We start from the raw sequence: 55,400 nt of genomic DNA on the forward strand, positions 1-55,400 counted from the left end.
CCTGCGAGCAGGCGGCCGATACGCACGGTTTCGGGGCGGCGAAGGCCTAGGAAAGGTTCCGAGGCCGGTTTTTTGGGAAGAAAGAGCGATCCGGCTGTCACAGGCGCGTGCGGCCGGACGTCTTGCAGGCGAGGGCGGCCATTGGGGGCGCTCCTTTCGCACTCTTCGCACTCTTTCTCGACCAAGGAATCGACCATGAAAATCGTCATCATTGGAGGCTCCGGCCTCATCGGCTCCAGGCTCGCCGCACGGCTGCGCCAGGCCGGCCACGACGTCAACGCCGCATCGCCCTCCACGGGCGTCAACACCCTCACCGGCGAGGGCCTGAAGGGGGCGCTCGCGGGCGCCCGGGTCGTCGTCGACGTGGCGAACTCGCCCTCGTTCGAGGACGAGGCGGTGCGCAACTTCTTCGAGACCTCGGGACGCAATCTGCTCGCGGCCGAGGTGGAGGCCGGCGTGGCGCATCACGTCGCGCTGTCGGTGGTCGGCACCGAGCGCCTGCTCGACAGCGGCTACTTCCGCGCCAAGCAGCTTCAGGAAGACCTGATCGAGGCTTCGCCCGTGCCCTACACCATCGTGCAGGCCACGCAGTTCTTCGAGTTCGTGGGTGGCATCGCGGCGTCCAGCGTGCAGGACGGCGTTGTGCGGCTTTCGGACGCGCTTATCCAGCCGATGGCGGCCGACGACGTCGCCGCGGCGCTCGCCGAAGTCGTAACCGAGCTCCCGGCACGCGGCCGGATCGAGATCGCCGGGCCGCAGGCCGTTCCGCTCGATGCGCTGGTGCGACGCTTCTTCGAGGCGACGGGCGACACGCGCAGGGTCGTGACCGATCCTGGGGCCCGCTATTTCGGCGTGCGCCTCGACGACCGCTCGCTGACGCCCGGCGCCAGTCCGCGCCTGGGGGCGATCCGCTTCGACGAATGGCTGGCGCAGCGCGCGGCGGCCTGAGCGCGGAGGACAGACAGCCATGACCCGTCTCATCAAGACCATCTGCATCCCGCTCGGCATCGCCCTCGGCGCATTCGCCGCGATGCCCACCTCGGCAGCCCCCGAAGCCGCCGTGACCGTGCTCAGCACGAAGGACCTGGCGGACATGCCCGGCAAGGAGGCCATCGTGCTCGCCGTGGACTTTCCGCCTGGCTCGGTCGACCCCGTCCACCGCCACGACGCCCACGCATTCGTCTACGTGATCGAGGGTTCCATCGTGATGGGCGTGAAGGGTGGCCAGGAGGTTACGCTGACGCCCGGCCAGACCTTCTACGAGGGCCCGGGTGATATCCATACCGTGGGACGCAACGCGAGCGCTACGAAGCCGGCGAAGTTCATCGTGACCATGGTGAAGAACAAGGGCGTGCCGTTCTTCATTCCGGTGAAGTAGCGCCGGGGCTGCCATTTCAGCTTGCCGGGCCGGGGTGTTGGACAATCGCGCCCGGACTACCTTCCCATGCACGCAGATCGATGAGCAGCAGCCGCTACGACAACAAGTCTTTCACCCCAGCGAAGGTCGAGGCGCGCGCGTCGCAGCGCCGCAGGGTCCACGGCGGCTCGTCGGCGCAGCCGCCCATGGCCTTCGATGTCGGCTACGCAGCGGCGCCTCCCGCCGCGCCCGTGCGGACCTGGCGGTCGACGGTGGTGGGCATCGCGATCGGTTTCGGCATCGTGCTCGCCTTCGCCATGAAGTGGCTCATGAGCTACCAGATCGACAGCGCGCAGGAGCGCCACGAGCAGCAGAAGGCGATGCGCGCAGCCGCCGCGCGCTGCTACGAACTCGCGTCGAACGCGGCGATCAACGCCTGCCTTAAGGACGTGGAAGCCAGGGGGCGCGAGGCCCAGTAAGCAGCCTCAGCGGGCGCGGATGGCCGATTTCGGCCGGAACGCCTTGCAGACCGAGTCGTCCGTCTCGAGGTAGGGTCCGCCGATCAGGTCGATGCAGTAGGGCACGGCCGCGAAGATGCCCGGCACCACCTGCACGCCCTCGGTGTCCTTCAGCCCTTCGAGCGTCTCGGCGATCGACTTCGGCTGGCCGGGCAGGTTGATGATCAGGCTCTTGTCGCGGATCACCGCCACCTGGCGCGAGAGGATCGCGGTGGGCACGAAGCGCAGGCTGATCTGGCGCATCTGCTCGCCGAAGCCCGGCATTTCCTTGTGTGCCACGGCCAGCGTGGCCTCGGGTGTCACGTCGCGCAGGGCGGGGCCGGTGCCACCGGTGGTCAGCACCAGCGAGCAGCCGGCGTCGACCAGCTCGATCAGCGTGGCGCTGATGCGTTCGGCCTCGTCGGGGATGAGGCGGGGTTCGAACTCGATCGGGTTCTTCAGCGCCCGGCCCAGCCATTCTTTCAGCGAGGGCAGGCCCTTGTCTTCGTAGGTGCCGCTGGAGGCGCGGTCGCTGACGGAGACGATGCCGATGCGCACCGGGTCGAAAGTGCCGGCTTCGCTCATGCGTCTTCTTCCCGGTCCTGTGCGGCGGCAGCTGCCGCATGGTCGGCGCCGCCATGCACAGCCAGCTGGGCGCGCACCAGCTGGAAGATCTCGCGGTAGGCCTTGCCCTGACGGGGGGCCTCGCCGGCGGGGCCGGACTTCATGTCCTTGCGGGCCTGGCGGACCAGGGCGCGCAGCTGCTGCGAATCGGTGGCGGGGTGGGTTTCGATCCAGCCGCCGAGTGCGTCGTCGTCGGCAATCAGCCGGTCGCGCCAGCGCTCGGCCTCGTGCAGGGCGGCGACTTCGGCCGCGGGCACGGTGTTCTGCTCGGTCAGGGCCTGTTTCACGGCTTCCAGCACTTCGGGCTCCAGCTTGCGCATGAGCTTGCCGATGAACTGCATCTGGCGGCGCTTGCCCTCGAAATTGGTGATCCGCTTGGCCTCGGCGATGGCTTCGACCAGTTTTTCGTCGAGCTGGAGCGCGTCGAACAGGCCGGCGCGCAGGGTGAGCAGCTCGGCGCCCAGCTTCTGCAGTTCTTCGCTTTCGCGCTTGAGGTCGGTGCGGCTGGCGTCGTCGGAGCCCTTGAGCTCGCGCTTGAGCTCGAGGTCGAGCTCGCTGCCTTCGGCCACGAAATGGCCGCGGACGTAATAGCCTTTTTTGGGTTTGCGGGACATGGGATGGATTCTGGGCCGCGCCGTGCAGCGTTGCAACGCACGGCGGGAAGCTGGGGAAAACCGGGAATGGGGGGCGCAAGTATCATAGCCACCACATGACGACATCCTCCTCGCGCGCCGATTCCGGCTTCGCCTACAGCCGATCCTTCTTCGAAAACCTGGTCGACACCGCATTGGCGCATGCCAAGAAGCTCGGTGCCACCGACGCCGGGGCCGAGGCCTCCGAGGGCTGCGGCCTGAGCGTCTCGGTGCGCAAGGGCGAGCTGGAGAACGTCGAGCGCAACCGCGACAAGTCGCTGGGCGTCACGGTCTACGTGGGCCACCGCCGCGGCAACGCCAGCACCTCCGATTTCTCCGAGGCGGCCATCGCCCAGACGGTGCAGGCGGCCTACGACATCGCCCGTTTCACGGCCGAAGACCCCGTCAGCGGCCTGCCGGACGAGGAAGACATCGCCAAGGTCCAGCCCGAACTCGACCTGTTCCACCCCTGGGACGTGACCAGCGAGCAAGCCGCGAAGCTGGCCCTGGAATGCGAAGAGGCCGCCCTGTCGACCGACAAGCGCATCACCAACAGCGAAGGCGCGGGCGTCTCGGCCCAGCAGAGCCATTTCTTCAGCGCCCACACGCATGGTTTCAGGGGCGGCTACGCCAGTTCGCGGCATTCCATCTCGGTGGCGCCCATCGCCGGCAAGGGCGACGACATGCAGCGCGACGCCTGGTACAGCTCCATGCGCTCCGCGGACGAGCTGGCCAGCCCGCAAGCGGTGGGCCGCTACGCCGCCGAGCGCGCGCTCAGCCGCCTGAAGTCGCGCAAGATCAAGACCACCGAATGCCCGGTGCTGTTCGAGTCGCCGCTGGCCGTGGGCCTGCTGGGCTCGCTGGTGCAGGCCGTGAGCGGCGGGGCGCTGTACCGCAAGAGCACCTTCCTGCTCGATTCGCTGGGCAAGCCCGTGCTGCCGGCGCACGTCGACGTGGCCGAAGACCCGCACCTGCTGCGCGGCAAGGGCAGCGCCCCCTTCGACGACGAAGGCGTGACCACCCGGGCACGCAAGGTGGTCGACGCCGGCCGCCTCGAGGGCTATTTCCTCTCGACCTACTCGGCCCGCAAGCTGGGCATGAAGACCACCGGCAACGCCGGCGGCTCGCACAACCTCACGCTCAGCTCGCGCCTGACGAAGCACACCGACGACCTCGACGCGATGCTCGCCAAGCTGGGCACCGGCCTGTTCGTGATCGAGCTGATGGGGCAGGGCGTGAACTACGTGACCGGCGACTACTCGCGCGGCGCCAGCGGCTTCTGGGTGGAGAAGGGCAAGATCGCCTTCCCGGTGCAGGAGATCACCATCGCCGGCAACCTGAAGGACATGCTGCTGGGTATTGAAGCCATCGGGGCGGATGCCTACACTTTCGGCGCCAAGACCACCGGATCGGTCCTGGTGAACCGCATGAAGGTCGCCGGCGCCTGAAGGCTGCGCCGCTGGCCTGCGCGCGAGGGCTTGTCGAACATGAGGCATAACGCAGCGCGAAAACCGGAACTCGAGCACGAACTGATGCGCGACCCCCGGCTCGGCTTCGAGCCGGCGGGCGGCAGTTCGGTGCGCTGCCTGCAGCACGGCGTGCCCTGGCCCTTCGACTGCTGGCACTACCACGACGAATACGAGCTGCAGTGCATCAACCGCAGCAGCGGCGACGCCTTCGTGGGCGACCACATCGGCCGTTTCGAGCCCGGCTACGTGGCACTTGTGGGCGCCCGGCTGCCCCACACCTGGATCTCGCACGACGTGCCGCCCGAGGGCATCGCCGAGCGCAGCATGGTCATCCACTTCCGCGACGAGCCGCTGCGCAAGGGCACCGACCTGTTTCCCGAACTGAACGCGGTGCTGCCGATGCTCGACCGGGCCAAGCTGGGCATCGAGTTCTTCGGCATCCATTCGCTGGTGCGCGAACGCTTCCTGCGCGTTCAGGCGCAGGAGGGCATGGCCCGGCTGGCGGAGTTCATCGGGCTGCTGCACGAGCTGGCCCGCTGGCCCGACTGGCGCCAGATTTCCAGCACCGCCGACCCGGCCGGGGAAGACCCGAGCGCCAACACCCGCATGCGCCGCGTGCTCGACTACCTCGACCGGCACCTGACCGAGGAGCTTTCGCTGCCGGCCGTGTGCGCCGTGGCCAACATGGCCGAGAGCAGCTTCTCGCGCTGGTTCCACCGGCACATGGGCGCCACCTTCACCGACTTCGTCACGCGGCTGCGCGTGGCCAAGGCCTGCGAGATGCTGCAGGTGTCCGACCGGCTGGTGAGCGACATCTGCTACGAGGTGGGCTTCGCGAATCTCGCCAACTTCAACCGCCGCTTCCTGCAGCTCAAGGGCATGACGCCCTCGGCCTACCGGCAGCAGGCGCAGGACCGCTTCGGCCTGCGCACGGCGCAGAACACGCCGCTCGCCACCACGGACTGAGCCGTTGCGGCTTCAGGAGGCCGTGTCCTGCGGCGTCAGGTGCCGCGTGAGCGCCCAGAACGCCAGCGCCACGCCGCTGACGAGGGCACCGGCAATGCAGACGCCGTTCCAGCCCGCATGGGCGTACACCATCGTCGAGGCCATCGATCCGGTGGCGGACCCGATGGAGTAGAAGATCATGTACCCGGCCGTCAGCCGGCTCTGCGCCTCGGGGCGCACGCGGTAGATCAGGCTCTGGTTGGCCACGTGCACCGACTGCAGCCCGAAGTCGATGACGACCACGCCGGCCACCATCGCCCAGATGGACCACGGCAGCATCGCGATGAGCGGCCACGACAGCAGCATCGCGCTCAGGCCGATGAAGGTGGTGCGCTGCGCGCGACCACGATCCGCCTGACGGCCCGCCCGGGCCGCGCCCAGTGCTCCGGCCGCACCCGCGAGACCGAAAAGGCCCACCTGCGTGTGCGACAGAGAGAAGGGCGGTGCGGTCAGCGGCAGCACCATCGGCGTCAGCATCATGGTGATGGCCATGAAGATCAGCATCGCGAGCACGGCGCGGATGCGCAGCACCGGCTCCTGCGCGAAGAGCGCGAACACCGAGCGGATCAGCTGTGCGTACGAGATGCCCGGCGTGGGTCGCGTGCGGCTCGGCAGCACCATCCACAGCAGGCCGGAGACCAGCAGCGTGGCCGCCGCCGACGCCAGGTAAACCGAGCGCCAACCGAAGAGATCCGACAGCGTGCCCGAGACCGCCCGCGCCAGCAGGATGCCGAGGATGATGCCGCTGGTGACCGTGCCCACCACGCGACCGCGTTCGCCCGGCGCGGCCATGCTCGCGGCATAGGCGACCAGCACCTGCGTCACCACCGCCAGCACGCCCACGGCGGCCATCGCCGGCAGCAGCACCGCAGCGCTCGGTGCGAACGCCACCGCCAGCAAGGCGACCGCCGACAGCAGCGATTGCCCGACGATCAGCCGTCGCCGGTCGACGAGATCGCCCAGCGGAACCACCAGCAGAAGCCCCAGGCCGTAGCCGATCTGCGTGATGGTGATGACGACGCCGACCGTGGCGGGCCGGATGCCGAAGGTGTGCGACAGCGTGTCCAGCAGCGGCTGGGCGTAGTAGACGTTGGCCACCGCGAGTCCGCAGGCGACGGCGAACAGCAGCGCCAGCGCGCCCGATATCGACGGCTCGGGGCACGGCCGTGCCCCCGCCGCATCGGCGTTCAGTTCCATGGCCGGGTTCCTCAGGCGTTCAGCGCGTCGTGGAAATGCTCGATGTGGGTGGCGATCACCTCGCCGAGCTCCTCGAGCGCGAAATGGCCCGTGTCGAGCAGCTTGAAGTCGACTTGCCGCAGGTCGCGCTGGTAGGGGTAGGCCCCCGAGGGCGGAAAGATCACGTCGTTGGCGCCCCAGACGATCAGCGTCGGCGGCTGGTGCTGCCTGAAGTAGGCCTGCCAGGCGGGGTAGAGCGAGAGGTTGCTGCCGTAGTCGTACAGCAGCGCCGCCATCGCGTCCTTGTTGCCGGAGCGCGCCAGCAGGGCGCGCTGCAGCAGCCAGCTGTCGGGGTCGATGCGTTCCACGTCCTTCACGCCGTGGGTGTAGTTCCACGCCAGGGCTTCGTCGGACATCGCGGCCTCGCGGATGCGCGCGTAGTTGGCGGGCGACGGGTCTCGCCACAGCTCGCGGGCCAGTCCCCAGAAGCTGTCGGGCAGGCCTTCCTCGTAGGCGTTGGCGTTCTGCACCACGAGGAAATCGACCTTCTCCGGGCGGCGGCTGGCCAGCCTGAAACCCACCGGGCCGCCGAAGTCCTGCATGTAGAGGCCGTAGCGCTCGAGGCCGAGCTGGTCGGTGAGCTTGCCGACGATGTCGGCGAGGCTGTCGAAGGTGTAGCTGAACTCCGCGACCGACGGCGCATCGCTGTGCCCGAAGCCGGGGTAGTCCGGCGCGATGACGTGGAAGCGATGGGCCAGCCGCTCGATCAGCCCGCGGTACATGAAGGACGAGGCCGGAAAGCCGTGCAGCAGGAGCAGGGCGGGCAGGGCCGGGTCGCCTGCCTCGCGATGGAAGATCTTCAGACCGTCGACGGTGGTGGTGCGGTAGTGGGTCATGGCGGTTGCGGCATCGGCCGATGTGGTTTTAAAAAAAGACCGGACAGATTCTATCGAACTAGTTTTATGTTGCAACCAATGTGACGATTGAAGCGAACCGGCGGGGCACCCATGCGCGCCTGACCCCGGCAAAACCCCAAGCAGGGTGGTCATGAAAATACCAGTGCCCCGGCTCGCGTGTACGCGGCGCCGCGCCGCCGCTGCCTACGCTTCGTCCCACCTGTTTCCGCCGCGATTCCCCGGCAATCCACGACAGGCTCAAAGGAGACAAAAGCGATGGCTGTTCAAGAAAACCGGTACCGGATGACGGGTTGCGCGATGGTGCTGGCGGCGCTGGCCGCATGGGGCGGCGCGGCCCAGGCGCAGCAGGTCTGCAAGGAGGACCTGCGCGTCCTGTCCCAGCCCCGCGACGGGCTGACCCTGCTCGAAAAGTACAAGGACGAGTTCAAGGCCCTCGCCGGCGCCTCGTTCAACATCGACAACCTCAACGAGAACGATCGCCGCACCAAGACCCGCGCGGACGCCTCCACGGTGGGCAAGTACCACGTGTACTACGTCGACGAGGCCAACGTGCCGCTGTTCGCCCAGTCGAAGTGGATCGTGCCGCTGGCGAAGTACTACCCCGCCGACTACGACTACGCCGACTTCGACCCCGGCCGCCAGAAGGTCGCCACCTTCGACGGCCAGGTCTGGTTCGCTCCGCTCACCGGCGGCGGCGACCTGCTTGTCTACCGCAAGGACCTGCTCGAGAAGGCCGGCATCAAGCCGCCGACCACGCTCGATGAATTCGTCGCCGCGGCGAAGAAGCTCAATGACCCGGCCAACGGCGTCTATGGCGTCGCGCTGCGCGGCCAGCGCGGCTCCGGTGCCAACGTGTGGCGCTGGATGCCCTTCTTCCGCGGTTACGGCGGCCAGTGGTTCGAGGGCGACAAGCCCGTGTTCGATTCCGCTGCCGCGGTGAAGGCCACGCAGACCTACCTCGAGCTGTTCAAGTACTCGGCGCCCGGCACCAAGACCGGCGGCTGGGACGAATCCACCGGCGCCTTCCTCGCCGGCAAGGTGGCGATGCTGGTCGAGTCGACCCCGCTGGCCGGCAACGCGCTCGACCCGAAGATGTCGACAGTGATCGGCAAGGTCGCCTACCTGCCGCCGCCCACGCCGCTGACCGGCGGCGGCTACGGCCACGGCCTGGCCATCGGCGCCAAGGCCAACAAGACCGAGGAGGCGAAGAAGTGCGCGGGCCTGTTCGTCGCCTGGGCAACCTCCAAGAAGCAGGAGCAGCGCCGCCTCGCGGAAGGTCAGTTCGGCGAGCTCAACCGCACCAGCGTGCTGTCGAGTCCCGAGTTCGCCAAGCGCTATGGCGCCGACCTCGGCAAGGCGCTGGCCGACACCGGCAAGGTCACGGCCGTGAACTTCTGGCAGGACCCGGCCTGGCCCGATCTCGGCGACCGCTGGGGGATCATCCTCGAAGAGCTGATCACCGGGTCGCGTACCGACATCAAGGCCGGCCTCGACGAACTCGACGGCTACGCGAAGCAACTGGTCGCGCGGCGCAAGAAGTAATGACGCTCAGGGAGAAAAAAAGGAAGACGACGAGGCTGCCTCTCGTCTTCATCGGGCCCGGGCTGCTGGTGCTGGCGGTGCTGGCACTGGTGCCCACCCTTTTCGCGATCGGCATCTCGCTGCAGGACCGCGAGCTCGGGCAGGCCGACACGGCCTGGGTCTGGCTGTCGAACTACATCCAGCTCTTTTCCGACCGGCGCTTCCTCAACTCGGTGCGCGTGTCGCTGGTGTGGGAGGTGCTGACGGTCAGCGCCACCATGGGCCTGGCGGTGTTGCTGGGCGTGCTGATGTTCCAGTGCACCACCGCGCGCTGGCGCAATGTGTTGTCGATGCTGTTCATCGTGCCGGTTCTGCTGCCGCGCGTGTCGGCGGCCTTCGTGTGGAAGTTCGCCTTCCACCCGCTGTTCGGCCTGCTGACCTGGCCGTACAAGGCCATCACCGGCGAGCCGCTCGACCTGCTGGCCGGCCCGGTCACCGCGCTGCTCACCGTGGCTTTCGTCGACGTGTGGCAGTGGGGCCTCTTCTTCGCCGTCATCGTGCTCAAGCTGCTCGAGACGCTGCCGCCCCAGCCCTTCGAGGCCGCGCGCATGGACCATGCGAAGACCTGGGAGGTCTACGCCTACGTGGCGCTGCCGATGCTGAAGGCGCCGCTGGTCAGCCTGTGCTTCGTGAAGATGGTGGAGTCGCTGCGCGCTTTCGACCTCATCTACGTGATGACGCGCGGCGGCCCCGGCATCTCGACCGAGACGCTGGACATGTACGCCTTCTCGCAGGGCTTCATCGAGTCGGGCCGCATCTCGTATGCCTCGGGCATGGCGGTGCTGATGATGGTCGCCTCGACCGTGGCCTTCACCTACATCTGGAAATGGACGCGGCCGAAATGAGCGCTGCTGCAAAGAAGAAGTTCTCCGTCGGCACGCTGCTCGCGCGGCTGGTGCTGATCCTGGCCGGTCTCTCGGCGCTGGTGCCGGTTCTGTGGACCTTTCTCAACTCGTTCAAGAACCGGGTCGACATCGTCTCGGCGGTGCCCAAGTTCTTCTTCACGCCCACGCTGGAGAACTACGTGTATGTGCTCAGCCGCGAGGCAGTGGCGCAGGGGCTGCTCAACTCCGTCGTGGTGGTGGGCGCGGCGGTGATCGCCGGCGCGGTGCTCGGGCTGCCCGCGGCCTATGCGCTCGCGCGCTACCCGCTGCGCTGGGCCAACGACATCCAGTTCTTCGTGCTCTCGATGCGCTTCCTGCCGCCGGTGGCTGTGGCCATTCCGCTGATGGTGATCTGGCTGCAGCTGGAGCTGTACGACACGCGCATCGCGCTCGTCGTCACCTACACGCTGCTCACGCTCTCCACCGTGATCTGGCTCGCCATCCCCGCCTTCAAGGCCGTACCCAAGGAGGTGGAGGAGGCCGGCCGCGTCGACGGCTACGGCCCCTATGCGATCTTCTTCAAGGTGGCGCTGCCGATCGCCGCGCGCTCGCTGATCGGTGCCATCGCCTTCGGCTTCGTGCTGGTGTGGAACGAGTTCCTCATCGCGCTGATGCTCACCACCTCGGACGCCAAGACGCTGCCCATCGTGGCCTCGGAGCTGAGCCAGCTCGGGCGCGACGTGCCCTGGGGCATCCTGAACGCGTCCGTCATCCTGCTCTCGCTGCCGCCGCTGCTCATGGTCGGCGTGCTCAGCGGCTTCCTCAATGCGGCGTTCAAGCGCAGGCGCGACGCGGCATGAATCCAGAGAGCCCACTTTCCCGGAACAACGAAATGTCCGCAATCAGCTGTCACAAGATCATCAAGCGCTACGGCGACACGCAGGTCGTCCATCAGTTCGACCTCGACGTGTCCGACAACGAGTTCGTCGTGTTCCTCGGCCCCTCGGGCTGCGGCAAGTCGACCATCCTGCGCATGCTCGCGGGCCTGGAAGACATCTCCGACGGCGACCTCATGATCGGCGGCCAGCGCGTGAACGACCTGCCGCCGCAGGAGCGCGGCATCGCCATGGTGTTCCAGAACTACGCGCTCTACCCGCACATGAGCGTGCGCGACAACATCGCCTTCGGCCTCAAGCGGCTGAAGGTGCCCAAGGCGGAGATCGACGCGCGCATCAAGGAAGTGTCGGACACGCTCGGGCTGGAGCGCTACCTGCAGCGCAAGCCCACCGAGCTGTCGGGCGGGCAGCAGCAGCGCGTGGCGATCGCGCGGGCGATGATCAAGACGCCCAAGGTGTTCCTCTTCGACGAGCCGCTGTCGAACCTCGACGCCAAGCTGCGCAACCACATGCGCATCGAGATCGCCCGGCTGCACCAGGCGCTGAAGACCACCACGGTCTACGTGACCCACGACCAGCACGAGGCGATGACGCTGGCCGACCGCATCGTGCTGCTGCGCGACGGGCGCATCGAGCAGGTCGGCTCGCCGCGCGAGATCTTCGAGCGGCCGCGCTCGGCATTCGTGGCCGGCTTCATCGGCACACCGCCGATGAACCTGGTGGAGATGGAAGTGCGCGAGGCCGCGCAGGCAGGGTCGACAGTCGAACTCTTCGGCCGTGAAGGCACTGTCCGGGTCGACGCGCGCCGGTTCGCGCTCGAAGGCCGCAGGCGCGTCACGCTCGGCGTGCGGCCTGCGCACCTGCTGGCGGATGCCCATGGCGGGCAGCACGGCGGCTTTCAGGGCGAGGTGCAGCTCATCGAATACCTCGGCAACGAGGTGCTGGTGAGCTTCGGCCAGGGCGACGGCGAGATCGCCGCGCTCATGCCCTCCGCGCAGTGCCCCGGGCTGCGCGAGCGCGTGCGCTTCGTGGCCGACCCCGCACAGGTGCACATCTTCGACATCGATTCGGGCGCCTCGCTGCTGCGCGCCGAGACCTCATTGCATTGACCACATACCGACAACACTCCTTCAAGGACTCAAGAACATGAAAGCACTGGTTCTGGAAAAAGCGCACGAGCTCAGGCTGCGCGAGCTCGACATTCCGCTTCACGTGGGGCCGCGCGACGTGAAGATCCGCATGCACACCGTGGGCGTGTGCGGCAGCGACGTCCACTACTACCAGCACGGCGGCATCGGCCCCTACGTGGTGGAAGAGCCCATGGTGCTGGGCCACGAGGCCTCGGGCATCGTGGCCGAGGTGGGCTCGGAGGTCACGCACCTCAAGCCGGGCGACCGCGTTTGCATGGAGCCCGGCATCCCGCGCATGGATTCGCGCGCCACGCTCGAGGGCATCTACAACCTCGACCCGGCCGTGCGCTTCTGGGCCACGCCGCCCATCCACGGCTGCCTCACGCCCTTCGTGGTGCACCCGGCGGCATTCACCTTCCGCCTGCCCGACAACGTGAGCTTCGGCGAAGGCGCCATCGTCGAGCCGCTGGCCATCGGCCTGCAGGCAGCGAAGAAGGCCGCGCTGAAGCCGGGCGACGTGGCGGTGGTCATCGGCGCCGGCACCATCGGCGCAATGACGGCGCTGGCCGCGCTCGCTGGCGGTGCCGCGCGCGTGATCCTCGCGGACCTCGTGCCCGAGAAGCTGGCGCTGTTCGCCGGAAACCCGGCCGTCACCACCGTCGACGTGCGCGCCGGCAAGCTCGCCGACACGGTGAAGGCGCTGACCGACGGCTGGGGCGCCAACGTCGTGTTCGAGGCCAGCGGCAGCGCGCGTGCCTTCGACGGCATCTTCGACCTGCTGTGCCCCGGCGGCTGCCTGGTGATGGTGGGCATACCCGCCGACAAGGTGGCCTTCGACATCGTGGCCATCCAGGCGAAGGAGGTGCGCATCGAGTCGGTGTTCCGCTACGCCAACATCTTCCCGCGCGCGCTGGCGCTGATCGCGTCGGGGCAGGTCGACGTGAAGCCCTTCATCTCTCGCACCTTCGCCTTCGAGGACGGCATCAAGGCCTTCGAGGAAGCGGCGGCCGGCCGCGCGACGGACGTGAAGATCCAGATCGAGTTTCCGGAGCCTGCGGCCGCCTGAGGGCGTCGGCAAGCCTTCGACGCAGGGGCTCCGGGCAAGGGGAAATGCCGGGGGGCGCGGCGCGCGTGCGCGGATAAAGTGGCCGGGCTTTTTGCCACCCGGAGCCCTCGCGCCAATGCCCTTGCCGTTTCGCAACGTCGTCCTCACCGGTGCCTGTGGCGGGCTGGGACAGGCGCTGGCGCGCGAGCTGATCGGCAACGGGGCGAGCGTGGCGCTGGTGGGGCTCGACGCCGGCAGGCTCGCCGAACTGGCCGCGCTCGCGCCGGACCGCTGCTCGGTCTACACCCCCGACGTATCCCAAGGCGCCGCCATGCAGGCCATGGCCGCCGACTGGATGGCGCGCGCCGGCGTGCCCGACCTCGTGATCGCCAATGCCGGCGTCGCGGGCGGCTACGACACCGCGCAGGCCGACGACCTGGCCGTATTCCGCCGCATGCTCGAGATCAACCTGCTGGGCGCGGCCACCACCTTCCAGCCTTTCGTGGGCGCGATGCGCGCGCAACAGTGCGGCGCGCTGGTCGGCATGGCCAGCATCGCCGGCTGGCGCGGCATGCCTGGCAACGGCGCCTACTGCGCCAGCAAGGCCGGGCTGATCCGCTACCTGGAAAGCCTGCGTGCCGAACTGCGCGAAACGGGGCTGACGGTGCACACGGTCAGCCCCGGCTACATACGCACCGCGCTCACTGCCGGCAACCGTTTCGCGATGCCGGGGCTGCTGGAGGCCGATGAGGCCGCGCACCGGCTGCTGGCGGCCGTGACGGCGGGGCGGGAGAAGATCGTGCTGCCGCGCCGCATCGGCTGGCTCTCGAAGGCGCTCGACCTGCTGCCGGAGAAGCTTCACGACCGCCTGTTGCGAGGCCAGCCGCGCAAGCCCCGTGTCGGCGAAGCGGGCGCAACAGCCATTCCCGGTCTTTCGAAGGAGCCTCCGCCCCGATGACGTCCAACGCCGCCGCAGTACCGACTCACGAACAGATCGCGCTGATCGGCGCGGGCCCCTCCGGCCTTGCCGGTGCGCGCAACCTGCAGAAGCACGGCGTGCCGTTCCAGGGCTTCGAGGCGCATGGCGATGTGGGCGGGCTGTGGGACATCTCCAATCCGCGCTCCACCGTCTATCACTCGGCGCACCTGATCTCGAGCAAGCGCACCACCGAGTTCACCGAGTTCCCGATGGCCGACACGGTGGCCGACTACCCCAGCCACCGCGAGCTGCGCCGCTACTTCAGCGACTTCGCCGAGCGCTTCGGGTTGCGCGAGCACTTCCGCTTCAACACGCGCGTGCTGCGCGTCGAGCCGGCGAGCGACGCGCCCGATACGCGCTGGCTCGTCACCACCGAGGACGGCGAGGGCACCGTCGAGACGGCCGAATACAGGGGCGTGGTCATCGCCAACGGCACGCTCGCCGAGCCCAAGCGGCCGAGCTTCGACGGCAACTTCGATGGCGAGCTTCTGCACACCAGCGACTACAAGCACCCGGAGCTCTTCAAGGACAAGCGCGTGCTGATCGTCGGCGCGGGCAACTCGGGCTGCGACATCGCCGTGGATGCCGTGCACTACGCCAGGAGCGTCGACATCTCGGTGCGGCGCGGCTACTACTTCGTGCCCAAGTACGTGTTCGGCAAGCCGGCCGACACGCTGGGCGGCAAGCGGCCGCTGCCGCCGTGGCTCAAGCAGCGCATCGACTCGACGGTGCTCAAGTGGTTCACCGGCGACCCTGTGCGCTTCGGCTTTCCGAAACCCGACTACCGGATGTACGAGTCGCACCCCATCGTGAACTCGCTGGTGCTGCACCACGTGGGCCACGGCGACATCGGCGTGCGCGGCGACGTCGCGCGGCTCGACGGACGCACGGTGCACTTCAGGGACGGCAGCGCGCGCGACTACGACCTGATCCTCGCGGCCACCGGCTATGCGCTGCACTACCCGTTCATCGACCGCGAGCTGCTGAACTGGCAGGGCATGGCGCCGAGGCTGTACCTCAACATCTTCTCGCCGCGCTTCGAGAACATCGCGGTGCTCGGGATGATCGAGGCCAGCGGCATCGGATGGCAGGGCCGCTACGAGCAGGCCGAGCTGGTGGCGCGCTACTTTCGCGCGCAGGCGGGCGGTTCGCCCAAGGCTGGCGCACTGCGTGTCGCGGCGCAGGGGCCGGCGCCCGACCTGTCGGGCGGCTTCAAGTACCTGCAGCTGGAACGCATGGCGTACTACGTGCACAAGGACACTTACCGCGCGGCCGTGCGCAACGCGGCCGCGGCGCTGGCCGACCCTGCCTGAAGACGAAGAAAGAAAAGAAGGAGGCCCCGCGCATGCTGCCCGTCGACGAGATACGCCTGCACTTCAACCCGGCCTCGCTGGTGCTGCTCAACGTGGTGCTGGGCTTTTTGATGTTCGGCATCGCGCTGGACACGCGCATCGAGGACTTCAAGCGCGTGGCGCGCATGCCCGGCGCCATGGCAGTGGGCATCGGCGCGCAGTTCATCGTGCTGCCGGCCGTGACCTACGTGCTCACGCTGATCCTCAAGCCGGGCCCGAGCATTGCGTTGGGCATGATCCTGGTGGCCTGCTGCCCGCCGGGGAACATCTCGCAGATCCTCACGCACCGAGCGCGCGGCAACGTGGCGCTGTCGGTGTCGATGACGGCGATCTCGAACGCGCTTTCCATCGTCGTGATGCCGCTGAACTTCGCCTTCTGGGGCGGCCTGCATCCCACGGCCTCGGCGCTGCTGAAGACCATCGCGCTCGATCCGCTGGACATGCTGGGCCATATCGTGGCGATCATCGGCGTTCCCTTCGTGCTGGGCGTGGCCTGCGCGCACAGGTTTCCGGCGCTCACGGCGCGCATCAAGAAGCCGGTGGGCGTGCTGAGCTTCGTCGCGCTGATCGTGTTCATCCTCGGCGCCATCGCGGGCAACTGGCGCTTCTTCCTCGACTACGTGGGGCTGGTGCTGATGGCGGTGGTGATCCACGACGCGCTGGCCTTCGGCACCGGCTACCTGTGCGCGCGGCTTTCGGGGCTTGGCGACTACGACCGGCGCGCGGTGTCCATCGAGGTGGGCATCCGCAACGCGGGGCTCGGGCTGGTGCTGATCTTCAGCTTCTTCGGCGGGCTCGGCGGCATGGCCGTGGTGGCCGGCGTATGGGGCTTCTGGGACATCATCGCCGGCCTTGCGCTGGCAAGCTGGTGGGGCCGCAAGCCCGCGAAGCCATGAGCGGCGAAGGACTCGTCGCGCGCCGCGTGCTGGTGACCGGGGCCGACGGCTTCCTGGGGCGCGGCCTGCTCGCCGCGCTGGCGGAGCAGGGCACGCTGGAAGCGCTGGTCGCGGTCGACGTGCGCGAGGTGCCGCCGGACCGACGCCTGATGGGCGTGGCCTACCAGCAGCTGGACGTGCGCGACTCGCGCATCGCAGAAGCCATCGCCGACCATGCCGTCGACACCGTGGTGCATCTTGCGTCCATCGTCACGCCGGGCAAGGACTCGAATCGTGCCTTCGAGCATTCGGTGGACGTGGGCGGCACGCGCAACGTGCTCGAAGCCTGCGTGACGAAGGGCGTGCGGCACATCGTGGTGTCGTCCAGCGGCGCGGCCTACGGCTACCACGCGGACAACCCGGCGTGGATCACCGAGTCGCAGCCGTTGCGCGGCAACGTGGTGTTCTCCTATGCCGACCACAAGCGGCAGGTCGAGGAGATGCTGGCCGGCTATCGCGAACGGCATCCGGCGCTGGCGCAGACGGTGCTGCGCATCGGCACCATCCTCGGCGAGCGGGTGGACAACCAGATCACGGCGCTGTTCGAGAAGAAGCGGCTCATCGCGATCCGCGGCAGCGCGAGTCCGTTCGTGTTCGTGTGGGACGAGGACGTGACAGGCGCCATCGCCCATGCGCTCGGTGGTGCGCCGCCCGGCTGCTACAACCTCGCGGGCGACGGCGCGCTGACCATCCACGAGATCGCCTCGCGGCTGGGCAAGCACGCAGTCGACTGGCCGGCCGGCGTGCTGAAGACGGCGCTGGCGGTGGGCTCGGCGCTGGGCGTGAGCCGCTACGGGCCGGAGCAGCTGGACTTTCTGCGCTACCGGCCGGTGCTGCTCAACACCGCGCTGAAGGAGCGCTTCGGCTATGTGCCGAGAAAGACCAGCAGAGAGGCCTTCGATGCCTTCGTGGCGGCGCGGGCGCGGCTGGGCCGGCCTGTCAGGGCTTCTTCCTGACTTCCTCGGGCGGCGGCGCGACCAGGTAATCGAGCATGCGCCGGGCGTTGAGCGGCAGGTCTTCCGACGAGCGCACGCAGGCCATCAGCGTGCGCTCGGCCCAGGCGTCGGCGAGAGAGGCGCGCGCGATCTTCATCGAGCGGGCGCAGCGCTCGGCCGCGGTCTGCGGGACGATGCCGACGCCGATGCCGTACTCCACCATCCGGCACACCGCCTCGAAGTTGCGCACGCGCACGCGGTAGGCGAGGTGCTTGCCGAGGGCGCGCACGTGCTGGGTGATCAGCAGCTGCAGCGCGCTGTCGGCGGGCAGGCCGACGAATTCGCTGTCGACCACCTCGGCCAGCCGCAGGCGGCGGCGCCCGGCCAGTGCGTGGCCGCGCGGCATGACGAGCACGAGGTCGTCGCGCCGGAAGGGATGGCATTCGAGACCCTCGCTGTCGATGGCGTCGGAGACGATGCCGATGTCGCACAGGCCTGCTCGCAGCGCTTCCACCGTGTCGGGGCTGGGGCGCTCTTCCAGGTCGACCGAGATGCGCGGATGCTCGGCGAGAAAGCGGCTCAGCACCTCGGGCAGGTGCTCGGTCAGCGCAGAGGTGCCGCACATGAAGCGCACATGGCCCTTGAGGCCCTGGCCGTACTCCCCGAGTTCGCCGCGCAGCCGCTCCATCTGCTGCAGCACGACGCGCGCATGGTGCAGCAGCGTGCGGCCGGCCTCGGTGGGGCGCACGCCCTGCGCGTGGCGGGTGAGCAGGGGGCTGCCGAGGGCGTCTTCCATGCCGCGCACGCGCTGGCTGGCGGAGGCCAGCGTCATGTGCGAGCGCCCGGCACCGGCAGTGAGGCTGCCTGCCTCGACGACGTGGATGAAGAGCCGCAGGTCGGTGAGATCGAAGCGCATGGTGGGCGGAGTGTGCACCAGGAGCCTCAGTCCCAGCCTGAGGCCGGCTGCGCGAATGCCGCATTTCAGGGCGCGGGCTTCATCGGCAGACTCGGCCGCGATGACAGCCATGCAACCCACCGACACGATGATCTTCTGGGCCGCCGCCACGGCCGTGTACCTGCTGGCCGGGGTGATCAAGGGCGTGGTCGGCCTCGGGCTGCCGACGGTGTCGATGGGGCTGCTCGCACTGTGGATGTCGCCGGCGCAGGCCGCGGCGCTGCTGATCGTGCCTTCGCTGGTCACCAACATCTGGCAGACCGGGCCGCGCGCGACCTTCATGCCGGTGCTGAAGCGCATCGGCGGCATGCAGGTGGGCGTGGTGGCCGGCACGCTGGGCGGGGCGCTCTGGCTGGGCGTGCCGGCAGGGGCGTGGGCGACGGTGGCGCTCGGCGTGGCGCTGATCGTCTACGCGGTCTGGGGGCTTACCGGGCGGCAGTTGCATGTGACCGACGCGCAGGCGCGTTGGGTGGGGCCGCTGGTGGGCATCGTCACTGGGCTGGTCACGGCGGTGACGGGGGTGTTCGCGGTGCCGGCTGTGCCGTACCTGCAGGCGCTGGGCTTCCAGCGCGATTCGCTGATCCAGGCGATGGGGATCTCCTTCACCACCTCGACGGTGATTCTGGCCATCGGGCTGGCCGGGAACGGGGGCTATCCGATGTCGGTGATCGGAGGCTCGGTCGCGATGCTCGCGCCGGCCATCGGCGGCATGGTGCTCGGGACCTGGCTGCGCAAGAGGCTGTCGGTGGCGGTGTTCAGGCGCTGCTTCTTGATCGGGCTGGCGCTGCTGGGCTTGTACATGGCCGTGCGCGCGGCCGGGGCGTGAGGACGGTGGCGTCTCAGGCCGTGAGCAGCAGGGCCGAACGCACGCGTTCGATCGTCTGGCGATAGGGCAGGGCGAAGTCGCCGAGCGGATCGCCGGCTTCGAGCCAGCTGAACAGGAACACCAGGCCTTCTTCCTCGGGACTGCCCGTGGCCGTGTGCGTGAAGCTCTCGGGCAGGGCGCCCTCGGCGCGCATCAGGAAGATGTGCCACAGCTGCGGGTGGCGGTGCGTGTTGCCTTCGACGCCGGCTTCGCATTCGCGGTCCAGCGTGCCCAGCGACTGCAGCTCTCCGGCGTAGTCGATGCCCGATTCCTCGAGCAACTCACGGCGTACCGCCACGTCGGGCGATTCGCCGGGCTCGATGGTGCCCTTGGGGAGTTGCATGCCGCCGTCCTCGGGATGGCGGAACACCAGCAGCCGGCCCCGGGCGTCGACCAGGCAGGCACAGGCCTTGGGAATGGTGACGCTGGGGCTGCTGGCGCTCATGCTCAGGCGCCCGTCAGAGCGGCCTTGACCGCTGCGCTGACCTGGCCCATGTCGGCCTTGCCGGCCAAGCGGGTCTTGACCACGCCCATCACCTTGCCCATGTCGCCGGGGCCGCTGGCGCCCAGCTCGGCCACGATGGCCTTCACTGCGGCCGCCGTTTCATCGGCGCTCATGCGCTGGGGCAGGTAGACCTCGAGCACCTTGATCTCGGCGGCTTCCTTGTCGGCGAGGTCGGTGCGGCCGCCGGTGGTGAAGGCGGCGATGGAATCCTTGCGCTGCTTGACCATCTTGTCGACGATGGCGACGACCATGGCGTCGTCGAGCTCCACGCGCTCGTCGACTTCCTTCTGCTTCATGGCGGCCAGCAGCAGGCGGATGGTGGCAAGGCGCTCGGATTCCTTGGCGCGCATCGCCGTCTTCATGTCTTCGTTGATCTGTGCTTTGAGAGTCATTCGGCAACCTTTCGGAAAAAACAAAAGCCGCGGCAGGTTTCCCTGGCGCGGCTGAGGCAACGGAGCGGCGGTGCTGACTTTCGTCTGGGCCTGCCGCCCGGGGCGTTGCTTAGTACAGCTTCTTGGGCAGCTGCATGCTGCGCACGCGCTTGTAGTGGCGCTTGACCGCGGCTGCCTTCTTGCGCTTGCGTTCGGCGGTCGGCTTTTCGTAGAACTCGCGGGCACGCAGGTCGGTCAGCAGGCCGAGCTTTTCGATGGTGCGCTTGAAACGGCGCAGGGCGACGTCGAAGGGCTCGTTTTCTTTAACGCGGATGGTGGTCATTGATGAATCGTTGAAATGAATTTGGCTTGGAGAGATCGAGGCCCCAAGCCGGGGTTCCTCAACTGAAATCTTTTGCGGCCGTTGAGGTAAGGCCAAGAGTTAGCCCGCGAGTATAGCACTCCCCCAGGCTGCGCGCACTTCGTGTCGCTTCGCCAACCCCCTCGCCGGGGGCGACACCTGAGGCCCGGCAAAGCCGGTTCCTCGGTGTCTCTGAAGGGGGCGAGAAAGTCAGAGGGACTGGGCGCACGCATGTGCGCTTGCCCAGGCCCACTGGAAGTTGTATCCGCCCAGCCAGCCGGTCACGTCGACCACTTCGCCGATGAAGTACAGGCCCGGCTGCTTCGATTCCATGGTCTGGGACGACAGGTCGCGGGTATCGACGCCGCCGGCCGTTACCTCGGCCTTCTTGTAGCCCTCGGTGCCGCTGGGAACGATCTGCCAGCGGGCGACGCGCTCCGACAGTGCTGCCAGCGCCTTGTCGGCCGCTTCGTTCACCGGCCGCTGCAGGGCCGGGTCCTGTCCGACCCAGGCGTCCGCCAGCCGGGAGGGCACCAGGGCGGCCAGCTCGTTGGCGATTCGTTTTTTCGACCGCAGCTTGGCCTCGCCCAATGCCTCGGCCACGTTCACGCCGGGGGCGAAATCCAGGGTCAGCGGGGCGCCGGGCTTCCAGTAGCTCGAGATCTGCAGCACCGCCGGGCCAGACAGGCCCCGGTGGGTGAAGAGCAGGTCTTCGAGGAACGCCATCTTTTCCTTCTTGGCGCCGGTCTCGATGCGCACCGGCAGCGCCAGCCCGGCCAGTTCGGCATAGGGCGCCCACGCGTCGCCGCCGAAGGTCAGCGGCACCAGCGCGGGGCGGGGCGCGACCATCCGCAGGCCGAACTGCTCGGCGATGCGGTAGCCGAAGTCGCTGGCGCCGATCTGCGGAATCGACAGACCGCCGGTGGCGACCACGATCTTCGGCGTTTCGACCGGCCCCCGGCTGCTCTCGATTCGATAGCTGCCTGCGCCCGTTCCATCTGCGTTGGAGGCGGAAAAAGCGATGCTCCCGACCTTGCACGGCTGCCAGAGCTCGACCCCGCCCGCCGCGCACTCGGCCAGCAGCATGTCGACGATCTGCTGCGACGAGCCGTCGCAGAACAGCTGCCCCTTGTGCTTCTCGTGGAAGGCGATCCCGTGCTTTTGCACTAGCTCGATGAACTGTTGCGGCGCATAGCGCGACAGCGCCGAGCGGCAGAAATTCGGGTTGTCGCCGATGAAGTGCCGCTGCGGCGCGCGCACGTCCAGGTCGCGGTTCGTGAAGTTGGCACGCCCACCGCCCGAGATGCGGATCTTCTCGCCCACCTTCTCGCTGTGGTCCACCAGCAGCACCTTCAGCCCGCGCTGGCCCGCCACGCCGGCGCAGAAGAGTCCGGCGGCCCCGGCGCCGATCACAACGACGTCGAAGCGCGACGAAGAAGAGCCAGCCGTGCTCAAGGGCCGTCGGCCGCCAGGATCGGCGGCGGGTTGTATTTCAGATGCCCGACATAGCGCAGCGGCTGCGTGGCGGCGATGGAGGGCACGTCGCCCTCGCGCATGTGGAGCAGGTCGGCCGGGCTCACCCAGCGCGGGTCGGCATTGGTGATCGGCAGACCTGCCTGCCTGTAGGCCTCCAGCACGAACTGCGAGCAGAAGAACTGGTCGTCGCGGCTCGCGCCCAGCTGCACCATGGCCATGCCGCTCAAGCAGTAGTGGCTGACGGCGGTGGGCATCAGCGGCAGCTCGCACAGGCGGCGGTTCAGCACGAAGGGCGCGTTCAGCAGCACGCCCACGGTGTTGTAGCTGGTGCCGACCTGCGACATCGCCCACTCGCGCATGCGGGCGGCGCCGGCGTCGTCCACGCCCGGCACGCGGAATGCCACGACCATCTGCTCTTCGTCGACCACTTCGGCGAGCGGCCGCGCGCGCACGCCGGTGCCGACGGCTTCGGCGATCTGGCCGTCGCCCAGGTACAGCACCGCGTGGCTCACCGGCGAGAAGGTGCCCAGCCGGATGCCGAAGGAGTTCACCGTGGCGATCGAGGTCAGCAGGATGTCGCCCGGCGCCAGCGCGTCGGCGGCGATGAGCTCGCCGCCGTTGCCCGGTGCGATCACCGAGCTCTGCACGCGCAGGCGCAGGCCGTTGTCCTTGGTCGGCAGGTCGAGGCGGGTGGCGCAGGCGGAAAGCAGCAGGGCGGCGCCCGCGGCAACGATGGCCGCGGCGGCCCGGAAAGGAATTCGCATCAGCCCTTCCAGACGAACGGGAACTTCAGCTGCTTGAAGAAGCCGTTGGGCACGTAGTCGCCCAGCACGCCGTACTTCTCGGGCCAGAGCTTGGTGCTCTTCACGGCCGTGCCGAAGATGTAGTCGAGGAAGGCGTAGTGCGCCGCGTAGTTCTTGTCCAGTGCTTCCTGGTCCTGGCTGTGGTGCCAGTGGTGGAAGTTGGGCGTCACGATCAGGTAGCGCAGCGGGCCGAGCCGCACGCTCACGTTGCAGTGGTTGAACACCGCCTGGAAGCCCACCACCACGATGTAGGCGTCGATCACGTCCTTGCTGAAGCCCAGCACGTAGATGGGAGCCAGCACCAGCGTGCGCGTGATCAGCAGCTCCAGGATGTGCTGGCGCGAGCCCGCCATCCAGTCCATGCTCTTCACGCTGTGGTGCACCGCGTGCAGGCGCCACAGCACGGGCACCTCGTGGTAGGCGCGGTGCGTCCAGTACTGCACCAGGTCGGCCACCAGGATGATGAGCAGCAGCCCCGCCCAGAACGGCAGGTTGCCCACCCAGCCTCGGATGCCGTCGTTGGCCGCCCAGCCGAAGAGCTTGTGCACCATCAGGTTGGTGGCCAGCAGCACGAAGCCCACGATCATGTGGTTCACCACGAAGTGGTGGAAGTCGGTCTGCCACTCCTCGCGGAATACCGGCTGGTCCTTTCGCAGCGCAAACAGCTTCTCGATGAAGATGAAGATCAGCGAGGAGCCCAGCAGGTCGAGGATGAACCAGTCGAGCCCGATGTACGGCGTGTTGTCCGCGAAGTCGTGCACCGGCACCTTGTGCCCGCCCAGCAGCGCCGAGGCCGCCACCAGCAGGAACGCGGCCGAAGACAGCCAGCGCGAGCGGTTGAAGATGATGTTGACCAGGGAAAGCCCGCCCGAGATGACCAGCGCCGTGAGCAGGATGACGCGCATCACGTCGACGTTGTAGCTCTTGCGCAGCTCGGGCGTCGTGAGGTACTGCGGGAAGTGGAAGGCCAGCACGCCCAGAAAGCACAGGATGGCAAGGCTCAGCGCGATGGTCCCGGTGACCAGCCCCTTGCCGCGGCGCAGTTCGCCGTGGCTTTCCGTGAATTCGTTGAGTTTCTCGAGCATTTCCGCCTCTCTCGCTTGTGTTTTTGTCGGGGCGCGATTTTAGAGGGGCTGCCGGAAAACGCTCACTTTCTGCGGATGGAGCGCCGCCGCAGCAGCGCGGCAGCGCCCAGCGCCACGCCCATGACCAGCAGCGATACCACGGTGGTCACGGTACCAAGTGCATAGATCGAAGGCGTGGTCACCGTCGAGGTCAGCCCCTGCAGCTCGAGCGGCAGCGTGTTCACGTCGCCGATGGCCTGCGAGGTGCGGGCGATCTCGTCCCACGACAGCGTGAAGCCGAACATGCCGATGCCCACGATCGAGGGCCCGATCAGCGGCAGCACCACGAAGCGGAATGTCTGCCAGGGCGTGGCGCCCAGGTCGCGCGCGGCCTCCTCGTAGGCGGGATTGAAGCGGTTGAACACCGCGAACATGATGAGCAGCCCGAAGGGCAGCGTCCACGTCAGGTGCGCGCCCAGCGCGGAGCTGAAGAGGCCGAGCGCGGTGCCGTAGCCTTCGAGCAGCGCGGCGGCGTCCATCGCCGTCAGCACGCTCTTGATGCCGGTGTCGATCAGCCGGAACTGCAGGCCGATGCCCAGCGAGATGATGATCGACGGCATGATGAGGCTGGCGACCGTCACGAAGAACAGGGCGTTGCTGCCCGCGAGCTTCTTGCGGAACGCGAGGCCGGCGAGCACCGACAGCACCACGGTGAACGCCATCACCACCGCGCCCAGCGCCAGCGAGCGCCTGAAGGCCGCGCCGATGTCGACCGTGCCCAGGCCCTCGGCCAGCTTGTGGAACCAGTGCAGCGACAGCCCGCGCAGAGGAAAGGTCAGCCCGCCCTCGGGCCCCTGGAAACTCAGCACGAAGATCGTGATCATCGGGCCGTACAGGAACAGCACGAAGAGCCCGAACACGATGGCCAGCGGCCAGAAGCCGGGCGCGCGCTGCGCGCCGACGGGTGTCTGCATCTCAGAGCTCCTTGCGGATGTCGACCATCCGGGTCAGCCCCCAGATGATCATCAGCACCACGGCCAGCAGGATCATGGCGTTGGCCGCCGCCAGCGGGAACTGCAGGTACGAGGTCTGCACCTGGATGATCTTGCCGATGGAGGCGATCTGCTGCCCGCCCATCACGCCGATGGTGACGAAGTCGCCCATCACGATGGTGATGACGAAGATGGAGCCGATGAGGATGCCGGTGCGCGAAAGCGGCACCACCACGTTCCACAGCGTCTGCCAGCCCGAGGCGCCGGCGTCGCTGGCCGCCTCGAGCAGCGAGCGGTCGATGCGCATCATGCTGTTGAAGATCGGCACGATCATGAACATCGTGTACAGGTGCACGAAGGCCAGCACCACCGAGAAGTCCGAGAACAGCAGCCACTCCAGCGGCTGATCGACCAGGCCGATGCCCATCAGCGCCTGGTTGACCAGTCCGTTGCGTCCCAGCAGCGGCACCCACGAGATCATGCGGATCACGTTGGAGGTCCAGAAGGGCACCGTGCACAGCACGAACAGCACCGTCTGCATGGTCGAGGAGCGCACGTGGAAGGCCAGGAAGTACGCGACCGAAAAGCCGATCACCAGCGTGATGCCCCACACCAGCAGGCAGAACTTGAAGGTGCTCAGGTAGGTGTTCAGCGTCACGCAGAGGTCGCCGTTGTCGGTGAGCCTCGAGCAGCCTTCGAACAGGCTGAGGTAGTTGCGCAGCGTGACGGCAGGTATCAGCTCGTACTCGTTGAAATTCCACAGGCTGACCATCGCGACCAGCGCCAGCGGAATCAGGAAGAACAGCAGGAACACCAGCGCGAACGGCGCCGCCTGCCACCACGCCTTCACGGCATTAACCGGGGCAGCGGCGGCATGGCTGGACACGACGGGTGTACTCATGGATGAAAGCGAAAGACTGTGTCCAAGGGCGAGCGAAGCGATGCCTGTTCGTGGGACACCGCGGAACCGGCTTTGCCGGGCCGCAGGTGTCGCCCCCGGTCAGGGGGAGGGAGAAGCGACACGCAGTGCGCGAAGCCTGTGGGCGAGCCTTCTTACGCAGCCACGAACTCGTTCCATTTCCTCACCATGTACTCGTTCTCGTCCATCACCGCGTTCCAGCACGCGATGCCGCCCATGCGCTGTTCGTAGCTGCCGCCGTCGCGTACCGAGCCGGCCTTGGCGATCACGTCGCCCTGCGGGCTCTTGATGTCCTGGGAGGCGGGCTTGCCTTCCATCCAGTAGGCCCACTCGTAGGCTTCCATCTTGGTCTTGGCGGTGTCGAGCACGGCGCTGTAGTAGCCCTGGCGGTTGAGGTAGGCGCCGGCCCAGCCGTCGAGGAACCAGTTGATGAACTCGTAGGCGCCGTCGAGCTTCTTGCCCGAGAGCGTGGCCGGCAGACCGAAGCCCGAGGCCCAGGCGCGATAGCCTTCCTTGAGCGGCTGGAAGGTGCAGTCGATGCCCTTGCTTCGCACGGCCGTGACCGCGGGCGACCACATCGACTGGATCACCACCTCGCCCGAGGACATCAGGTTCACCGATTCGTTGAAGTCCTTCCACAGCGCGCGGAACTGGCCCGCCTTCTTGGCCTCGATCAGCGCCTTGATGGTCAGGTCGATCTCGGCCTTGGTCATGTTGCCCTTGTCGGCGTACTTGTGCAGGCCCTTGGCCTCCACCACCATCGCGGCGTCCATGATGCCGATCGAGGGAATGTTCAGGATCGCGGCCTTGCCCTTGAACTCGGGGTTCAGCAGCTCGGCCCACGAGCCGATGGGGCGCTTGATGAGGTCGGGGCGGATGCCCAGCGTGTCGGCGTTGTAGGTGGTCGGGATCAGCGACATGTACTGCGTGGCCGCCTTGGCGAAAACCTTGCTCTTCTCGCCTTCGAGGTAGATCACCTTGACGGGTGCCGTACCCTGGCTGCCGACTTTCTTGCCTGCCACCTCGCCCTTGGTGAAAAGCGAGGTGATCTTGTCGGCGTTCTTCACGCGCTTGGTGTCGATGCCCTTCAGGTTGCCGGTCGGCACGATCTTCTTGAGCGAGAAGAACTCGGTGTCGATCAGGTCGAAGCTGTTGGGCGCGGTGACGGCGCGCTTGGTCACGTCGTCGGTGGTCACGGCCACGTACTGGATCTCGATGCCGGTGTCGGCCTTGAACTTCTCGGCAATCGCCTTGTCCTGGTTCACCGCGGTGCCGAGGTAGCGCAGCACGATCTTTTCCTGTGCGTGCACGAAGGGCGCGATGCCCGTGGCCAGAATGCCGGCGGTGCCTTGCAGCAGCGTGCGGCGCTTGACGCCGTTGAACGAGTCGATGGGTTCGGTCATTGCTGAGTCTCCAGAGAAAAAGGTGGAAAGAAACGAACGTGAGAAAACAAGAAACTGGTTGCCGATGCGCTCACAAGGTCATGGCGAGCGCAGCGGTGTCGTCGCGCTGGGCGGCCCCGGTACCGCTGGGCGCCGACGCCCGCTCGCCCGGCGGCTTGACGCCGGGGCCGAGCACGCGCGCGTCGGCTTCGGCCCACGAGAGGCGCACCGTTTCGCCGTGTGCATAGGGGCGAGCGAGGAAAGCGGCTTCGCCCAGCAGCACCGACACGCTCTGGCGCCCGGCGGCGGCGCCGTCGAGCGCGAGGCCGAGCAGCACGTAGGTGCCCTGGTATTCGACGTCGGTGACGGTTGCGGCGAGGGCCGCGCTGCCAGCGTTGTTTTCCGAAGCCGCGGCGATCCGCATGCGATCGTTGCGCACCGCGATCGGGCCGCCCGGCGTGTCGAACACGTTGTGGCCGCCCATGAAGCGCGCCACGAATTCGCTCGCCGGGTGGTTGTAGACTGCATGCGGCGAGCCGACCTGCTCGATCACGCCGTGGTTCATGACCACCATCGTGTCTGCCAGCGCCATCGCTTCCTCCTGCGAATGCGTGACGTGGATGAAGGTCAGGCCCAGCTCCTTCTGCCAACGGCGCAGCTCGGCGCGCATCTGGATGCGCAGGAAGGGGTCCAGCGCCGAGAGAGGCTCGTCCAGCAGCAGCACTCGGGGTTCGGTGATGAGCGCGCGCGCCAGCGCCACGCGCTGCTGCTGGCCGCCGGAGAGTTCGCCGGGCTTGCGTTCGGCCAGGTGGCCCATCGCGACGCGGGCGAGCAGTTCGTTGGCGCGCCGGTGGCGCTCGGCCTTGCCGACGCCTTTCATCTTGAGGCTGAAGGCCACGTTGTCGGTGGCCGAAAGGTGGGGAAAGAGCGCGAAGCTCTGGAACATCATCGCCGTGCCGCGCGCGGCGGCGGGCAGGTTGGTGATGTTGCGGTTGTCCAGCAGGATGTCACCGCTGCTGACCGACTCATGCCCCGCGATCATCCGCAGGGTGGTGCTCTTGCCGCAGCCCGAGGGCCCGAGCAGGCAGCAGTAGCTGCCGCTGGCGATGCGCAGGTCGATCCGGTCGACGGCGGCCGGGGTGTCCGGCGCGTAGAGCTTGGTGAGGGCGACGATTTCTACCGCGGCGGGTTCAGGCGTGGCGACGACATTCATTGCCGTCGGCGCAGCACGATCCATGCCACGCCGGGGGCGTGGCATGAACGGCGGTTGGGGGCGCGGTGCCGGCGCCGCCCCGGTCAGGAACCCGTCAGGTGCCGAACTTTTCCGCGCCCACCGGCAGCGCCGCCGCGGCCAGCCCGCGCAGCACGTCGCCCACCACGATCACCGCCGGGCTCGCCAGGCCCGCTTCGGCGATGCCGTCCTGCAGCTTGCCGAGCGTGGTCGCGATGTGCTTCTGGTGCGGCAGGCTCGCATGCTGGATGACCGCCACCGGCGTGTCGGCCGGCAGGCCGTGCAGCAGTTCGCGCTCGATGTGCGATACGCCCGACACGCCCATGTAGATCACCAGCGTGAGCCGCGCGTTGTACGCGGTCGCGGCCAGCGCGCGCCAGTCGGTCGGGTCTTCGGCGGCGCCGGCGCCGGTCTTGGCATGGCCGGTGACGAACACCACGCCCTGCGCGTGGTCGCGGTGCGTGAGCGGAACGCCCAGCGCGGTCACGGCTGCGAGGCCGGCGGTGATGCCGTTGACCACGGCGCATTCGATGCCGGCTTCGCGCAGGTGCTCCACCTCCTCGCCGCCGCGGCCGAAGATGAACGGGTCGCCGCCTTTCAGGCGCACCACCGTCTCGCCTTCGCGCACGGCGGTGATCATCAGCCGCTCGATGAAGGCCTGCGGCGTGCTCTTGCAGCCGCCGCGCTTGCCCACGTGCACGATGCGCGCGCCGGGGCGGGCGTAGGCCTGCACGATCTGGTCGTTCACGAGGTCGTCGACGAGCAGCACCGTTGCGGCCTGGATCGCCTTCACGGCCTTGATGGTCAGCAGTTCCGGGTCGCCGGGGCCTGCGCCCACCAGCGTGCAGCGGCCGGCGATGAGGGAGGTGGGGTTGTCGTTGTTCATGCGTGGGATGCCAATGCCAGTTGCGTGATGTGCCTGACCTGCGTCGCGATGGCCTCCGGCACGGGAAGCTCGCCGGCAAGCACGCGTCGCGTGTAGTCGGCGGTGGTGGCGACGTCGATTTCCTTGGGCAGCCCCGGCACTTCCGAGGCGGTGCCGGCCTGCTGCGACTGCAGCTCGGTGCGCACGCCGCGCACGAAGCCGTCGATCTGCGCGGTGCGGCGCGGGTCCGACACCACTTCGCCCTCGAGGCCGCGCGAGAGCAGGGCAGTCATGCCCGTGAGCTCGAAGGTCTCGCCCATGACGCGGGCGTATTCGGGGTGCGTGTAGCTGGCCACCACCACGCAGGGGCCGGCGGTGGGCTGCATCAGCTTCACCACGCTGTGGCCGGGGTTGCGCAGGCCGACCACGCGGCGCACGTCGAGCAGGCGCTTGAGCGCGGGGTTCAGGAGTTCGGTGGGCGCGAAGGCCACCTCGCCGCTGGCGACGGGGCGGATGGCTGTCATCGGCGCATGGCCCAGGGCCGTCAGCACGTTCGACGCCAGCACGCGCGAGGTTTCGCTCGCGCTGCCGTGCACCAGCACCGGCAGGCCCTCGCGCGCCAGCAGCAGCGCCAGCAGCGGCGTGAGCACAGGCAGCTTGCGCGCGCCGTTGTAGCTCGGCAGCACGACCAGCGCGCGCTCGCCGGCGGGAATGAGGTTCAGCCGCGCATGGGTGGCATCGAGGAAGCCGGCCATCTCCTCGGGCGTCTCGCCCTTGATGCGCATGGCCAGGCAGAAGCCGCCGATCTCGAGGTCGGTCACGGTGCCGTCCAGCACCTGGCCGAACAGGTCGGTGGCCTGTTCGCGCGTGAGCGGCTTGGCGCCTCGCGCGCCGCGGCCGATTTCCTTGATGTATTGGCTGATTCCCATGGGTAGGCGGATTGTCCTGCAACGCTTATGCCGAAACGTCATTCGGCTTATGCCCAGTGCAGTCACGGGGCCTCCGCCAGCGCTTCGGCGGGCGTCGCCCGCACCATGCGCTTGAGCTCGGGAATGCACGAGCCGCAGTTGGTGCCGCACTTCAGCGCCCCCTGCAGCTTCGCCAGCCGCTCGTCGGCGGTGCCGGTGCAGCGGGCCAGTTCGGTCTGGATCGCCACGTCCGCCACGTTAAAGCAGGTGCACACCGTCTTGCCGCGCGACTGCACCGCCACCGGCGCCTTCGAGCCCGGCGACAGCAGCAGGCGGCCGTAGCTCTGCGCGGGCAGTTCCTCGCGCAGCAGGGTGGCGATCCACGCTTCGGCGCTGGTGTCGCCGCCCAGCAGGAAGGCTTCGAGGCCTGCGCTGCCGTCGGCACGGCGCACCAGCCGGGCCGTCCGGCGCTGGCCGCGGCGGCGGTCGGCGTAGCGCAGCGCGTCGGCGGCCTGCAGGCCGAGCAGCGTCTCGATCTTCTCGACCAGCGCGTCGTCGGGTGCGTCGTGCGCGGCGGCACGAAAGAGGATGCCGGTGCGCTCGGTGCCCTGCGTGTTGCCGGAAAACGGCACGCAGGTCGCAAACGGAAACAGCGCCATCATCGGCTGCAGCGCGCGGTGCGCGGCCAGCGCCTCGGCGGCGGGAAGCCAGGCCATGGCCAGCAGCGACCACGGCAGCTCGGCCTTGAGAACCTTCACCGGCGTGTGCTTCAGCTCCGGCTGTTTCGACGTGGGGCAGAAGGCTGGCGTGGTCAGCGCGTTGATGCCCGCCAGCCGCGTACCGTTGGACGAGCAGCCGCTCAGGTATTCCTCGCCCCAGTGCATGGCGACGAAAGCCTGGCTCAGCCCCACCTCGGCGCTGGCGCGCGCGGGCAGCATGATCGAGCCCCGCTTCGAGGTCAGGTGCACCAGGTCGCCTTCGCCGATCTGGCGGCGTGCCATGTCCTGCGCGTTCATCTGCACCACGGGCTCGGACACGTGGCCGAACAGGCGCCCGGCCGTGCCGGTGCGGCTCATGCCGTGCCACTGGTCGCGCAGGCGGCCGGTGTTCAGCGAGAAGGGGTAGCGGGCCTCGCGCGCCTCGGCCACCGGCTTGTAGATGGTGTCGACGAAGCGGGCGCGGCCGTCGGGCGTGGGGAAAGCGCCGTCCTCGTACAGGCGCACGCGGCCGGTGCTTTCGCCTTCCTTCAGCGGCCATTGCTGCGGGCCTGCGGTCTCCAGCATCGCGTAGCTCATGCCGGTGATGTCGAGGTCTCGGCCGCGCGTGGATTCGCGGTGCTCGTTCCAGACCGATTCGGCCGTTTCGTAGGGAAACAGCGTGAAGGTGCGGCCCATCTGCCGTTCGAGCCGGTGCGCGAAGGCCACCGCGATCGACCAGTCGTTGCGCGCATCGCCCGGCGCCGGCACGGCCGGGCGCACGCGCGAGATGCGGCGCTCGCTGTTGGTCACGGTGCCTTCCTTTTCGCCCCAGGTGGTGGCGGGCAGCAGCAGGTCGGCGAAGGCGCAGGTGGCGGTGGTGGAGAAAGCCTCCTGTACCACCACGAACTCGGCGCGCTCCAGCGCACGCCGCACCGTGGCCTGGTCGGGCATCGACTGCGCCGGGTTGGTGCAGGCGATCCAGAGCGCGCGGATCTCGCCGTCGGCCGCGGCCTGGAACATCTCAACTGCCGTCTTGCCCGGCTTCTCAGGCACCGAGGGCACGCCCCACAGCGCGGCCACTTCGGCGCGGTGATCGGGGTTGGCCAGGTCGCGGTGCGCGCTCAGCAGGTTGGCGAGGCCGCCCACCTCGCGCCCGCCCATCGCGTTGGGCTGGCCGGTCAGCGAGAAAGGCCCGGCGCCGGGCTTGCCGATCTGCGCGGTCGCCAGGTGCAGGTTGATGAGCGCGGCGTTCTTCGCCGTGCCGCTGGACGACTGGTTCAGGCCCTGGCAATACAGGCTCAGCGTGGCTGGCGAGGTGGCGAAGAGCCGCGCTGCCTCGAGCAGGTCTTCCTTCGGGATGCCGCAGACCTGCGCCACCTTCTCCGGCGTGCACTCGCGCACCGTGGCCTTCAGCGCGTCGAAGCCATTGGTGTGCGACGCGATGTACTTCGCGTCGATCCAGCCTTCCCACAGCATCAGGTGCAGCATGCCGTTGAACAGCATCACGTCGGTGCCGGGCTGGATGGGCAGGAACAGGTCGGCGATCTCCACCGTGTCGGTGCGGCGCGGATCGGCCACCACGATCTTCAGCGCCGGGTTCGCGGCCTTCGCGTCCTCGATGCGGCGGAAGAGAATCGGGTGCGCCCAGGCCGTGTTGCTGCCCACGATGAAGAGGCACTGCGCGTCCTTCAGGTCGTCGTAGCAGGCCGGCGGCGCATCGGCGCCCAGCGTCTGCTTGTAGCCGGCCACGGCGCTGCTCATGCACAGGCGCGAGTTGGTGTCGATGTTGTTGGTGCCGATCAGGCCCTTGGCGAGCTTGTTGAAGACGTAGTAGTCCTCGGTCAGCAGCTGGCCCGACACGTAGAAGCCGACCGAGTCGGGGCCGTGGTCGCGAATCACTTGCGCGAACTTGCCGGCGGCGTTGTCCAGCGCGGTGTCCCAGGCGACGGCCGCGGGCGCTTCGCCGCGCGCGAGGCGCTGCATGGGCTGCAGCAGGCGCGTCTGCCGCGTGACGGTGGCGCTGGCCGTGAGATGCAGCGTCGAGCCCTTGGTGCAAAGCCGCCCGAAGTTCGCCGGGTGCTCCGGGTCGCCGCGCACGCCGGTGATCTCGTCGCCGGTCGACTCGATGATCACCCCGCAGCCGACGCCGCAGTACGGGCAGGTGGACCGGGTCTCCCGCGTCATGGGTTATTCCAGCGGAAGAACGGACAGCACGGCGAAAGGCTTCGGGCCGGCGACCGGGCGTTCCAGGTCGATGGCATGCGTCGCCAGCTCGGCGGCGTCGAGGTGCACCACGCCGTCTTCCACCTTCACGGCGAACTTCGGCGTGCAGCCCTCGTCGGGCGCCTTGGCGCAGCCGTCGTCCAGCCCGATGGCCCAGTTGTGCAGCGGGCAGGCCACGCTGGTGCCGAACACGATGCCCTGGCTCAGCGGGCCGCCCTTGTGCGGGCAGCGGTCGAGCAGCGCGAATACCTCGTTCTCGGCGTTGCGGAACACGGCGACGTCCAGGCCGGCGGGCCGCGCCACGCGGCGCGCGCCGAGCACGGGGATGTCGTCGATGCGGCAGATGACTTTCCAATCGCTCATGGTGGGGCTCTCTCGTCTAAGTCTTGATTTCCGAATACAGGCCGGTGACGCGATCCATGATCGCCAGCAGGTTCTCGCTGCTCACGAATACGTCGGACATCAGCGCGGGCGATGCCCCGGCGCCTTCGAGGCGCTGCAGGCCCCGGTTGAAGAAGAGCCATTGCGCGTCGGCCAGCACCAGTTCCTGCCTGATCTGCGCCGTGGCCTCGGGTGCGTTGCGCAGCACTTCGAGCGCGCTCACGAATTCGGTGCGCGACTTGCCGATCTCGGCCGTGCTGGCCGCCGGGTCGATCTGCATGGCGGTGGCCAGGTAGAACTTGGCCATGCGCTGCGACAGCATGCGCTGGCGGCCCGCGATGTTGACCAGCTTGCCCACCGGCTTGCCCGACGCGGCCTCGTACTGCCCGGTGCCCTGGTTGGCCAGCGCGAGCACGGCGGCGTCGAGCTTCACGACCCTGGCGGCTTCTTCCTTGCTCGGCGCGGCGTCGGTGAGTTCGTTCCTGAACGCGCCCCAGGCCGTCTCGAGCGATTCGTAGGTGGCGCGGATGGCCGGGCTGGGCGCGAAGGCCTTCAGTTCGCCCAGTTGGCGCTCGAACAGCGCGATCGACCTGTCGAGCACCTGCTGGGCGTTGCGCGACTCCACCTTCTGCACCAGCGCAAGGTAGGCCTTGCTGGCGCGCTGCGACAGCATGCGCTGGCGGCCGGCCTTGTTGATCGCGTCGTTGAGGTCGGTGACCTGGGCATGCGCGACCGTGGCCGCGCCCAGGCCCATGCCGGCGGCGGCCGCGGAAGCGATGAAGACTCTGCGTTTCAACCCGTCTTCTCCGCTCAGACCGTCAGCGGCGTGAACTGCCGCACGTCGACCGAGGCCTGCGCCGACTCGAACCACGGATCGGGCTCGCCGTCGAGCGCGAACTGCAGACGCTCCCACAGCGCCTTGCGGCCCTCTGCGTCGTCGAGGATCTTCTTCTTCACGTAGTCCAGGCCCACGCGGCCGATGTAGTGCACCGTGCGCTCCAGGTACCAGCCTTCCTCGCGGTAGAGCTGCAGGAAGGCGCCCGAGTACTCCATCACCTCGGCGGCCGTCTTCACCTTCACCAGGAACTGCGCCACCTCGGTCTTGATGCCGCCGTTGCCACCCACGTAGAGCTCCCAGCCGGAGTCGACGCCGATCACGCCCACGTCCTTGATGCCGGCCTCGGCGCAGTTGCGCGGGCAGCCCGAGACGGCCAGCTTGACCTTGTGCGGCGAGTACATGGCCCACAGCGCGCGCTCCAGGTCCTTGCCCATCTGCGTGGAGTCCTGCGTGCCGAAGCGGCACCACTCGCTGCCCACGCAGGTCTTCACCGTGCGCAGCGACTTGGCGTAGGCGAAGCCGCTGGGCATGCCGATGTCCTTCCAGACGTTCTCCAGGTCTTCCTTCTTCACGCCCAGCAGGTCGATGCGCTGGCCGCCCGTGACCTTGACGGTCGGGATCTTGTACTTGTCGGCCGCGTCCGCGATGCGGCGCAGCTCGTCGGGCGTGGTGTGGCCGCCCCACATGCGCGGAATGACGGAGTAGGTGCCGTCCTTCTGGATGTTGGCGTGGCTGCGCTCGTTGATGAAGCGGCTCTGCGGATCGTCCTTCGCCTCCTTGGGCCAGGTGCTGATCAGGTAGTAGTTGATGGCCGGGCGGCAGGTGGAGCAGCCGTTGGGCGTGCGCCAGCCGAGGTTGCGGTACACCTCGTCGTGCGTCAGGTAGTGCTCCTTGCGGATGGCGTCGCGCACGTCCTGGTGGCTCGCGTCGGTGCAGCCGCACACGGCCTTCTTCTTCGGCGTGGCGGAGTAGTCGCCGCCGGCGGTGAACATCAGGATCTGCTCGACCAGCCCGGTGCACGAGCCGCAGCTCGCGCTGGCCTTGGTGTGCTTCTTCACCTCGTCGAGCGTGAACAGGCCCTTTTCCTTGATGGCCTTGCAGATGGTGCCCTTGTTCACGCCGTTGCAGCCGCAGACCTCGGCGTCGTCGGGCATGCTCGCGGCCTTGTTGTGGCCCTCGTGGCCGGTGTCGCCGATGTTCGATTCGCCGAACATCAGCTTGTCGCGGATGTCGTGCACGCTGCGGCCGTCGCGCAGCAGCTTGAAGTACCAGCTGCCGTCCACCGTGTCTCCGTAGAGGCAGGCGCCCACCAGCTTGTCGTCCTTGATGACCAGCTTCTTGTAGACCCCGCCGAAGGGGTCGCTCATGACGATCTCTTCGGTGCCTTCGCCGCCCATGAATTCGCCGGCCGAGAACAGGTCGATGCCCGTCACCTTCAGCTTGGTGGACGTGAGCGAACCCAGGTAGCGGCCGATGCCGAACTGCGCCAGGTGGTTGGCCGCCACCTTGGCCTGCTCGAACAGCGGTGCCACCAAGCCGTAGGCGATGCCGCGGTGCGCCGCGCATTCGCCCACCGAGTAGATGCGCGCGTCGGTCACGGTCTGCATGGTGTCGGTGACGACGATGCCGCGGTTGCAGTGCAGCCGCATCTTCTCGGCCAGCTCCACGTTGGGGCGGATGCCGACGGCCATCACCACCAGGTCGGCGGCGGTTTCGGTGCCGTCCTTGAAGCGGATGGCCTTCACGCGGCCATCTTCCCCGCCGACCAGGTCCTGCGTCTGCGCGCCCATCAGGAACTTCAGGCCGCGGTCTTCCAGCGACTTCTGCAGCAGCTTGCCCGCCACGTCGTCGAGCTGGCGCTCCATCAGCCAGGGCATGACGTGCACCACGGTCACGTTCATGCCGCGCAGCATCAGGCCGTTGGCGGCTTCCAGGCCCAGCAGGCCGCCGCCGATGACCACCGCGTTCTTGTGCGTGCGCGCGGTCTCGATCATGTAGTCGGTGTCGGCGATGTCGCGGTAGGCGATCACGCCCTTCAGGTCCTTGCCGGGCACCGGCAGCATGAAGGGGTTGGAGCCGGTGCACATCAGCAGGCGGTCGTAGGCGGCCTCGGTGCCATCCTCGGCACGCACGATGCGCTTGACGCGGTCGACCTCCACCACCTTCTTGCCGGCGTGCAGCGTGATGTTGTTCTCGGAGTACCACTCCCAGCTGTTGAGCACGATCTCGTCGATCGTCTGCTCGCCCGCGAGCACCGGCGACAGCAGGATGCGGTTGTAGTTGGGATGCGGCTCCGCGCCGAAGACGGTGATGTCGTACAGGTCGGGCGCGATCTTCAGCAGCTCCTCGAGCGTGCGCACGCCGGCCATGCCGTTGCCGACCATCACGAGTTTCATTTTCTTCATGGGGCTTCGCCTTTCCTGGAAATCAAGCAAACGTCATCAAGCAGACAGGTGCCCCTGGCGCGCGTGGAGAATCGCGCCATGAGCTTTGAAGTGGACATCGGCTACAGCAGCCGGCGCGGACCGCGCGAGGTGAACGAGGACTTCGCCGGCGCGGTGCATGCGCCGCCGGGCGACGAGGCGCGCGGGCTCATCGCCGCGATTGCCGACGGCGTGTCCAGCGGCGGCCACGGCCGCGAAGCGGCGCAGACCACGGTGATGGGCCTTCTGGCCGACTACTTCGCCACGCCCGCCACCTGGGAGCCGACCGCCGCGCTCGACCGGCTGGTCGCCGCGCAGAACGGCTGGCTGGCCGATCACAACCGCCGCCGCCAGAGCAGGGAAGAGGGCGGCACCGCGCTCACCACGCTCACCGCACTGGTGCTGCACGGCCAGAGCTACACGCTCGCCCACGTGGGCGACACCCGCGCCTGGCGCGTGCGCGCCGGCGGCGAGGCTGCCGTGCCGCTCACGCAGGACCACGCCTTCGACCATCCCGACATGCGCAGCCGCCTGACGCGCGCCATCGGCCTCGACGACCAGGTGCGCGTCGACTACGTGCAGGGCGACGTTCGCGTGGGCGACTGCTTCGTGCTCACTTCCGACGGCGTGCACGGCGTGCTCAGGCCGCAGCAGGTGGCTGCGCTGGCTCTGCAGGGCGACGCCGAGGCGGCCAGCGATGCGCTGGTGAACGCGGCGCTCGACGCCGGCACGCGCGACAACGCGACCGCGCTGGTCATTCGCGTGGTGGGGCTCGACGCCCGGCAGCTCGACGACGAACTCGGCGACGGCCGCCGGCTCGCACCGCCGCCCGCGCTGAAGGTGGGCGACGTGCTCGACGGCTACGCCGTCACCGCGCTGGTGGCCGACACCGGCGTGCACCTGCTGTACCAGGCGCGCCATCCGGTCACGCGCGAGCTGGTCGCGCTGAAGACGCTGCATCCCTCGCGCGCCGGCGACCCGCAGGAGCGCGCGATGCTGGCGCACGAGGCGTGGCTGGGGCTGCGCGTCGGTGGCGCCGGCGGAAGCGGCTTCGTCCGCGTGCACGAGCGTGCCGAGAACGCGAGCGCGCTGTACGTCGTGTTCGACTGGCACGGCGGGCGCACGCTGGAGCAGCTGCGCAAGGCCAACCCGCGCGGCGCGGTGGCCGAGGTGGTGGCTGCCGGCATCGAGCTCAGCCGCGCGCTCGGCCGGCTGCATCGCCAGGGCGTGATCCACCGTGACATCAAGCCCGGCAACCTGCACCTGGGCGAAGACGGCCGCTGGCGCATCCTCGACCTGGGCGTGGCGCTGTCCGGCCGGGAGGGCGCGGCCCAGCGCGAGCTGCATGCGGGCACGCCCAGCTACATCAATCCCGAGCAGTGGGAAGAGGGCGGTACCGCCGACGCGGGCAGCGACCTGTTCGCCCTCGGCGTCACGCTCTACCAGTGGCTCACCGGCCATCTGCCCTACGGCGAGATCGAGCCCTACCAGGTGGCGCGCTACCGGCGCGACCCCGTCGCGCTCTCGCGCCTGCGACCCGACGTGCCGATCTGGCTCGACCATCTGGTGCGCAAGGCCGTCGCCCGCGATCCGCGCGAGCGCTTCGAAACCGCCGAGGAACTGCTGCTCGCGCTCGAGCGCGGTGCATCCCGTCCAGTGAACGCGCCCGCCGCCACGCCGCTGATCCGCCGCGATCCGCTCGCGCTCTACCAGCTGGCGCTGGGCGTTTCGGTGCTGTTCAACGTGCTGCTCATCGTGTGGCTGCTCTTCCTGCCACGCTGAGCGGATGCGGGCGGGGCGAGTCATGAGCGTGCTGCCTTGCGAACGTGGTTGGCGGCCGCAGGGGCGGGCGCCGGCGTGACGCGCGCACGGCCACCCTTCTCGGCCCAGGTGCGGGTCCAGCGGATCTGCATCACGCGCATCACGCCCAGCATCACGAGCGAGAGCGCCGCGAAGAAGATGAAGCCCCAGAGGTAGCTGCCGAGATACTGCTTCGACAGGCCCATGGCGTTGGGCACGAGGCCGCCGCCCAGGGCGCCGATCTCGCCGATCATCGAGCCGGCCACCGCCGTGCTCGCGGGCCAGCGCAGCGGCACCAGCTGGAACAACGCGCCGTTGCCCGCGCCCAGTGCCGCGAAGCAGACGATCAGCACCAGCGTGGTGACGGTCAGCGAGGCCGAGGAGAAGCCCACCAGCACGAGGCTCGCGGTCACCAGCAGCAGGACCACGGTGAGCGTGTTCACGCCGCCCCAGCGGTCGGAGATCCAGCCGCCCACGATGCGCACCGCCGCGCCCATGAAGGCCGCGAGCATGGTCAGCTGGCCGGCCTGCACCTTGCTCACGCCGAACTGGTCGTAGTAGTACGAGGGCAGAAAGGTCGTGAGGCCGATGAAGCCGCCGAAGGTCACGCCGTAGATCAGGCTGAACACCCAGCCGTCTTTTTCGAACAGGCAGGCGATGTGCTCGCGGAAGCTCGAATGGGCGTTCACGTCCGGCGGCTCCTTGGCGAAGAGCACCATCACGACCATCGGAATGAGGATGGCGACGGCGGCCACGCCGTACACCGCCTGCCAGCCCAGCCAGTTGGCCAGCGGCGGCGCCACTAGCACCGACACGGCCGTGCCCACGTTGCCCGCGCCCACCAGGCCCATGGCCAGGCCCTTGTGCTGCGGCGGGAACCAGCCCGAGCCCAGCGACAGCGCCACGCCGAAGCTCGCGCCCGCGATGCCCAGCAGCACGCCCATGGCGAGCAGGTCGTTGAAGCTCTTCACGAAGAAGAAGCCGAAGAGCATCGCCACCGCGATCAGCGCCATCTCGACCAGCGTGGCCTTCTTGCGCCCGATGTACTGCGAGAGGATGCCCAGCGGAAAGCGCATGAGCGCGCCCGCGATGATCGGCACCGACAGCATCAGCCCCTTCTGCGCGGGCGAGAGGCTGAAGGTCTCGCCGATGAAGGGCGCCATGGCGCCGTTCAGCACCCAGATGCAGCAGGAGAACGAGAAGTACAGGAAGGCCGCGAACAGTGTCGGACTGTGGCCTGACTGCAAGAAATTCCTGAAACCTGACATGGCGTTCAAAGATGCAAAAAGCCGCGGCGCGGCCCTGGAGAGGCCGTGTCGACGGACGGGGTTGGGAGCGGGGTGCCGGCAGCGGACGCTGTCGACGTGGAGGTGCGCGCGGCATGTGCGTTGCCGGGCCGGATGCAGGAGCCTGCAGCCTCTTCACCAAAGCGGTGCTTCGTTACACCGCGCCCTGTTTCATGCAAGAGGCGTGCCTGCGAGTTCGCGTTGGCGTGGCCTATGCTCGCGGTGCGTTCCCACACCGCTTTCCCATAAAGATGTCGCTTCTCGTTGTCCTGCCCGATCAACCTGCCGGCTTGGTGCTGCCCGAGGCGCTTGCGCAGGCGCTTTCGGGTGCCGGACTCGATGTGCTCGGCCTTGCGGACTGCGCCGGCTTCGCCCGGCAGGTCGAGGCGCTGGCTCCCGGGCAGGCGCTGATCTGGTTGCCGCTGGTTACGCCTGAGCTGCTCGATGCCTTGCGCACGTGGTCCGGCCAGCCGCCGTGCGCGCTGAGCCTTGCCAGCGCGGCCTTGAGCGGCACAGGGCACGAGGAACTGGTCGGACTCGGCGTGCACGCCTGGATGCAGATCGACACCGTCGACGCGGATTCGGTCGCCGCATTGACCGCGCGCGCCCAGGCCCGATGGCAGCGCGAGGCCGCCCTGCGCACCGAACTGGAGAACCTGCGCACCCGCATGGACGAACGCAAGTGGGTCGACCGCGCCAAGGGCCTGCTGATGTCCGCGCGCGGCATCGGCGAGGACGAGGCCTTCGGCCTGCTGCGCGGCGCGGCGATGCACGCCAACCTGCGGCTCGGCGAGGTGTCGCGCTCGGTCATCGAGGCGGCGCAGTGGGCGGACGCGATCAACCGCGCCGGGCAGCTGCGCATGCTCTCGCAGCGGCTGGTGCGCCTGGCGGCACAGCTGCTGGGCGGCATCGACGCGCAGCGGGCGCGGGTGCTGCGCACGCAGTCGTCCGAGCGGGTGCAGCAGAACCTGGATCATCTCGCGGCCCTCGGGCTCGGTGCGGCCGGTATCGAGGCGCTTGCGCAGGCGCAGGCCGCGTGGAGCGGATTGGCGGATGCCCTCACGGCGAAGCCGACAGCGACAGGGCTGGCCGACATCGACCGTCGCGCCGAAGTGCTGCTGGCTGCGGCCGAGGCCCTGACCGAGGCGCTCGAAACCTCGGGCGCGCGGCGTGCGCTGCGCATCGTCAACATCTGCGGGCGGCAACGCATGCGCGCGCAGCGGCTTGCGAAAGACGCATTGCTGGCCGCCGCGCTGAAGGAAGAAGCCACCAGCGCGCGGCTGGTGCCGACCATGGCCGAGTTCGAAGCGGCCTTGCTCGAGCTGGAGCGCGCCCCGCTGAGCACCGCCGAGATCCGCGCCGCGCTGGCGAGCGCGCGCGACGAATGGCTGAGGCTGGTCGGCGGCGTGCAGGCGCTCGACAGCGCCGACGGACGCGCCACGCTGGTGCGTTCCAGCGAGGCGCTGCTCGACACCTTCGAACGCCTCACGGCGTCGTACGAGCACAGCCTGCAAGTGATCATGTCCTGAACCTGGCACACCCCCAGGGCTTCGCGCACTTCGTGTCGCTACGCCAACCCCCTTGCAGGGGGCAACACCTGCGGCCCGGCAAAGCCGGTTCCGCGGTGTTCGCCGGAAGGCGATCATGGCTCGATGCGCCTGGACGCCGCGTCGATCTGTCAGGCCGCGACCTTCTCCACGTGCGCCTGGCGCGTGTAGAGGAAGTCGATCACCGCCTTGCGCGCATGCACGTAGACCGGGTCTTCCGCCAGCTCGACGCGGTTGCGCGGGCGCGGGATATCCACCGCGAGCACTTCGCCGATGGTGGCGGCCGGGCCGTTGGTGAGCATCACGATGCGATCGCTCAGCAGCACGGCCTCGTCCACGTCGTGAGTGACCATGACGACGGTGCTGTGCGTCTTCTGCACGATGGCGAGCAGCTCGTCCTGCAGCTTGGCGCGGGTGAGGGCGTCGAGCGCGCCGAAGGGCTCGTCCAGCAGCAGCACCTTGGGCTCCATCGAAAGCGCCCGTGCGATGCCCACGCGCTGCTTCATGCCGCCGGAGATTTCGCCGGGGCGCTTCTGCGCGGCGGGCGTGAGGCCCACCAGCGCCAGTGCCGCGTCGGTGCGTGCACGAAGCTGGGCCTTGCTCTCGCTGGCCGCGAACACGCGCTCGACCGCGAGGTACACGTTCTCGAAGCAGGTCAGCCAGGGCAGCAGCGAGTGGTTCTGGAACACCACCGCGCGCTCGGGGCCGGGGCCCTTGATCTCTTTGTTGGCGCACAGCAGCGAACCCTGCGTGGGCGTGGTGAGCCCGGCGATCAGGTTCAGCAGCGTCGACTTGCCGCAGCCCGAGTGGCCGATGAGCGTGATGAACTCGCCCTTGGCCACGTTCAGGTTCACGTCGCGCAGCGCGACGAAGCGGCCCTTGGGCGTCTTGAAAGCCTGCTCGACGCCGTGGATCTCGATGTACTTGCTGTCGTCGGTCATGACTTCACCTCTTCGAACGTGAACGCCGTTGCCAGCTTGATGAGCGCGAACTCCAGCACCAACCCCACGATGCCGATCACGAAGATCGCGATGATGATGTTGGCGACGTTGAGGTTGTTCCACTCGTCCCACACCCAGAAGCCGATGCCGACGCCGCCGGTGAGCATCTCGGCCGCCACGATCACCAGCCAGGCGGTGCCCACGGCCAGCCGCACGCCGGTCAGCATGTAGGGCAGCACGGCGGGGAAGAGGATCTTGGTGAGGATCTTCCATTCGCTGAGGTTCAGCACCTTGGCCACGTTCATGTAGTCGGTGGGCACGCGCTGCACGCCCACGGCGGTGTTGATGACCATCGGCCAGATCGAGCAGATGAAGATGGTCCAGATGGCCGCCGGGTTGGCGCCCTTGAACACCAGCAGGCCGATGGGCAGCCAGGCCAGCGGCGACACCGGGCGCAGCAGGCTGATCAGCGGGTTGAACATGCGCGAGAGGAACTCGAAGCGCCCGATGGCGAAGCCGGCCGGAATGCCGACCAGCGCCGCCAGGCCGAAGCCCATCGCCACGCGCTGCAGCGAGGAGAGCACGTTCCAGCCCACGCCCTGGTCGTTGGGGCCCTTGCTGTAGAACGGGTCGCTGAACACCGTCACCGCCTGCTGCCAGGTGGCCGCGGGCGTGGGGAAGCCGGTGGTGCTCTTCATGGCCACCACCTCCCAGATCAAGAGCAGCAGGCCAAAGCCCGCGAGCGGCGGCAGCACGCGCATCCAGAAGGCGCGCAGATCGAGCGGTGCGCGGGTGCGCGGCTCGGGTGCGGGGGCCGGCACCGGCTGCGGAGCCGCCACCTTGGAGGCGGCCGGCTTGGGCGGGGCGGAGGGCGCCGACTGGGCGGCGGCCACATCGAGCGGCGAGTGGAAGACTGCGCTGACCATGGTGTTCTCCCTATGCATGGAGCTTGAAGGAATCGGCGTACTTCTTCGGGTCCTTGCCGTCCCAGACGGAGCCGTCGAAGAGCTTGCTGCTGCGCATCGTTTCCTTGGGCACCGGCGTCTGCGTGGCGGCGGCGGCCTGCTTGTAGATGTCGATGCGGTTGATCTCGGTGGCCACCTTCAGGTAGTCGGGGTGCTCCTTCAGCAGGCCCCAGCGCTTGTGCTGCGTGAGGAACCACATGCCGTCCGAGAGGTACGGGAAGGTCACGGCGCCGCCGTTGTAGAACTTCATGTGGTTGGGGTCGTCCCAGCTCTTGCCCAGGCCGTTGGTGTAGCGGCCCAGGATGCGCTGGTTGATGGCGTCCACGCTGGTGTTGACGTAGCTCTTGTCGGCGATGGTCTCGGCCATCTTGTTCTTGTTCTGCAGGCCGGTGTCGATCCACTTGCCGGCCTCGAGGATCGCGGCGGTCACTGCGCGTGCCGTGTTGGGATATTTCTTCGCGAACTCGCCGGTGGTGCCGAGCACCTTCTCGGGGTGGTCCTTCCAGATGTCCTGCGTGGTGATGGCGGTGATGCCGATGCCGTCCATGATGGCGCGCTGGCCCCAGGGCTCGCCCACGCAGTAGCCGTCCATGTTGCCCACGCGCATGTTGGCCACCATCTGCGGAGGCGGCACGGTGATGTTCTTCACGTCCTTGAACGGGTCGATGCCGGCCGATGCGAGCCAGTAGTAGAGCCACATGGCGTGCGTGCCGGTGGGGAAGGTCTGCGCGAAGGTGTATTCGCGCTTCTCGCTGGCGATGAGCTTGGCGAGCGATGCGGCATCGACCGCGCCCTTGTCGGCGAGCTTCTTCGACAGCGTGATGGCCTGGCCGTTGTTGTTGAGGGTCATGAGCACGGCCATGTCCTTCTTCGGGCCGCTCAGGCCCAGGTGCATGCCGTAGACCAGGCCGTAGAGGACGTGGGCGAAATCCAGCTCGCCGTTGGCCAGCTTGTCGCGCACGCCGGCCCAGCTGGCTTCCTTGCTGGGCACGATCTTCACGCCGTACTTCTTGTCGATGCCAAGCACCGATGCCATCACCACGCTGGCGCAGTCGGTCAGCGGGATGAAGCCGATCTTCACTTCTTCCTTCTCGGGCTTGTCGGAGCCCTGGGCCCAGACGGCCGCGCGCAGGGCGGGGTCGATGCCGGCGGCGCCGATGGCCGCGGCTTGCAGTACGCGGCGTCGGCTGAGGCGGGTTTTGAGCAGGTCGGTCATGGGGCGGGGCTCCGGTTGAAGACAAACAAAACAAACAGGGCGAGACAAAAACGAAAAGGCGTCCGCACCGCGCAGGGGCTGCTCGAAAACGAGCCCTTGCGGGATGGGGACGCCTTTGTCCGGTTCGGTGGGAAGCACCCGCCGTTGGGTGCCGCCTGCCTGGAGACCCATCGAGGGCCTACGAACTTATTGCTTGCAAGCGGTGTGCCAGCTTCGAGATTCGCCGGCTGCTATCAAGAAAGTAGCTGGATATCGCACGAAGTCGCAGGGCGTCGCGGGTGAAGGGGCGGCCGGGGTGGCGCAGGGCGGTGGCACGGTTGTTGTGCAGTGCACCAAGTTGAACGCCGGAGCCGCTCGCTTCAACGCGGCGGTGCGCGGTCGAGCATGGGCAGGTAGTCGGCCATCGCGAGCATCGACTCGGCCACGTCGACCAGCCGCCGCTTCTGGTTCATGGCGGTCTGGCGCAGCATCTTGTGGGCGTCTTCCTCGCTGAGGCGGCGATGCGCCATCAGCAGGCCCTTGGCGCGTTCGACGATCTTGCGTTCGTTGAGCGAGGCGCGCACGGTCTCGAGCTCGTCGCTCATGGCCTGCAGGCGCCGCGACTGCTCCCGGACCATGTCGAGCACCGAGCGCTCCAGGTGGCGGCCGAACTGGGCCGGCGCGGCGGCCTGGGCATCGGCGTCGTCGAAGAAGAGGGCGCCGGCCTGGGGCGCCAGCGAGTCCAGCAGCTGCCGGTACTCGCGAAGCTCGCTGCGGGCCTGCGCGGTCTTGTGCTCGCACAGCGCGCGCAGGTCGCCGGCCAGGCGTTCCTCCACGATCTTCATGGCATCGATGCGGCGGGTGCAGCAGTCGAACCAGGCCTGGCTCAGCGGCACGTCGGCCGGTGCGGACACTGCGCCTCGCCGGCGGATGCGCTCCAGCTCGGCCACTTCGGTGTCGGGCTGGCTGTCGCGCCAGAGCGCGAGCACCTCTTCGCCCGAGAAATCGGTGAACACCTGGAAGCAGCGCTCCTGCGACTCGATCAGGTGCAGCCACTGCAGGCGCTGCGCCTCGTCGCTGCGGCCCAGAGCGAGCGCGGCGGAGCCGAATGCGCGCTCCTGGCCGGCGAACTCCTTGCCCTGCATGAAGTTGAACATTGCGACCAGCAGGCGCGAGATCTCGGGGTCGGTGGCGCCGTCGGCCGCCTCGAACACCACCGAGAGCAGGCCGGCGACGAGCTTGGCGAAGGCGGCGGTGGACTGGGCCGGCTTGAGTTCGAGCGCGTCGATGCGCCGGCGCAGGGCGGGCAGGGCGTCCAGGCCCGGCAGCACCCAGGCGATGCGGCTGAACAGGCGCGCGTTGTTGCCGGCGTCGGAGCCGCGGTGGTAGTTGTCGGCCTCGAGCTGGTCGAAGCAGGCGCGGACCTCCTGCTCGAGCACGACGCATTCGGCGATCTGCGGGCCGCGCTGCTCGGCGAAGCGGACGCCGCGCGAGGTGAGGAACATGTTCGACATGCCGCGCTCGCGCTGCAGCGCGTGGACCAGCCGGCCGATCAGGCCCACCAGCTCGCTGGTGCGCGCGAGCCGGTCCAGCTCGTCGATTTCGCAGCGACGGGCGGCGATGAGGAAACTCAGTCCGGATTTCATGGTGGGGCGCAGGCTCTGCACCGTCACTGCAACATCCGTGCCTCGCGAGGCACCAATCGCCGCCGCTTGCCCCTTCGCGGGCGCCGGGCGGGGGCCCGCGCCTACACTCGGCGCCATGCTCTTGTTGGGAATCGAATCATCCTGCGACGAGACCGGCGTGGCGCTGGTCGAGTCGCAAGGCAGCGCGCTGCCGGTGCTGTGCTCGCACGCGCTGCACAGCCAGATCGCCATGCACCAGGCCTACGGCGGCGTGGTGCCCGAACTGGCCAGCCGCGACCACATCCGCCGTGTGCTGCCGCTGACCGAGACGGTCATGGCCGAAGCCGGCCGCTCGCTGGACGAGATCGACGTGGTGGCCTACACGCGCGGGCCGGGGCTCGCGGGTGCACTGCTGGTGGGGGCCGGCGTGGCCTGTGCGCTGGGCGTGGCGCTGGGCAAGCCGGTGCTGGGTGTGCATCACCTCGAAGGGCACCTGCTGTCGCCGTTCCTGAGCGCCGATCCGCCGGAGTTTCCGTTCGTCGCGCTGCTGGTGTCGGGCGGCCACACGCAGCTGATGCGCGTGGACGGAGTGGGCCGCTACGAACTGCTCGGCGAGACCATCGACGACGCGGCCGGCGAGGCCTTCGACAAGAGCGCCAAGCTGATGGGGCTGCCGTACCCCGGCGGGCCGTGGCTCGCGAAGCTGGCGGAGGGCGGCGATGCCGCGGCCTTCAAGCTGCCGCGCCCGCTGCTGCACAGCGGCGATCTCGACTTTTCTTTCGCCGGTCTGAAGACGGCGGTGCTCACCCAGGCCAAGAAGCTGGGCGACGAACTCGAGGCTCGCAAGGCGGACCTGGCGGCGTCCACGCAGGCGGCCATCGTCGAGGTGCTGCTGAAGAAATCGCTTGCCGCGCTCGACCAGACCGGCCTCAAGCGGCTGGTGGTGGCCGGTGGGGTGGGGGCCAACAGGAGCCTGCGCGAGCAGCTGAATGCGGCCTGCGCCAAGCGCAAGGTGCGGGTGCACTACCCCGAGCTGCACCTGTGCACCGACAACGGCGCCATGATCGCCATGGCCGCCGCGATGCGGCTGCAGTCGGGGCTGTCGCAGGCGAGCGAGCGCTATGCCTTCGACGTCAGGCCGCGATGGCCCATGGCGTCGCTGTCCGAGCCCGAGGCGGCGTTACCTGAGACTGCGTAATCGTTTGCTTCGGCGACCTGCCGGCGGCCGGCAGCGGCAGCACGTCCAGCACATTGCGCCATAGCTGGCGCCATTGCGGCCAGTCGTGGCCGCCTTCGGTCGTGAAGACGCGCCCCGGCGGCAGGGCGTCGGCCAGCAGCTTGTGGTTGCTGGCGAAGCGGTCCTCGAGCCCGAACCCGAGATACAGCGGCGGAAGGTTCTTCGACGGCTTGGCTTCCAGGTATTGCTGGAAGAAGGGCCAGAGCTTGCGGTCGGGCTCTTCGTCGGGCTGCGGCCCGGTGGGAGCCTGCCAGGCGCGTAGGCCGCCGGCCTTCTTGATCTCCGCGCCGAGCACCCGGCGTCCGAGGTAGGGCGCGAGCGCCACGATGCCGTCGACCGAGCCCGGCCGCGCCAGTTCGTGGATCAGCGCGCCGAAGCCGCCGATGGAAATGCCCACGAGCCAGATCGACTTGTAGCCCTTGGCGCGCTGCGGCTCGATGACCTCGGTGTGCAGGCGGTCGCTCAGGGTCTGTTCGTAGTAGTAGGAAACGTCCGCGTCGACCAGCAGGGCGTCGGCCGCCAGATGGCGCTCGCGCACCGCGTCGATGAAGCCCTCGCGCTCGAACTCGTCGGGCTTCAGGTACGCCCCGGGCAGGAACACCAGGAGCGTGTCGGATTGTTCGTTGGGATTGGCGGGCTGAAGATGCGTTTTCATGGTGCCTTTTGGGGGCACCCGAACCGCACCGTAGCTAGTTCAGTGCGTTTACAAGACGCCCACGAAGAAGAAAGTTCTAAGAAAACGTCACATCATGTGACGTTATCCAGCGCTATTGTGAATAAGGTGCTCGTTTAAAGTCAAAAAGCGGGCCTTACTAACATTTTCCTCTTGTGGGCATAGGCCGAATTAGTTGATTTGCAACTGCATGGCCTGGCTCACCGGCACCAGCTTGCCGAGCTTCAGCGTGAGCACGCCGTTCTCGAGCTTCGCTTCGCTGGCGGCCACGTCGATGTCCTGCGGCAGTTCGTAGGCGGCCTTGAACTGGCGCTTGGCTTCTGCCTTGCTTTCGATGCGCAGGACGGCGCCTTCGATGCTGATCGCGAGGTCTTCGCGCGCGAAGCCCGGAACGTCGAGCGAGAGGGTCCAGCTCTTGTCGTCCTGCTCCACCAGGGGCGAGCGGCGGGCGCCTGCGAAGGCTTCGTTCACGAAGCGTTCGAACGAGCGGTCATACGCGCGGGGAGCGAAGCGGGCGGTGCGAAGGGTAGGGGCGAAAAACATGATGAAGAACTCCTGAATCAACACAATGGGGACAAGGAATGTGTGTCCCTTACACTGCGCGGCCGTTCAATCGTGAGTGCCGCTTGAGACCTCATCTAGGCGCAGCGGCACGCGTTTCAAGACAATGAGTCCCCCCTTTAATTTGCGTCGCGAGGCCTTGAAATTCGCGGCGCTGGCGCTATGCGCGAGGCCCTTCGCAGCGCTTGCGCAGACGCCTCCCGCGCCCATTCGCCTGGCTCTCATCGAAAGCATGAGCGGGCCCTTCGCCAACACCGGAGAGGCGGTGTTTCGCAACCTGCTGTGGGCGGTGGAGCGCGTGAATGCGCGCGGCGGGGTCAAGCTGTCCGGTGTTCCCGGAGGTGCGCGCCCGTTGCAGCTCGACCGCTACGACAGCAAGGGACAGAACGAGGAAGCGCTTTCCGCGCTGCGCGCCGCGCTGGACGACGGCGCACGCATCGTGCTGCAGGGCAATTCGTCGGCCACGGCTGCTGCGCTGATCGACGCCATCGACAAGAACAATGAGCGTGATCCTTCGCGGCGCGCGATCTTCCTGAACTACGCGGCGGTCGATCCCTCGCTCACGAACGAGCGCTGCAGCTTCTGGCACTTCCGCTTCGACGCGCACGCCGACATGCGCATGGCCGCGCTGATGGACGTGGTGAAGGACGACGCAACGCTCAAGCGCGTCTACCTGATCGGGCAGGACTACAGCTTCGGCCAGGCCGTGCTGCGCGAGGCGCGCCGGCAGCTCGGCGCGCAGCGGCCCGACGTGGAGATCGTCGGCGACGAGCTGCACCCCATGGGCAAGGTGAAGGACTTCGCGCCCTATGCAACGAAGATCATCGCCAGCGGCGCGCAGGCGGTGGTCACGGGCAACTGGGGCAACGACCTCACGCTGCTGGTGAAGGCAGCGCGCGAAGCGGGCTTCAACGGCAGCTTCTACACCTTCTACGGCAATGCACTGGGCGCGCCGGCGGCCATCGGCGACGCGGGCATCGGGCGTGTGGTCGCGGTGGCCGACTGGCTGCCCAACGTGCAGACGGCACAGTCCGAGGCCTTCTATCGCGCCTTCCGGGCGCGCTTTCCGAAGCCATCCGACGACTACGTGCACATGCGGCTGCAGCTGATGATCGAGGCGCTCGTGCAGGCCGTCGAGCGCGCCGGCAGCGTCGAGGCGGTGCCGGTGGCGCGCGCGCTGGAGCAGGCCGACGTGAGCCTGTACGGCCAGCGCGGGCGCATGCGCGCGGCGGACCACCAGTTCCAGCAGCAGCTCGTGGTCGGCGTGATGGACCGGCAGGGCAGGCCGGGCGTGCAGTTCGACGTGGAAGGCTCCGGCTACGGCTTCCGCGTGGTCAAGACGATCGCCCCCGAACGCGCCGAGCTGCCGACCTCGTGCAAGATGAAGAAACCTTGACCTGAAGTTGACGAAGAACAGGAACACCGGACATGCGTGAAGCCATCCACAACCTCGAAGCATCGAAGATCCGCGAAGTCGCCAATGCCGGCATGGGCCGCGACGACGTGCTGGCCTTCTGGTTCGGCGAGAGCGACGAAGTCACCCCCGAGGTGGTCCGCCAGGCGGCCATCGAATCGCTGCAGCGCGGCGAGACCTTCTACGCCCACAACCTCGGCCTGCCCGAGCTGCGCGAAGCCATCGCGCGCTATTCGAGCGCGCTGCATCCGACGATCGATGCGGCGCGCATCGCCGTCACCTCGGGCGGCGTGAGCGCGTTGATGCTCGCCGTGCAGGCGCTGGTCGACGCGGGCGACGACGTGGTCGCCGTCACGCCCGTGTGGCCCAACCTGACGGCGCAGCCCGCCATCATGGGCGCGCACGTGCGCACGCTGCCGCTGGTGCCGGTGAATGGCCAGTGGACGCTCGACCTGCCGGCGCTGCGCGCGGCGGTCACGTCGAAGACGAAGCTGCTGATCGTCAACGCGCCGAACAATCCCACGGGCTGGACCATGACCCGCGAGGAGCAGCAGGCCGTGCTCGATCACTGCCGCCAGACCGGCACCTGGATCCTGGCCGACGAGGTGTACGAGCGGCTCTACTTCGAGCCCACGCCCAACGCCTGCGCGCCGAGCTTCCTCGACATCTCGAAGCCCGATGACCGCCTGGTGGTCACGCACAGCTTCTCCAAGAGCTTCCTGATGACCGGCTGGCGCCTGGGCTGGCTGGTGCTGCCGCCCTCGATGGTGGACGGCATCGGCAAGCTGATCGAGTTCAACACCTCGTGCGCCAGCGTGTTCACGCAACGCGCCGCCATCGCCGCCATCGAGCACACGGCCGAGATCACGCCGCGCGTGGTGGCGCACCTCAAGCAGTGCCGCGACACGCTGGTGCCGCTGCTGGCTGCGTTGCCGGGCGTGCAGGTGGCGCCGGCCAAGGGCGGCATGTACGCCTTCTTCCGTCTGGAAGGCTTCGGCGATTCGCTCGAGGTGGCCAAGCGGCTGGTGGCCGAGGCGGGCCTGGGGCTCGCGCCGGGCAATGCCTTCGCGCCCGAGGCGCAGGGCTGGCTGCGCTGGTGCTTCGCCTCGAAGGACCCGCAGCGGCTGGTGAAGGGCGTGGAGCGGCTGCGCGACTGGCTGGCGCGGCAGAAGTAGCACGCCGGCTGCAATTTCGTTCAATACGCGGCGCGCAGGGGCCGCGAAGCTCGGGTTTTCTTTTCGGAAAGGCCCGGGATGTCGTCGCAACGGTTGAAAGGCATGGCGCTTTGCGCGCTGGCAATGGTCACGGTCGGGAGCACGGTGGTGGCCAGCAAGGTCATCGCGGCGGGGCTGCCGCCTTTCACCGCGACCGCGCTGCGCTTCGCGCTGGCGCTGCCTGTGTTCCTCGTGCTGCTGCGGCTGACCCGAACGCCATGGCCGAGGCCCGATCGGCGCGACCTGGCGCTGCTGGTGTGCCAGGCCGGGCTGGGAAGCGTGGGCTACACGGTGCTGCTGATCCTGGGCGTGCGCTGGGCGCCGGCCGCCAGCGCGGGCGTGGTGGCGGGCACCTTGCCGGCGGTGGCCGCGCTGGTGGCGGTGATCGCGCTGCGCGAGCGGCCGGGGCGGTTTCTGGTGGGCAGCATCGTGCTGGCGACGGCGGGGGTGCTGGCGATCAGCTGGCCTGGGGCGGGGGCGGTTTCGGCAGGGGACTCGAAATCCCCTGCGGCGCTGATCGGCAACCTGCTGGTGCTGGGCGCCGTGGTCTGCGAGGCGATGTTCATCCTGCTCAACAAGCGGCTGCGGGTGCCGGTGAGTCCGCTGGCGCTGTCCACGCTGATGACGGCTTTCGGGCTGCTGCTGTCGCTGGTGCCCGCCCTGTTCGAGCGGGCCTGGGTGCAGCCCCTGCCTGCGGACGCCCTGGCCGGTGTGGCCTACTACGCCCTGGTGCCCACGGTGCTGGGCTTCGTGCTGTGGTTTGCCGGATCTTCCCGGCTGAATGGGGCCGAGGCGGCGCTTTTCACCGCCGTGCTGCCGGTTTCGGCGCTGGTGCTGGCGGCGCTGTGGCTGGGGGAAAGCATCAGCCCGGCCCAGATCGGCGGGGCCGCCTGCGTTCTGGGGGCGGTGGGGCTGGCGTCGCTCGACGGAAGGCCTTCCGGGCCTTCCAAGGGGGCGAAAAGCCCGGGAAGGGCGGTCGGGCTATAATTCCAAGGCTTTGCATGCCGCAAGGCGCACGGCGAGGGCAGTTCCAGTCCTTGCCGCAAGTCAAACATCCCGGAACAAGGAAATCAACATGATCGCAGCCTCCATCAAGGCCGAAGTTGTCAAGGACAACGCCCGCGCCGCCAACGACACCGGCAGCCCCGAAGTGCAAGTCGCACTGCTGACCGCCCGCATCAACGAGCTCACCCCCCACTTCAAGACGCACGCCAAGGACCACCACGGTCGTCGCGGCCTGCTGCGCATGGTGAGCCGCCGTCGCAAGCTCCTCGACTACCTCAAGTCCAAGGACGCCGACCGCTACACCGCGCTGATCGCCAAGCTGGGTCTGCGCAAGTAATCCAAATCGCATGAAAAAACGCCTGGGTTAGTCCGCTAGCTCAGGCGTTTTTTACTTCGCGATCCACTTTCGGAGTGCCCAAACAGAGCGAAGCTGTGTCATTCCAATGAAGTTCTCCCCGAGCTTCGCTGGAATGGCATCGTGTTCTGAGAAGCCTCCGTCACCTGCGGACTCCGTGTAGTTCGCTATCAAAACAGGAGCAAAACATGAGCCTCTTCAACAAAGTCACCAAGTCGTTCCAATGGGGCGACAAGACCGTGGTCATGGAAACGGGCGAAATCGCCCGCCAGGCCAGCGGCGCAGTGCTCGTCGACATCGACGGCACCGTCATCCTCGCGACCGTGGTCGCCTCCAAGTCGGCCAAGCCCGGCCAGGACTTCTTCCCGCTGACCGTCGACTACATCGAGAAGACCTACGCCGCCGGCAAGATCCCCGGCAGCTTCTTCAAGCGCGAAGCCAAGCCCAGCGAGCACGAAACGCTGACCAGCCGCCTGATCGACCGCCCGATCCGCCCGCTGTTCCCCGAAGGCTTCCTGAACGAAGTGCATGTGGTCATCCACACGATCTCGCTGAACCCCGAAGTCGACGCCGACATCGCCGCCATGATCGGCGTGAGCGCCGCGCTGTCGATCTCCGGCGTGCCGTTCAACGGCCCGATCGGTGCCGCCCGCGTGGGCTACATCAACGGCCAGTACGTGCTGAATCCGGGCCAGACCGCCCGCAAGGATTCGCAGATGGACCTCGTCGTCGCCGGTACGCAAGCCGCCGTGCTGATGGTCGAATCCGAAGCCCTGCAACTCAGCGAAGAAATCATGCTGGGCGGCGTGGTGTTCGGCCACGAGCAGGCCAACATCGCCATCAACGCGATCCATGAACTCGTGCGCGACGCCGGCAAGCCCGTGTGGGACTGGCAGGCGCCCGCCGAAGACGAAGCCTTCGTCGCCAAGGTCAAGGGCCTGGCCGAAGACAAGCTGCGCGCCGTCTACCAGATCCGCAGCAAGCAGGCTCGTACGCAAGCCCTGCGCGAAGCCAACGCCAGCGTGCTCGAGGCCCTGAAGGCCGAAGGCGCCGAATTCGACTCCGGCAAGGTCAGCGACCTGCTGTTCGCCATCGAATCGAAGATCGTGCGCAGCCAGATCCTGTCGGGCGAACCCCGCATCGACGGCCGCGACACGCGCACCGTGCGCCCCATCGAGATCCGCAACTCGGTGCTGCCCCGCACCCACGGTTCGGCCCTGTTCACGCGCGGCGAAACGCAGGCGCTGGTCATCACCACGCTCGGCACCGAACGCGACGCGCAGCGCATCGACGCGCTGGCCGGCGAGTACGAAGACCGCTTCCTGTTCCACTACAACATGCCTCCCTTCGCCACCGGCGAAGTGGGCCGCATGGGCTCGACCAAGCGCCGCGAAATCGGCCACGGCCGCCTGGCCAAGCGCGCGCTCGTCGCCGTGCTGCCGAACAAGGAAGAGTTCCCGTACACGGTTCGCGTGGTGTCGGAAATCACCGAGTCGAACGGCTCGTCGTCGATGGCATCGGTGTGCGGCGGCTGCCTCTCGATGATGGACGCCGGCGTGCCCATGAAGGCGCACGTGGCCGGCATCGCCATGGGCCTGATCAAGGAAGACAACCGCTTCGCGGTGCTGACCGACATCCTGGGCGACGAAGATCACCTGGGTGACATGGACTTCAAGGTGGCCGGCACGACCAACGGCATCACCGCCTTGCAGATGGACATCAAGATCCAGGGCATCACCAAGGAGATCATGCAGGTCGCACTGGCACAGGCCAAGGAAGCGCGCATGCACATCCTCGGCAAGATGCAGGAAGCGATGGGCGAGGCCAAGGCCGACGTGTCGCAGTTCGCTCCGCGCCTGACCACGCTGAAGATCAACCCCGAGAAGATCCGCGACGTGATCGGCAAGGGCGGCGCCGTCATCCGCGGCCTGCAGGAAGAGACCGGCACGACGATCAACATCGACGAGGACGGCACCATCACCATCGCCTCGACCGATCCGGAAAAGGCCGAGCTGGCCAAGAAGCGCATCGAGCAGATCACGGCCGAAGTCGAAATCGGCAAGGTCTACGAAGGCCCGGTCACCAAGATCCTGGACTTCGGCGCGCTCATCAACCTGCTGCCCGGCAAGGACGGCCTGCTGCACATCAGCCAGATCGCGCACGAGCGCGTCGAGAAGGTGACCGACTATCTGAGCGAAGGCCAGATCGTGAAGGTCAAGGTCCTGGAAACGGATGAGAAGGGCCGCGTCAAGCTGTCCATGAAGGCCCTGACCGAGCGTCCGGCCGGCATGGAATACAGCGAGCGCCCGCCCCGCGAAGACCGTGGTGACCGCGGCGAGCGTCGTGAACGCGGCGACCGTGGCGATCGCGGTGACCGTGGTGGTGATCGCGGCGACCGTGGCGAACGCGCACCGCGCTTCAACGGCGAGCAGCAACAGCAGCCGCGCAGCGAAGCCCCTGCCGGCGAGCAGCCGCAGCAGGCCCCGCGCGAGCCTCAGGAGTAAGAAGGGCGCAACGGCGGTCCCTGTGGCCGCCGCTGCTATCTTTTGAACGTCAAGCTTCGCCCCATCTGCGGGCGTTGGAGGCCGAAGGACCATGAAAGCCATTGAAATCACTTCGTACGGCGCCCCCGAGGTGCTGCGCGTCGCCGAGCGTCCCGACCCTGTGGCGGGCGTGGGCGAGCTGCTGATCCGCGTCGCGGCGAGTGGCGTCAATCGTCCGGACGTGTTGCAGCGCAAGGGGCACTATCCTGTGCCGCCGGGTGCGTCCGATCTGCCGGGCCTCGAAGTGGCCGGCGAGATCGTGTCGGGCGACGCCGCGGCGCTGGCCGAGGCGGGCTTCAAGGTCGGCGACCGCGTCTGCGCGCTGATCGCCGGCGGTGGCTACGCCGAGTTGTGCGTTGCGCCCGTGGCGCAGTGCCTGCCCGTGCCCAAGGGGTGGAGCGATCTCGAGGCGGCGTCGCTGCCCG

At 68.2% G+C, this 55,400-nt stretch carries 53 protein-coding genes (2 of these 53 cut by a window edge); 25 read left to right on the plus strand and 28 right to left on the minus strand.

Annotated elements, in window-relative coordinates:
- The 4 genes from BMY35_RS24000 to BMY35_RS24015 all read left to right on the plus strand — a co-directional run.
- Positions 1-50, plus strand: partial view of a cation diffusion facilitator family transporter gene (locus BMY35_RS24000; RefSeq protein ID WP_093204686.1) — the 3' portion only. Its footprint begins 862 nt before the window's first position; only the last 50 of its 912 coding nucleotides appear in the window; its start codon lies off the left edge, out of view; it ends in the stop codon at positions 48-50.
- Between the two features lie 145 nt (positions 51-195).
- Positions 196-948: an SDR family oxidoreductase gene (locus BMY35_RS24005; RefSeq protein ID WP_093204688.1), complete on the plus strand. Its 753-nt coding sequence runs from the start codon at positions 196-198 to the stop codon at positions 946-948.
- Positions 949-967: 19 nt separating this feature from the next.
- Positions 968-1,378, plus strand: coding sequence for a cupin domain-containing protein (locus tag BMY35_RS24010; protein ID WP_093204691.1), 411 nt, complete (start codon positions 968-970; stop codon positions 1,376-1,378).
- Positions 1,379-1,458: 80 nt separating this feature from the next.
- Positions 1,459-1,836: a hypothetical protein gene (locus BMY35_RS24015; protein WP_093204693.1), complete on the plus strand. Its 378-nt coding sequence runs from the start codon at positions 1,459-1,461 to the stop codon at positions 1,834-1,836.
- A gap of 6 nt (positions 1,837-1,842) precedes the next feature.
- On the opposite strand, the gene mog is transcribed toward BMY35_RS24015, so the two are convergent.
- Entirely contained in the window at positions 1,843-2,439 is a 597-nt protein-coding gene (mog, locus tag BMY35_RS24020; protein WP_093204696.1) for a molybdopterin adenylyltransferase, read from the minus strand.
- Positions 2,436-3,092 (minus strand): ribosome biogenesis factor YjgA, encoded by a 657-nt coding sequence (yjgA, locus tag BMY35_RS24025; protein WP_093204698.1) that lies wholly within the window; start codon positions 3,090-3,092, stop codon positions 2,436-2,438. The genes mog and yjgA overlap by 4 nt, the downstream gene beginning before the upstream one ends.
- A 95-nt stretch (positions 3,093-3,187) precedes the next feature.
- Here yjgA and pmbA point away from each other — a divergent pair, with 95 nt between their 5' ends.
- Together pmbA and BMY35_RS24035 are read left to right on the plus strand one after the other, a co-directional pair.
- A complete protein-coding gene (gene pmbA, locus BMY35_RS24030; RefSeq protein WP_093204701.1) occupies positions 3,188-4,558 on the plus strand; it encodes a metalloprotease PmbA in 1,371 nt (456 codons plus the stop codon).
- A gap of 84 nt (positions 4,559-4,642) precedes the next feature.
- Positions 4,643-5,545 (plus strand): AraC family transcriptional regulator, encoded by a 903-nt coding sequence (locus BMY35_RS24035; protein WP_256229414.1) that lies wholly within the window; start codon positions 4,643-4,645, stop codon positions 5,543-5,545.
- Between the two features lie 12 nt (positions 5,546-5,557).
- Here the strand turns inward: BMY35_RS24035 and BMY35_RS24040 are convergent, their stop codons facing one another.
- Both BMY35_RS24040 and BMY35_RS24045 read right to left on the minus strand, forming a co-directional pair.
- A complete protein-coding gene (locus BMY35_RS24040) occupies positions 5,558-6,781 on the minus strand; it encodes an MFS transporter (RefSeq protein WP_093204704.1) in 1,224 nt (407 codons plus the stop codon).
- An 11-nt stretch (positions 6,782-6,792) separates the two neighbouring features.
- Entirely contained in the window at positions 6,793-7,656 is an 864-nt protein-coding gene (locus BMY35_RS24045) for an alpha/beta fold hydrolase (protein WP_093204706.1), read from the minus strand.
- 318 nt (positions 7,657-7,974) lie between these two features.
- Here BMY35_RS24045 and BMY35_RS24050 point away from each other — a divergent pair, with 318 nt between their 5' ends.
- From BMY35_RS24050 to BMY35_RS24090, 9 genes are all read left to right on the plus strand, one after another.
- Positions 7,975-9,219 carry an ABC transporter substrate-binding protein gene (locus tag BMY35_RS24050; RefSeq protein WP_177213694.1) on the plus strand — a complete coding sequence of 415 codons (1,245 nt, stop codon included), beginning with the start codon at positions 7,975-7,977 and terminating at the stop codon, positions 9,217-9,219.
- Positions 9,219-10,103 carry a carbohydrate ABC transporter permease gene (locus BMY35_RS24055; protein ID WP_093204711.1) on the plus strand — a complete coding sequence of 295 codons (885 nt, stop codon included), beginning with the start codon at positions 9,219-9,221 and terminating at the stop codon, positions 10,101-10,103. The genes BMY35_RS24050 and BMY35_RS24055 overlap by 1 nt, the downstream gene beginning before the upstream one ends.
- Entirely contained in the window at positions 10,100-10,942 is an 843-nt protein-coding gene (locus tag BMY35_RS24060; RefSeq protein ID WP_093204943.1) for a carbohydrate ABC transporter permease, read from the plus strand. The genes BMY35_RS24055 and BMY35_RS24060 overlap by 4 nt, the downstream gene beginning before the upstream one ends.
- Before the next feature lie 32 nt (positions 10,943-10,974).
- Positions 10,975-12,087 (plus strand): ABC transporter ATP-binding protein, encoded by a 1,113-nt coding sequence (locus tag BMY35_RS24065; protein WP_093204714.1) that lies wholly within the window; start codon positions 10,975-10,977, stop codon positions 12,085-12,087.
- Between the two features lie 37 nt (positions 12,088-12,124).
- Positions 12,125-13,174, plus strand: a complete 1,050-nt coding sequence (locus BMY35_RS24070) for an NAD(P)-dependent alcohol dehydrogenase (protein WP_093204717.1) — start codon at positions 12,125-12,127, stop codon at positions 13,172-13,174.
- 115 nt (positions 13,175-13,289) lie between these two features.
- Positions 13,290-14,111 (plus strand): SDR family oxidoreductase, encoded by an 822-nt coding sequence (locus BMY35_RS24075; RefSeq protein WP_093204718.1) that lies wholly within the window; start codon positions 13,290-13,292, stop codon positions 14,109-14,111.
- The gene (locus BMY35_RS24080; protein WP_093204721.1) at positions 14,108-15,445 is read left to right on the plus strand and encodes a flavin-containing monooxygenase; all 1,338 of its coding nucleotides are present in this window, start codon (positions 14,108-14,110) and stop codon (positions 15,443-15,445) included. Before BMY35_RS24075 ends, BMY35_RS24080 begins: the two co-directional genes overlap by 4 nt.
- Before the next feature lie 32 nt (positions 15,446-15,477).
- Entirely contained in the window at positions 15,478-16,380 is a 903-nt protein-coding gene (locus BMY35_RS24085; protein ID WP_093204723.1) for a bile acid:sodium symporter family protein, read from the plus strand.
- Positions 16,377-17,375: an SDR family oxidoreductase gene (locus BMY35_RS24090; RefSeq protein WP_093204946.1), complete on the plus strand. Its 999-nt coding sequence runs from the start codon at positions 16,377-16,379 to the stop codon at positions 17,373-17,375. The genes BMY35_RS24085 and BMY35_RS24090 overlap by 4 nt, the downstream gene beginning before the upstream one ends.
- Here the strand turns inward: BMY35_RS24090 and BMY35_RS24095 are convergent.
- Complete coding sequence (locus BMY35_RS24095; RefSeq protein ID WP_093204726.1) at positions 17,359-18,270, minus strand: LysR family transcriptional regulator; 912 nt, start codon at positions 18,268-18,270, stop codon at positions 17,359-17,361. The two genes, BMY35_RS24090 and BMY35_RS24095, sit on opposite strands and share 17 nt — an antisense overlap.
- Before the next feature lie 109 nt (positions 18,271-18,379).
- On the opposite strand from BMY35_RS24095, the gene BMY35_RS24100 reads away from it, so the two are divergent.
- The gene (locus tag BMY35_RS24100; protein ID WP_177213690.1) at positions 18,380-19,135 is read left to right on the plus strand and encodes a sulfite exporter TauE/SafE family protein; all 756 of its coding nucleotides are present in this window, start codon (positions 18,380-18,382) and stop codon (positions 19,133-19,135) included.
- A 13-nt stretch (positions 19,136-19,148) separates the two neighbouring features.
- Here BMY35_RS24100 and BMY35_RS24105 read toward each other — a convergent pair whose 3' ends face one another.
- The 16 genes from BMY35_RS24105 to nirB all read right to left on the minus strand — a co-directional run bounded on the left by BMY35_RS24105 (position 19,149) and on the right by nirB (position 36,596).
- Complete coding sequence (locus tag BMY35_RS24105) at positions 19,149-19,619, minus strand: NUDIX domain-containing protein (protein ID WP_093204730.1); 471 nt, start codon at positions 19,617-19,619, stop codon at positions 19,149-19,151.
- A 2-nt stretch (positions 19,620-19,621) separates the two neighbouring features.
- Positions 19,622-20,071, minus strand: a complete 450-nt coding sequence (locus BMY35_RS24110) for a GatB/YqeY domain-containing protein (RefSeq protein ID WP_093204733.1) — start codon at positions 20,069-20,071, stop codon at positions 19,622-19,624.
- A gap of 109 nt (positions 20,072-20,180) precedes the next feature.
- Entirely contained in the window at positions 20,181-20,393 is a 213-nt protein-coding gene (gene rpsU, locus BMY35_RS24115; RefSeq protein ID WP_007833691.1) for a 30S ribosomal protein S21, read from the minus strand.
- Positions 20,394-20,621: 228 nt separating this feature from the next.
- Entirely contained in the window at positions 20,622-21,866 is a 1,245-nt protein-coding gene (locus tag BMY35_RS24120) for a BaiN/RdsA family NAD(P)/FAD-dependent oxidoreductase (RefSeq protein ID WP_093204735.1), read from the minus strand.
- Entirely contained in the window at positions 21,863-22,651 is a 789-nt protein-coding gene (locus BMY35_RS24125; RefSeq protein ID WP_093204738.1) for a YaeF family permuted papain-like enzyme, read from the minus strand. Before BMY35_RS24125 ends, BMY35_RS24120 begins: the two co-directional genes overlap by 4 nt.
- Positions 22,651-23,775, minus strand: coding sequence for a sterol desaturase family protein (locus tag BMY35_RS24130; protein WP_093204740.1), 1,125 nt, complete (start codon positions 23,773-23,775; stop codon positions 22,651-22,653). Before BMY35_RS24130 ends, BMY35_RS24125 begins: the two co-directional genes overlap by 1 nt.
- Positions 23,776-23,837: 62 nt before the next feature.
- Positions 23,838-24,728 carry an ABC transporter permease gene (locus BMY35_RS24135; protein ID WP_093204743.1) on the minus strand — a complete coding sequence of 297 codons (891 nt, stop codon included), beginning with the start codon at positions 24,726-24,728 and terminating at the stop codon, positions 23,838-23,840.
- Position 24,729: 1 nt separating this feature from the next.
- Positions 24,730-25,647 carry an ABC transporter permease gene (locus tag BMY35_RS24140; RefSeq protein ID WP_093204745.1) on the minus strand — a complete coding sequence of 306 codons (918 nt, stop codon included), beginning with the start codon at positions 25,645-25,647 and terminating at the stop codon, positions 24,730-24,732.
- Positions 25,648-25,799: 152 nt separating this feature from the next.
- The gene (locus BMY35_RS24145) at positions 25,800-27,068 is read right to left on the minus strand and encodes an ABC transporter substrate-binding protein (RefSeq protein ID WP_093204748.1); all 1,269 of its coding nucleotides are present in this window, start codon (positions 27,066-27,068) and stop codon (positions 25,800-25,802) included.
- A gap of 70 nt (positions 27,069-27,138) precedes the next feature.
- On the minus strand, positions 27,139-28,260 hold the full coding sequence (locus tag BMY35_RS24150) for an ABC transporter ATP-binding protein (RefSeq protein ID WP_093204750.1): 1,122 nt from the start codon (positions 28,258-28,260) through the stop codon (positions 27,139-27,141).
- Between the two features lie 94 nt (positions 28,261-28,354).
- Positions 28,355-29,164, minus strand: a complete 810-nt coding sequence (cobA, locus tag BMY35_RS24155) for a uroporphyrinogen-III C-methyltransferase (RefSeq protein ID WP_093204754.1) — start codon at positions 29,162-29,164, stop codon at positions 28,355-28,357.
- On the minus strand, positions 29,161-30,072 hold the full coding sequence (gene ybiB / locus BMY35_RS24160) for a DNA-binding protein YbiB (RefSeq protein ID WP_093204757.1): 912 nt from the start codon (positions 30,070-30,072) through the stop codon (positions 29,161-29,163). The genes cobA and ybiB overlap by 4 nt, the downstream gene beginning before the upstream one ends.
- 62 nt (positions 30,073-30,134) lie before the next feature.
- Positions 30,135-32,933 (minus strand): nitrate reductase, encoded by a 2,799-nt coding sequence (locus BMY35_RS24165; RefSeq protein WP_093204760.1) that lies wholly within the window; start codon positions 32,931-32,933, stop codon positions 30,135-30,137.
- A 3-nt stretch (positions 32,934-32,936) separates the two neighbouring features.
- Positions 32,937-33,335: a nitrite reductase small subunit NirD gene (nirD, locus tag BMY35_RS24170; protein WP_093204762.1), complete on the minus strand. Its 399-nt coding sequence runs from the start codon at positions 33,333-33,335 to the stop codon at positions 32,937-32,939.
- Between the two features lie 16 nt (positions 33,336-33,351).
- Positions 33,352-34,149: a type IV pili methyl-accepting chemotaxis transducer N-terminal domain-containing protein gene (locus tag BMY35_RS24175; protein ID WP_093204765.1), complete on the minus strand. Its 798-nt coding sequence runs from the start codon at positions 34,147-34,149 to the stop codon at positions 33,352-33,354.
- 14 nt (positions 34,150-34,163) lie between these two features.
- Positions 34,164-36,596, minus strand: coding sequence for a nitrite reductase large subunit NirB (gene nirB, locus BMY35_RS24180; RefSeq protein ID WP_093204767.1), 2,433 nt, complete (start codon positions 36,594-36,596; stop codon positions 34,164-34,166).
- Positions 36,597-36,674: 78 nt separating this feature from the next.
- Here nirB and BMY35_RS24185 point away from each other — a divergent pair, with 78 nt between their 5' ends.
- Positions 36,675-38,396, plus strand: a complete 1,722-nt coding sequence (locus BMY35_RS24185) for a bifunctional protein-serine/threonine kinase/phosphatase (protein WP_093204949.1) — start codon at positions 36,675-36,677, stop codon at positions 38,394-38,396.
- 20 nt (positions 38,397-38,416) lie between these two features.
- Here BMY35_RS24185 and BMY35_RS24190 read toward each other — a convergent pair whose 3' ends face one another.
- Positions 38,417-39,682 carry an MFS transporter gene (locus BMY35_RS24190; protein ID WP_093204770.1) on the minus strand — a complete coding sequence of 422 codons (1,266 nt, stop codon included), beginning with the start codon at positions 39,680-39,682 and terminating at the stop codon, positions 38,417-38,419.
- Positions 39,683-39,951: 269 nt separating this feature from the next.
- Between BMY35_RS24190 and BMY35_RS24195 the strand changes: the two genes are divergently transcribed.
- Positions 39,952-41,229: an ANTAR domain-containing response regulator gene (locus BMY35_RS24195; RefSeq protein WP_256229426.1), complete on the plus strand. Its 1,278-nt coding sequence runs from the start codon at positions 39,952-39,954 to the stop codon at positions 41,227-41,229.
- 149 nt (positions 41,230-41,378) lie between these two features.
- Here BMY35_RS24195 and BMY35_RS24200 read toward each other — a convergent pair whose 3' ends face one another.
- The 4 genes from BMY35_RS24200 to BMY35_RS24215 all read right to left on the minus strand — a co-directional run bounded on the left by BMY35_RS24200 (position 41,379) and on the right by BMY35_RS24215 (position 45,994).
- Complete coding sequence (locus BMY35_RS24200) at positions 41,379-42,188, minus strand: ABC transporter ATP-binding protein (RefSeq protein ID WP_093204776.1); 810 nt, start codon at positions 42,186-42,188, stop codon at positions 41,379-41,381.
- Entirely contained in the window at positions 42,185-43,114 is a 930-nt protein-coding gene (ntrB, locus tag BMY35_RS24205) for a nitrate ABC transporter permease (RefSeq protein ID WP_093204778.1), read from the minus strand. Before ntrB ends, BMY35_RS24200 begins: the two co-directional genes overlap by 4 nt.
- A 10-nt stretch (positions 43,115-43,124) precedes the next feature.
- Positions 43,125-44,369 (minus strand): CmpA/NrtA family ABC transporter substrate-binding protein, encoded by a 1,245-nt coding sequence (locus tag BMY35_RS24210; RefSeq protein WP_093204781.1) that lies wholly within the window; start codon positions 44,367-44,369, stop codon positions 43,125-43,127.
- 359 nt (positions 44,370-44,728) lie between these two features.
- On the minus strand, positions 44,729-45,994 hold the full coding sequence (locus tag BMY35_RS24215; RefSeq protein WP_093204952.1) for a nitrate regulatory protein: 1,266 nt from the start codon (positions 45,992-45,994) through the stop codon (positions 44,729-44,731).
- Between the two features lie 115 nt (positions 45,995-46,109).
- On the opposite strand from BMY35_RS24215, the gene tsaD reads away from it, so the two are divergent.
- Positions 46,110-47,171 (plus strand): tRNA (adenosine(37)-N6)-threonylcarbamoyltransferase complex transferase subunit TsaD, encoded by a 1,062-nt coding sequence (tsaD, locus tag BMY35_RS24220; RefSeq protein WP_093204783.1) that lies wholly within the window; start codon positions 46,110-46,112, stop codon positions 47,169-47,171.
- Here tsaD and BMY35_RS24225 read toward each other — a convergent pair.
- Both BMY35_RS24225 and BMY35_RS24230 read right to left on the minus strand, forming a co-directional pair.
- Complete coding sequence (locus BMY35_RS24225; protein ID WP_093204785.1) at positions 47,107-47,865, minus strand: alpha/beta hydrolase-fold protein; 759 nt, start codon at positions 47,863-47,865, stop codon at positions 47,107-47,109. The two genes, tsaD and BMY35_RS24225, sit on opposite strands and share 65 nt — an antisense overlap.
- 189 nt (positions 47,866-48,054) lie before the next feature.
- Entirely contained in the window at positions 48,055-48,426 is a 372-nt protein-coding gene (locus tag BMY35_RS24230) for an Hsp20/alpha crystallin family protein (protein ID WP_093204788.1), read from the minus strand.
- A gap of 124 nt (positions 48,427-48,550) precedes the next feature.
- Here BMY35_RS24230 and BMY35_RS24235 point away from each other — a divergent pair, with 124 nt between their 5' ends.
- From BMY35_RS24235 to BMY35_RS24260, 6 genes are all read left to right on the plus strand, one after another.
- On the plus strand, positions 48,551-49,840 hold the full coding sequence (locus BMY35_RS24235; protein ID WP_093204790.1) for a branched-chain amino acid ABC transporter substrate-binding protein: 1,290 nt from the start codon (positions 48,551-48,553) through the stop codon (positions 49,838-49,840).
- 32 nt (positions 49,841-49,872) lie between these two features.
- A complete protein-coding gene (locus BMY35_RS24240; protein WP_093204792.1) occupies positions 49,873-51,033 on the plus strand; it encodes a pyridoxal phosphate-dependent aminotransferase in 1,161 nt (386 codons plus the stop codon).
- Between the two features lie 78 nt (positions 51,034-51,111).
- Entirely contained in the window at positions 51,112-52,059 is a 948-nt protein-coding gene (locus BMY35_RS24245) for a DMT family transporter (RefSeq protein WP_093204795.1), read from the plus strand.
- Positions 52,060-52,147: 88 nt separating this feature from the next.
- Positions 52,148-52,414 (plus strand): 30S ribosomal protein S15, encoded by a 267-nt coding sequence (rpsO, locus tag BMY35_RS24250; RefSeq protein ID WP_007837783.1) that lies wholly within the window; start codon positions 52,148-52,150, stop codon positions 52,412-52,414.
- A 206-nt stretch (positions 52,415-52,620) separates the two neighbouring features.
- A complete protein-coding gene (pnp, locus tag BMY35_RS24255; protein ID WP_093204797.1) occupies positions 52,621-54,936 on the plus strand; it encodes a polyribonucleotide nucleotidyltransferase in 2,316 nt (771 codons plus the stop codon).
- 91 nt (positions 54,937-55,027) lie between these two features.
- Positions 55,028-55,400, plus strand: the 5' portion of a protein-coding gene (locus tag BMY35_RS24260; protein ID WP_093204800.1) for an NAD(P)H-quinone oxidoreductase. 626 nt of this gene lie beyond the right edge of the window; only the first 373 of its 999 coding nucleotides appear in the window; its start codon is at positions 55,028-55,030; the stop codon falls past the right edge of the window.

It is taken from the genome of Variovorax sp. YR750 (assembly GCF_900109805.1).
GTDB classification, from domain to species: domain Bacteria; phylum Pseudomonadota; class Gammaproteobacteria; order Burkholderiales; family Burkholderiaceae_C; genus Variovorax; species Variovorax gossypii.

Bases quoted from the DNA above. Each gene is read 5' to 3' on its own strand.
- BMY35_RS24005 (WP_093204688.1), top strand. From the start codon at position 196: ATGAAAATCGTCATCATTGGAGGCTCCGGCCTCATCGGCTCCAGGCTC.
- BMY35_RS24010 (WP_093204691.1), top strand. From the start codon at position 968: ATGACCCGTCTCATCAAGACCATCTGCATCCCGCTCGGCATCGCCCTC.
- BMY35_RS24015 (WP_093204693.1), top strand. From the start codon at position 1,459: ATGAGCAGCAGCCGCTACGACAACAAGTCTTTCACCCCAGCGAAGGTC.
- mog (WP_093204696.1), bottom strand. From the start codon at position 2,439: ATGAGCGAAGCCGGCACTTTCGACCCGGTGCGCATCGGCATCGTCTCC.
- yjgA (WP_093204698.1), bottom strand. From the start codon at position 3,092: ATGTCCCGCAAACCCAAAAAAGGCTATTACGTCCGCGGCCATTTCGTG.
- pmbA (WP_093204701.1), top strand. From the start codon at position 3,188: ATGACGACATCCTCCTCGCGCGCCGATTCCGGCTTCGCCTACAGCCGA.
- BMY35_RS24035 (WP_256229414.1), top strand. From the start codon at position 4,643: ATGCGCGACCCCCGGCTCGGCTTCGAGCCGGCGGGCGGCAGTTCGGTG.
- BMY35_RS24040 (WP_093204704.1), bottom strand. From the start codon at position 6,781: ATGGAACTGAACGCCGATGCGGCGGGGGCACGGCCGTGCCCCGAGCCG.
- BMY35_RS24045 (WP_093204706.1), bottom strand. From the start codon at position 7,656: ATGACCCACTACCGCACCACCACCGTCGACGGTCTGAAGATCTTCCAT.
- BMY35_RS24050 (WP_177213694.1), top strand. From the start codon at position 7,975: ATGGTGCTGGCGGCGCTGGCCGCATGGGGCGGCGCGGCCCAGGCGCAG.
- BMY35_RS24055 (WP_093204711.1), top strand. From the start codon at position 9,219: ATGACGCTCAGGGAGAAAAAAAGGAAGACGACGAGGCTGCCTCTCGTC.
- BMY35_RS24060 (WP_093204943.1), top strand. From the start codon at position 10,100: ATGAGCGCTGCTGCAAAGAAGAAGTTCTCCGTCGGCACGCTGCTCGCG.
- BMY35_RS24065 (WP_093204714.1), top strand. From the start codon at position 10,975: ATGTCCGCAATCAGCTGTCACAAGATCATCAAGCGCTACGGCGACACG.
- BMY35_RS24070 (WP_093204717.1), top strand. From the start codon at position 12,125: ATGAAAGCACTGGTTCTGGAAAAAGCGCACGAGCTCAGGCTGCGCGAG.
- BMY35_RS24075 (WP_093204718.1), top strand. From the start codon at position 13,290: ATGCCCTTGCCGTTTCGCAACGTCGTCCTCACCGGTGCCTGTGGCGGG.
- BMY35_RS24080 (WP_093204721.1), top strand. From the start codon at position 14,108: ATGACGTCCAACGCCGCCGCAGTACCGACTCACGAACAGATCGCGCTG.
- BMY35_RS24085 (WP_093204723.1), top strand. From the start codon at position 15,478: ATGCTGCCCGTCGACGAGATACGCCTGCACTTCAACCCGGCCTCGCTG.
- BMY35_RS24090 (WP_093204946.1), top strand. From the start codon at position 16,377: ATGAGCGGCGAAGGACTCGTCGCGCGCCGCGTGCTGGTGACCGGGGCC.
- BMY35_RS24095 (WP_093204726.1), bottom strand. From the start codon at position 18,270: ATGCGCTTCGATCTCACCGACCTGCGGCTCTTCATCCACGTCGTCGAG.
- BMY35_RS24100 (WP_177213690.1), top strand. From the start codon at position 18,380: ATGCAACCCACCGACACGATGATCTTCTGGGCCGCCGCCACGGCCGTG.
- BMY35_RS24105 (WP_093204730.1), bottom strand. From the start codon at position 19,619: ATGAGCGCCAGCAGCCCCAGCGTCACCATTCCCAAGGCCTGTGCCTGC.
- BMY35_RS24110 (WP_093204733.1), bottom strand. From the start codon at position 20,071: ATGACTCTCAAAGCACAGATCAACGAAGACATGAAGACGGCGATGCGC.
- rpsU (WP_007833691.1), bottom strand. From the start codon at position 20,393: ATGACCACCATCCGCGTTAAAGAAAACGAGCCCTTCGACGTCGCCCTG.
- BMY35_RS24125 (WP_093204738.1), bottom strand. From the start codon at position 22,651: ATGCGAATTCCTTTCCGGGCCGCCGCGGCCATCGTTGCCGCGGGCGCC.
- BMY35_RS24130 (WP_093204740.1), bottom strand. From the start codon at position 23,775: ATGCTCGAGAAACTCAACGAATTCACGGAAAGCCACGGCGAACTGCGC.
- BMY35_RS24135 (WP_093204743.1), bottom strand. From the start codon at position 24,728: ATGCAGACACCCGTCGGCGCGCAGCGCGCGCCCGGCTTCTGGCCGCTG.
- BMY35_RS24140 (WP_093204745.1), bottom strand. From the start codon at position 25,647: ATGAGTACACCCGTCGTGTCCAGCCATGCCGCCGCTGCCCCGGTTAAT.
- BMY35_RS24145 (WP_093204748.1), bottom strand. From the start codon at position 27,068: ATGACCGAACCCATCGACTCGTTCAACGGCGTCAAGCGCCGCACGCTG.
- BMY35_RS24150 (WP_093204750.1), bottom strand. From the start codon at position 28,260: ATGAATGTCGTCGCCACGCCTGAACCCGCCGCGGTAGAAATCGTCGCC.
- cobA (WP_093204754.1), bottom strand. From the start codon at position 29,164: ATGAACAACGACAACCCCACCTCCCTCATCGCCGGCCGCTGCACGCTG.
- ybiB (WP_093204757.1), bottom strand. From the start codon at position 30,072: ATGGGAATCAGCCAATACATCAAGGAAATCGGCCGCGGCGCGCGAGGC.
- BMY35_RS24165 (WP_093204760.1), bottom strand. From the start codon at position 32,933: ATGACGCGGGAGACCCGGTCCACCTGCCCGTACTGCGGCGTCGGCTGC.
- nirD (WP_093204762.1), bottom strand. From the start codon at position 33,335: ATGAGCGATTGGAAAGTCATCTGCCGCATCGACGACATCCCCGTGCTC.
- nirB (WP_093204767.1), bottom strand. From the start codon at position 36,596: ATGAAGAAAATGAAACTCGTGATGGTCGGCAACGGCATGGCCGGCGTG.
- BMY35_RS24185 (WP_093204949.1), top strand. From the start codon at position 36,675: ATGAGCTTTGAAGTGGACATCGGCTACAGCAGCCGGCGCGGACCGCGC.
- BMY35_RS24190 (WP_093204770.1), bottom strand. From the start codon at position 39,682: ATGTCAGGTTTCAGGAATTTCTTGCAGTCAGGCCACAGTCCGACACTG.
- BMY35_RS24195 (WP_256229426.1), top strand. From the start codon at position 39,952: ATGTCGCTTCTCGTTGTCCTGCCCGATCAACCTGCCGGCTTGGTGCTG.
- BMY35_RS24200 (WP_093204776.1), bottom strand. From the start codon at position 42,188: ATGACCGACGACAGCAAGTACATCGAGATCCACGGCGTCGAGCAGGCT.
- ntrB (WP_093204778.1), bottom strand. From the start codon at position 43,114: ATGGTCAGCGCAGTCTTCCACTCGCCGCTCGATGTGGCCGCCGCCCAG.
- BMY35_RS24210 (WP_093204781.1), bottom strand. From the start codon at position 44,369: ATGACCGACCTGCTCAAAACCCGCCTCAGCCGACGCCGCGTACTGCAA.
- BMY35_RS24215 (WP_093204952.1), bottom strand. From the start codon at position 45,994: ATGAAATCCGGACTGAGTTTCCTCATCGCCGCCCGTCGCTGCGAAATC.
- tsaD (WP_093204783.1), top strand. From the start codon at position 46,110: ATGCTCTTGTTGGGAATCGAATCATCCTGCGACGAGACCGGCGTGGCG.
- BMY35_RS24225 (WP_093204785.1), bottom strand. From the start codon at position 47,865: ATGAAAACGCATCTTCAGCCCGCCAATCCCAACGAACAATCCGACACG.
- BMY35_RS24230 (WP_093204788.1), bottom strand. From the start codon at position 48,426: ATGTTTTTCGCCCCTACCCTTCGCACCGCCCGCTTCGCTCCCCGCGCG.
- BMY35_RS24235 (WP_093204790.1), top strand. From the start codon at position 48,551: ATGAGTCCCCCCTTTAATTTGCGTCGCGAGGCCTTGAAATTCGCGGCG.
- BMY35_RS24240 (WP_093204792.1), top strand. From the start codon at position 49,873: ATGCGTGAAGCCATCCACAACCTCGAAGCATCGAAGATCCGCGAAGTC.
- BMY35_RS24245 (WP_093204795.1), top strand. From the start codon at position 51,112: ATGTCGTCGCAACGGTTGAAAGGCATGGCGCTTTGCGCGCTGGCAATG.
- rpsO (WP_007837783.1), top strand. From the start codon at position 52,148: ATGATCGCAGCCTCCATCAAGGCCGAAGTTGTCAAGGACAACGCCCGC.
- pnp (WP_093204797.1), top strand. From the start codon at position 52,621: ATGAGCCTCTTCAACAAAGTCACCAAGTCGTTCCAATGGGGCGACAAG.